The sequence below is a fragment of the Streptomyces sp. NPDC002817 genome (assembly GCF_053592055.1).
Genome location: NZ_JBSFUY010000019.1, coordinates 55,464 through 111,159 on the forward strand (window position 1 = coordinate 55,464; position 55,696 = coordinate 111,159).

At 71.0% G+C, this 55,696-nt stretch carries 54 protein-coding genes and 1 riboswitch (2 of these 55 only partly in view); of the genes, 12 read left to right on the forward strand and 42 right to left on the reverse strand.

The window, feature by feature from the left end; all coding sequences use genetic code 11:
- The 4 genes in view from ACWD3I_RS30135 to tdh are tightly spaced (at most 37 nt apart) and all read right to left on the reverse strand, a layout consistent with a single transcriptional unit that may run on beyond the window.
- Positions 1–1,104 carry the 5' portion of a B12-binding domain-containing radical SAM protein gene (locus ACWD3I_RS30135; protein WP_365402998.1) on the reverse strand. It extends 270 nt beyond the left edge of the window, so 1,104 of the gene's 1,374 nt are visible here — the first part of the coding sequence; the start codon lies at positions 1,102–1,104; its stop codon lies beyond the left edge, outside the window.
- A gap of 36 nt (positions 1,105–1,140) precedes the next feature.
- Entirely contained in the window at positions 1,141–2,043 is a 903-nt protein-coding gene (locus tag ACWD3I_RS30140; protein ID WP_365403001.1) for a LysR family transcriptional regulator, read from the reverse strand.
- Positions 2,044–2,080: 37 nt separating this feature from the next.
- Positions 2,081–3,274: a glycine C-acetyltransferase gene (locus ACWD3I_RS30145; RefSeq protein WP_365403004.1), complete on the reverse strand. Its 1,194-nt coding sequence runs from the start codon at positions 3,272–3,274 to the stop codon at positions 2,081–2,083.
- Between the two features lie 27 nt (positions 3,275–3,301).
- On the reverse strand, positions 3,302–4,330 hold the full coding sequence (gene tdh, locus ACWD3I_RS30150; RefSeq protein ID WP_365403023.1) for an L-threonine 3-dehydrogenase: 1,029 nt from the start codon (positions 4,328–4,330) through the stop codon (positions 3,302–3,304).
- 234 nt (positions 4,331–4,564) lie between these two features.
- Between tdh and ACWD3I_RS30155 the strand changes: the two genes are divergently transcribed.
- On the forward strand, positions 4,565–5,164 hold the full coding sequence (locus ACWD3I_RS30155) for a GPP34 family phosphoprotein (RefSeq protein WP_365403007.1): 600 nt from the start codon (positions 4,565–4,567) through the stop codon (positions 5,162–5,164).
- A 20-nt stretch (positions 5,165–5,184) separates the two neighbouring features.
- Here ACWD3I_RS30155 and ACWD3I_RS30160 read toward each other — a convergent pair whose 3' ends face one another.
- The 7 genes from ACWD3I_RS30160 to ACWD3I_RS30190 form a co-directional block, all read right to left on the reverse strand.
- The gene (locus ACWD3I_RS30160; protein WP_365403010.1) at positions 5,185–5,763 is read right to left on the reverse strand and encodes a GAF domain-containing protein; all 579 of its coding nucleotides are present in this window, start codon (positions 5,761–5,763) and stop codon (positions 5,185–5,187) included.
- A gap of 61 nt (positions 5,764–5,824) precedes the next feature.
- Positions 5,825–6,424: a GTP-binding protein gene (locus ACWD3I_RS30165; RefSeq protein WP_266885475.1), complete on the reverse strand. Its 600-nt coding sequence runs from the start codon at positions 6,422–6,424 to the stop codon at positions 5,825–5,827.
- Positions 6,402–6,773: a DUF742 domain-containing protein gene (locus ACWD3I_RS30170; protein WP_365403014.1), complete on the reverse strand. Its 372-nt coding sequence runs from the start codon at positions 6,771–6,773 to the stop codon at positions 6,402–6,404. The genes ACWD3I_RS30165 and ACWD3I_RS30170 overlap by 23 nt, the downstream gene beginning before the upstream one ends.
- A gap of 2 nt (positions 6,774–6,775) precedes the next feature.
- Positions 6,776–7,210 carry a roadblock/LC7 domain-containing protein gene (locus tag ACWD3I_RS30175; protein WP_046257445.1) on the reverse strand — a complete coding sequence of 145 codons (435 nt, stop codon included), beginning with the start codon at positions 7,208–7,210 and terminating at the stop codon, positions 6,776–6,778.
- Positions 7,211–7,278: 68 nt separating this feature from the next.
- Complete coding sequence (locus ACWD3I_RS30180) at positions 7,279–9,381, reverse strand: sensor histidine kinase (protein ID WP_365403017.1); 2,103 nt, start codon at positions 9,379–9,381, stop codon at positions 7,279–7,281.
- A 581-nt stretch (positions 9,382–9,962) separates the two neighbouring features.
- The gene (locus ACWD3I_RS30185; RefSeq protein ID WP_365411393.1) at positions 9,963–11,198 is read right to left on the reverse strand and encodes an MBL fold metallo-hydrolase; all 1,236 of its coding nucleotides are present in this window, start codon (positions 11,196–11,198) and stop codon (positions 9,963–9,965) included.
- Between the two features lie 71 nt (positions 11,199–11,269).
- On the reverse strand, positions 11,270–12,109 hold the full coding sequence (locus ACWD3I_RS30190; protein WP_365411396.1) for an MOSC domain-containing protein: 840 nt from the start codon (positions 12,107–12,109) through the stop codon (positions 11,270–11,272).
- Positions 12,110–12,263: 154 nt separating this feature from the next.
- On the opposite strand from ACWD3I_RS30190, the gene ACWD3I_RS30195 reads away from it, so the two are divergent.
- The 3 genes from ACWD3I_RS30195 (at position 12,264) to ACWD3I_RS30205 (ending at position 14,906) form a co-directional block, all read left to right on the forward strand.
- On the forward strand, positions 12,264–13,442 hold the full coding sequence (locus ACWD3I_RS30195) for a Glu/Leu/Phe/Val dehydrogenase dimerization domain-containing protein (protein ID WP_365411399.1): 1,179 nt from the start codon (positions 12,264–12,266) through the stop codon (positions 13,440–13,442).
- Positions 13,443–13,793: 351 nt separating this feature from the next.
- Positions 13,794–14,414 carry a TetR/AcrR family transcriptional regulator gene (locus ACWD3I_RS30200; RefSeq protein WP_365411402.1) on the forward strand — a complete coding sequence of 207 codons (621 nt, stop codon included), beginning with the start codon at positions 13,794–13,796 and terminating at the stop codon, positions 14,412–14,414.
- A gap of 78 nt (positions 14,415–14,492) precedes the next feature.
- A complete protein-coding gene (locus ACWD3I_RS30205; RefSeq protein ID WP_365411405.1) occupies positions 14,493–14,906 on the forward strand; it encodes a hypothetical protein in 414 nt (137 codons plus the stop codon).
- Positions 14,907–14,938: 32 nt separating this feature from the next.
- Here the strand turns inward: ACWD3I_RS30205 and ACWD3I_RS30210 are convergent, their stop codons facing one another.
- From ACWD3I_RS30210 to ACWD3I_RS30245, 8 genes are all read right to left on the reverse strand, one after another.
- A complete protein-coding gene (locus ACWD3I_RS30210) occupies positions 14,939–15,694 on the reverse strand; it encodes an SIMPL domain-containing protein (protein WP_365411408.1) in 756 nt (251 codons plus the stop codon).
- A gap of 132 nt (positions 15,695–15,826) precedes the next feature.
- Positions 15,827–16,612, reverse strand: a complete 786-nt coding sequence (locus ACWD3I_RS30215) for an SGNH/GDSL hydrolase family protein (RefSeq protein WP_365411443.1) — start codon at positions 16,610–16,612, stop codon at positions 15,827–15,829.
- A 144-nt stretch (positions 16,613–16,756) separates the two neighbouring features.
- Positions 16,757–17,479: a DUF6250 domain-containing protein gene (locus tag ACWD3I_RS30220; protein WP_365411411.1), complete on the reverse strand. Its 723-nt coding sequence runs from the start codon at positions 17,477–17,479 to the stop codon at positions 16,757–16,759.
- On the reverse strand, positions 17,463–19,253 hold the full coding sequence (locus ACWD3I_RS30225) for a rhamnogalacturonan lyase family protein (RefSeq protein WP_365411414.1): 1,791 nt from the start codon (positions 19,251–19,253) through the stop codon (positions 17,463–17,465). The genes ACWD3I_RS30220 and ACWD3I_RS30225 overlap by 17 nt, the downstream gene beginning before the upstream one ends.
- The gene (locus ACWD3I_RS30230) at positions 19,253–20,284 is read right to left on the reverse strand and encodes a GDSL-type esterase/lipase family protein (RefSeq protein ID WP_365411416.1); all 1,032 of its coding nucleotides are present in this window, start codon (positions 20,282–20,284) and stop codon (positions 19,253–19,255) included. The genes ACWD3I_RS30225 and ACWD3I_RS30230 overlap by 1 nt, the downstream gene beginning before the upstream one ends.
- Positions 20,281–20,730, reverse strand: coding sequence for an RIFT barrel domain-containing protein (locus ACWD3I_RS30235; RefSeq protein WP_365411419.1), 450 nt, complete (start codon positions 20,728–20,730; stop codon positions 20,281–20,283). Before ACWD3I_RS30235 ends, ACWD3I_RS30230 begins: the two co-directional genes overlap by 4 nt.
- A 199-nt stretch (positions 20,731–20,929) precedes the next feature.
- Positions 20,930–21,871: a M23 family metallopeptidase gene (locus ACWD3I_RS30240; protein WP_365411422.1), complete on the reverse strand. Its 942-nt coding sequence runs from the start codon at positions 21,869–21,871 to the stop codon at positions 20,930–20,932.
- 2 nt (positions 21,872–21,873) lie between these two features.
- Positions 21,874–22,033: riboswitch (cyclic di-AMP (ydaO/yuaA leader) on the reverse strand.
- 316 nt (positions 22,034–22,349) lie between these two features.
- On the reverse strand, positions 22,350–24,434 hold the full coding sequence (locus tag ACWD3I_RS30245) for an alpha-galactosidase (RefSeq protein WP_365411425.1): 2,085 nt from the start codon (positions 24,432–24,434) through the stop codon (positions 22,350–22,352).
- Between the two features lie 170 nt (positions 24,435–24,604).
- Here ACWD3I_RS30245 and ACWD3I_RS30250 point away from each other — a divergent pair, with 170 nt between their 5' ends.
- The gene (locus ACWD3I_RS30250) at positions 24,605–25,402 is read left to right on the forward strand and encodes a tyrosine-protein phosphatase (RefSeq protein ID WP_365411428.1); all 798 of its coding nucleotides are present in this window, start codon (positions 24,605–24,607) and stop codon (positions 25,400–25,402) included.
- A gap of 12 nt (positions 25,403–25,414) precedes the next feature.
- On the opposite strand, the gene ACWD3I_RS30255 is transcribed toward ACWD3I_RS30250, so the two are convergent.
- The 20 genes from ACWD3I_RS30255 to ACWD3I_RS30350 form a co-directional block, all read right to left on the reverse strand.
- Complete coding sequence (locus ACWD3I_RS30255; RefSeq protein ID WP_046256361.1) at positions 25,415–25,537, reverse strand: DUF6126 family protein; 123 nt, start codon at positions 25,535–25,537, stop codon at positions 25,415–25,417.
- Positions 25,534–26,154 carry a helix-turn-helix domain-containing protein gene (locus tag ACWD3I_RS30260; protein WP_451084220.1) on the reverse strand — a complete coding sequence of 207 codons (621 nt, stop codon included), beginning with the start codon at positions 26,152–26,154 and terminating at the stop codon, positions 25,534–25,536. Before ACWD3I_RS30260 ends, ACWD3I_RS30255 begins: the two co-directional genes overlap by 4 nt.
- Before the next feature lie 57 nt (positions 26,155–26,211).
- Positions 26,212–27,597, reverse strand: coding sequence for an aspartate aminotransferase family protein (locus ACWD3I_RS30265; protein ID WP_365411434.1), 1,386 nt, complete (start codon positions 27,595–27,597; stop codon positions 26,212–26,214).
- Positions 27,594–29,552, reverse strand: coding sequence for a 1-deoxy-D-xylulose-5-phosphate synthase (gene dxs / locus ACWD3I_RS30270; protein ID WP_365411437.1), 1,959 nt, complete (start codon positions 29,550–29,552; stop codon positions 27,594–27,596). The genes ACWD3I_RS30265 and dxs overlap by 4 nt, the downstream gene beginning before the upstream one ends.
- A 26-nt stretch (positions 29,553–29,578) precedes the next feature.
- Entirely contained in the window at positions 29,579–30,736 is a 1,158-nt protein-coding gene (gene ispG, locus ACWD3I_RS30275; protein WP_451084221.1) for a flavodoxin-dependent (E)-4-hydroxy-3-methylbut-2-enyl-diphosphate synthase, read from the reverse strand.
- Between the two features lie 4 nt (positions 30,737–30,740).
- Positions 30,741–31,763, reverse strand: coding sequence for an adenosyl-hopene transferase HpnH (hpnH, locus tag ACWD3I_RS30280; protein ID WP_365406036.1), 1,023 nt, complete (start codon positions 31,761–31,763; stop codon positions 30,741–30,743).
- A gap of 5 nt (positions 31,764–31,768) precedes the next feature.
- Positions 31,769–32,410 (reverse strand): phosphorylase family protein, encoded by a 642-nt coding sequence (locus tag ACWD3I_RS30285; protein ID WP_365406033.1) that lies wholly within the window; start codon positions 32,408–32,410, stop codon positions 31,769–31,771.
- A gap of 1 nt (position 32,411) precedes the next feature.
- Positions 32,412–34,403 carry a squalene--hopene cyclase gene (gene shc, locus ACWD3I_RS30290; protein WP_365406030.1) on the reverse strand — a complete coding sequence of 664 codons (1,992 nt, stop codon included), beginning with the start codon at positions 34,401–34,403 and terminating at the stop codon, positions 32,412–32,414.
- Between the two features lie 117 nt (positions 34,404–34,520).
- Positions 34,521–35,648, reverse strand: a complete 1,128-nt coding sequence (locus ACWD3I_RS30295; protein ID WP_365406027.1) for a polyprenyl synthetase family protein — start codon at positions 35,646–35,648, stop codon at positions 34,521–34,523.
- Positions 35,648–37,042: a hydroxysqualene dehydroxylase HpnE gene (gene hpnE, locus ACWD3I_RS30300; protein WP_365406024.1), complete on the reverse strand. Its 1,395-nt coding sequence runs from the start codon at positions 37,040–37,042 to the stop codon at positions 35,648–35,650. The genes ACWD3I_RS30295 and hpnE overlap by 1 nt, the downstream gene beginning before the upstream one ends.
- Positions 37,039–37,179 (reverse strand): DUF6380 family protein, encoded by a 141-nt coding sequence (locus tag ACWD3I_RS30305; protein WP_266885522.1) that lies wholly within the window; start codon positions 37,177–37,179, stop codon positions 37,039–37,041. The genes hpnE and ACWD3I_RS30305 overlap by 4 nt, the downstream gene beginning before the upstream one ends.
- Complete coding sequence (hpnD, locus tag ACWD3I_RS30310; protein WP_365406021.1) at positions 37,179–38,129, reverse strand: presqualene diphosphate synthase HpnD; 951 nt, start codon at positions 38,127–38,129, stop codon at positions 37,179–37,181. The genes ACWD3I_RS30305 and hpnD overlap by 1 nt, the downstream gene beginning before the upstream one ends.
- The gene (gene hpnC / locus ACWD3I_RS30315; protein WP_365406018.1) at positions 38,126–39,028 is read right to left on the reverse strand and encodes a squalene synthase HpnC; all 903 of its coding nucleotides are present in this window, start codon (positions 39,026–39,028) and stop codon (positions 38,126–38,128) included. Before hpnC ends, hpnD begins: the two co-directional genes overlap by 4 nt.
- Before the next feature lie 383 nt (positions 39,029–39,411).
- Complete coding sequence (locus tag ACWD3I_RS30320; RefSeq protein WP_046256351.1) at positions 39,412–40,188, reverse strand: ABC transporter ATP-binding protein; 777 nt, start codon at positions 40,186–40,188, stop codon at positions 39,412–39,414.
- Complete coding sequence (locus tag ACWD3I_RS30325; RefSeq protein ID WP_365406015.1) at positions 40,181–41,116, reverse strand: ABC transporter permease; 936 nt, start codon at positions 41,114–41,116, stop codon at positions 40,181–40,183. The genes ACWD3I_RS30320 and ACWD3I_RS30325 overlap by 8 nt, the downstream gene beginning before the upstream one ends.
- 100 nt (positions 41,117–41,216) lie before the next feature.
- Positions 41,217–42,089 (reverse strand): glycosyltransferase family 2 protein, encoded by an 873-nt coding sequence (locus tag ACWD3I_RS30330; RefSeq protein WP_365406046.1) that lies wholly within the window; start codon positions 42,087–42,089, stop codon positions 41,217–41,219.
- A 5-nt stretch (positions 42,090–42,094) separates the two neighbouring features.
- The gene (locus ACWD3I_RS30335; protein ID WP_365406012.1) at positions 42,095–42,874 is read right to left on the reverse strand and encodes a CDP-alcohol phosphatidyltransferase family protein; all 780 of its coding nucleotides are present in this window, start codon (positions 42,872–42,874) and stop codon (positions 42,095–42,097) included.
- Positions 42,852–43,913, reverse strand: coding sequence for an iron-containing alcohol dehydrogenase family protein (locus tag ACWD3I_RS30340; RefSeq protein ID WP_046256347.1), 1,062 nt, complete (start codon positions 43,911–43,913; stop codon positions 42,852–42,854). The genes ACWD3I_RS30335 and ACWD3I_RS30340 overlap by 23 nt, the downstream gene beginning before the upstream one ends.
- Entirely contained in the window at positions 43,901–44,653 is a 753-nt protein-coding gene (locus tag ACWD3I_RS30345) for a phosphocholine cytidylyltransferase family protein (RefSeq protein ID WP_365406010.1), read from the reverse strand. The genes ACWD3I_RS30340 and ACWD3I_RS30345 overlap by 13 nt, the downstream gene beginning before the upstream one ends.
- A complete protein-coding gene (locus ACWD3I_RS30350; protein ID WP_365406007.1) occupies positions 44,650–46,443 on the reverse strand; it encodes a DUF5941 domain-containing protein in 1,794 nt (597 codons plus the stop codon). The genes ACWD3I_RS30345 and ACWD3I_RS30350 overlap by 4 nt, the downstream gene beginning before the upstream one ends.
- Before the next feature lie 284 nt (positions 46,444–46,727).
- On the opposite strand from ACWD3I_RS30350, the gene galE reads away from it, so the two are divergent.
- The 3 genes from galE (at position 46,728) to idi (ending at position 49,575) form a co-directional block, all read left to right on the forward strand.
- Positions 46,728–47,693: a UDP-glucose 4-epimerase GalE gene (gene galE / locus ACWD3I_RS30355; RefSeq protein ID WP_365406005.1), complete on the forward strand. Its 966-nt coding sequence runs from the start codon at positions 46,728–46,730 to the stop codon at positions 47,691–47,693.
- A 148-nt stretch (positions 47,694–47,841) separates the two neighbouring features.
- Complete coding sequence (locus ACWD3I_RS30360) at positions 47,842–48,783, forward strand: cation diffusion facilitator family transporter (RefSeq protein ID WP_365406002.1); 942 nt, start codon at positions 47,842–47,844, stop codon at positions 48,781–48,783.
- 198 nt (positions 48,784–48,981) lie between these two features.
- Positions 48,982–49,575 (forward strand): isopentenyl-diphosphate Delta-isomerase, encoded by a 594-nt coding sequence (idi, locus tag ACWD3I_RS30365; RefSeq protein ID WP_365405999.1) that lies wholly within the window; start codon positions 48,982–48,984, stop codon positions 49,573–49,575.
- 10 nt (positions 49,576–49,585) lie between these two features.
- Here idi and ACWD3I_RS30370 read toward each other — a convergent pair whose 3' ends face one another.
- A complete protein-coding gene (locus tag ACWD3I_RS30370; RefSeq protein ID WP_365406042.1) occupies positions 49,586–50,095 on the reverse strand; it encodes an ATP-binding protein in 510 nt (169 codons plus the stop codon).
- A 359-nt stretch (positions 50,096–50,454) separates the two neighbouring features.
- Here ACWD3I_RS30370 and ACWD3I_RS30375 point away from each other — a divergent pair, with 359 nt between their 5' ends.
- On the forward strand, positions 50,455–51,204 hold the full coding sequence (locus ACWD3I_RS30375) for an enoyl-CoA hydratase/isomerase family protein (RefSeq protein ID WP_365405997.1): 750 nt from the start codon (positions 50,455–50,457) through the stop codon (positions 51,202–51,204).
- On the opposite strand, the gene ACWD3I_RS30380 is transcribed toward ACWD3I_RS30375, so the two are convergent.
- Together ACWD3I_RS30380 and ACWD3I_RS30385 are read right to left on the reverse strand one after the other, a co-directional pair.
- Positions 51,191–51,826: a DJ-1/PfpI family protein gene (locus ACWD3I_RS30380; RefSeq protein WP_365405994.1), complete on the reverse strand. Its 636-nt coding sequence runs from the start codon at positions 51,824–51,826 to the stop codon at positions 51,191–51,193. The genes ACWD3I_RS30375 and ACWD3I_RS30380 overlap by 14 nt on opposite strands.
- A 51-nt stretch (positions 51,827–51,877) precedes the next feature.
- Positions 51,878–52,837 carry a GlxA family transcriptional regulator gene (locus ACWD3I_RS30385; protein ID WP_365405991.1) on the reverse strand — a complete coding sequence of 320 codons (960 nt, stop codon included), beginning with the start codon at positions 52,835–52,837 and terminating at the stop codon, positions 51,878–51,880.
- A gap of 113 nt (positions 52,838–52,950) precedes the next feature.
- Here ACWD3I_RS30385 and ACWD3I_RS30390 point away from each other — a divergent pair, with 113 nt between their 5' ends.
- From ACWD3I_RS30390 to ACWD3I_RS30400, 3 genes are all read left to right on the forward strand, one after another.
- Complete coding sequence (locus tag ACWD3I_RS30390) at positions 52,951–53,820, forward strand: SCO6745 family protein (RefSeq protein ID WP_365405988.1); 870 nt, start codon at positions 52,951–52,953, stop codon at positions 53,818–53,820.
- Positions 53,821–54,134: 314 nt separating this feature from the next.
- Complete coding sequence (locus ACWD3I_RS30395) at positions 54,135–54,266, forward strand: LPFR motif small protein (RefSeq protein ID WP_252100555.1); 132 nt, start codon at positions 54,135–54,137, stop codon at positions 54,264–54,266.
- A gap of 80 nt (positions 54,267–54,346) precedes the next feature.
- Positions 54,347–55,696 carry the 5' portion of a Tex family protein gene (locus ACWD3I_RS30400; protein ID WP_365405984.1) on the forward strand. The gene runs 1,053 nt beyond the window's last position, so only the first 1,350 of its 2,403 coding nucleotides appear in the window; it begins with the start codon at positions 54,347–54,349; its stop codon lies off the right edge, out of view.

Genomic DNA, 55,696 nt, shown 5'->3' on the forward strand with positions numbered 1-55,696 from the left:
GGTGTCGTACAGGTCCCAGTCGCGGTGCACGATCCGGTCCTCGGACTCCATCTGCTTCCACAGCCCCGTCGACGGATAGGGCGTCATGATGTGGAAGGTCGCCGTCTCGATGCCCTGCTCGACCGCCCACGCGACGGTGCGGTCGAAGACGTCCGGGCCGTCCTGGTCGAGCCCGAACACGAAACTGGCGTTGACCATCACCCCGGCGTCGTGCAGGCGCCGCACCGCGGCCGCGTAGTCGGCGCCGATGTTCTGGTTCTTGCGGCGCTCGGCGAGGTTGGCGTCGTTGACGGTCTCGAAGCCGACGAACAGGCTGCGCAGCCCCGCCTCCACGGCCTTCTCCAACAGGTCGGGCTTCAGTACCGAGTTGACCGTGCCCGCCGCCTGCCACAGCCGCCCCATCCCCTTCATGCCGTCGAACAGGGCTTCCGCGAAGCGCCGGTTGCCCAGCAGGTGGTCGTCGAGGAAGTAGAGATGGCGGCCGGGCAGCCGGTCGATCTCCGCGAGGGCATCGTCGACGGTCTGGGTGTAGAAGGACTTGCCGCCCTCGAAGAAGGCGTCCTTGTAGCAGAAGTCGCAGTGGTGGGGGCAACCGCGCGACACCACGATGGAGTTGGGGACGAGGTAGAGGTGACGCTTGATCAGGTCCCTTCGGATGGGCGGCAGTCCGGCCAGTGTGCGCTGGGTCGAGTCGTAGCGGCGGGCGGGGACTCCGTCGCGGAAGTCCTTCAGGAACAGGGGCCAGGTGTCCTCACCGGGACCGGTGAAGATCGTGTCGGCGTGGGCCGCCGCCTCGTCGGGGAGCGAGGTGACATGCAGACCGCCCATGGCGACATGCACGCCCCGGGCCCGGAAGTGGTCGGCTATCTCGTAGCTGCGTCGGGCCGAGGTGATGTACGGCTGGACGACCAGGAGGTCGGGGGTGTCGAGGGCCTCGAGATCGATCCGCTCCACGTGTTCGTCGTGGAGGGTGATCTCGTCGTCGGGGTCCAGATAGCCGGCCAGGGTCGCCAGGCCCAGGGGCGGGAACAGCGAGTACTTGATGGGCCGGAACAGCGGGCTGGTCGCCTCGGTCAGGGCCGGGAGGATCATCGTCACGCGCATGACAGCCCAGACTGCTTTCGGCCGGTGGCCGGTTCCCTACGGCTGGGACGCCTCCCCTAGCGCTTCCAGCACCGGACGGATCAGCGGGTGCTCCTCCGCTCCGCGCCGTACGGCCGCGAAGACCCGGCGGGTGGGCGCGACGCCGTCGACGGGCCGTACGACCACGCCGGTCAGATCCATGCCGATCAGCGCGGACCGCGGTACGAGCGCCACGCCCGCGTCGGCCGAGGCCAGGGCGACGACGGCCCGGAAGTCGTCCGAGGAGTGCTCCAGGCGGGGCTGGAACCCGGCACTCTCACAGGCGAGGACCACCACGTCATGACAGGGGTTGCCCGGGTAGGGGCCGATCCACGGGTCCTTGGCCAGCTCCGCCAGCGGCACCTCGCTCACGTCGGCCAGCCGATGGCGTACCGGGACGACCGCGTCGAAGGGCTCGGCGTACAGCGGAAAATGGGACAGCCGGGGGTCGTCGGCGGGCGGCGCCCCGCGGTACTCCACCGCCACGGCGACGTCGACCTGGCGGTCCAGCACCATCGGCAGACTGGCATCGCCCTCGGCGTCCTGGACGCGGATACGGATGCCGGGCGCGGTGTCGGCGAGACGGGCCACCGCGGGGGCGACGACCAGGGCGATCCCGGTCGCGAACGAGGCGACGGTGACCGTGCCGGCCTGCCCCGTGTCGTACGCGGCCAGCTCGGCCTCCGCCCGCTCCAGCTGGGCGAGGACGGCGTTGGCGTGGCCGAGCAGGATCTCGCCGGCCGGGGTGAGTCGTACGCCCTTCGCACCGCGCTCGACCAGGCGGCGCCCGGTCTCCTGCTCCAGCGCCGTGAGCTGCTGGGAGACCGCCGAGGGGGTGAGGTACAGCGCGGCGGCAGCCGCCGTCACCGTGCGGTGGTCGGCCACCGCACGGAGGATGTGGAGCCGCCGCGCTTCGATCATGAGATCGATTGTCTCAAATGCCCCCGTGCGCTCCGGCTCAGCCCTCCAGCTCCGCCCGCGCCGCGACGAAAGCGTCGACGGCCCGGTCGACGTCGTCCGTGGAGTGGGCGGCCGACAGCTGGACGCGGATGCGCGCCTGGCCCTGGGGGACGACCGGGTACGAGAAGCCGATCACGTACACGCCGCGCTCCAGCAGCAGCTCCGCCAGGCGTCCCGCCCTGCCCGCGTCCCCGATCATCACGGGTGCGATGGCGTGGTCGCCGGGCAGGATGTCGAAGCCTTCCTCGGTCATACGGCGGCGGAACAGCGCGGTGTTCTCGGCGAGCCGGACGCGCAGGTCGTCCGCCGACTCCAGCAGGTCGAGCACCTTCAGCGAGGCGGCGGCGATCACCGGCGCGAGGGTGTTCGAGAAGAGGTACGGGCGGGAGCGCTGGCGCAGCAGGGCGACGATCTCCGCACGGGCCGCCACATAGCCGCCGGACGCCCCGCCGAGCGCCTTGCCCAGCGTGCCGGTGATGATGTCCACGCGGTCCATCACCCCGTGCAGCTCGGGAGTGCCGCGGCCGCCGGGACCGACGAAGCCGACGGCATGCGAGTCGTCGACCATGACCATGGCGTCGTAGCGGTCGGCGAGGTCGCAGATCTCGCGCAGCGGCGCCACATAGCCGTCCATCGAGAACACGCCGTCGGTGACGATCAGCCGGCGGCGCGCGTCGGACGCGTCCTTCAACCGGGCTTCCAGGTCGGCCATGTCGCGGTTGGTGTAGCGGAAGCGGCGGGCCTTGGACAGGCGGATGCCGTCGATGATCGAGGCGTGGTTGAGGGCGTCGGAGATCACCGCGTCCTCGGGGCCCAGGAGCGTCTCGAAGACACCGCCGTTGGCGTCGAAGCAGGACGAGTAGAGGATCGTGTCCTCCTGGCCCAGGAACGCCGAGAGACGTGCCTCCAGCTCCTTGTGCACCTCCTGCGTCCCGCAGATGAAACGCACGGACGCCATCCCGTAGCCCCAGCGGTCGAGTGCCTCGTGGGCGGCGGCGACCACCTCGGGGTGGTCGGCGAGACCGAGGTAGTTGTTGGCGCAGAAGTTGAGGACCTCGCCGGGGCGGCCACCGGCGGTGACGGCGACGGCCCTGGACTGCGGGGTGCCGATGACGCGCTCGGGCTTGTGCAGACCGGCGGCGCGGATCTCGTCGAGGGTGGCGCGCAGGTCGTCGCGCACGGAGTCGAACATCTCAAAGCTCCTAGAAAAGCAGGTGACTTACGCAGTCCAGTCGAGGATGACCTTGCCGCCGCGGCCGCTCTCCGCGTCGGCGAAGGCCGCCTCGAAGTCGCGGTAGCCGTACCGGCCGGTGATCACGGGGGCGAGGTCGAGACCGCCCTCCAGGAGCACCGACATCGCGTACCAGGTCTCGAACATCTCACGGCCGTAGATGCCCTTGATGGTGATCATCGAGGTGACGATCCGTGCCCAGTCGACCGGGAACTCCTGCGACGGCAGGCCGAGCATGGCGATCCGGCCGCCGTGCGTCATGTTGGCGATCATGTCACGCAGCGCCTCGGGCCGACCGGACATCTCCAGGCCGATGTCGAAGCCCTCGCGCAGCCCCAACTCCCGCTGCCCGTCGGCGATCCGCCCCCGCGCCACATTGAGCGCCAGGCTGACGCCGATCTTGCGGGCCAGCTCCAGCCGCTCCTCGCTGACGTCGGTGACGACGACGTTGCGGGCACCCGCGTGGCGGGCGACCGCGGCGGCCATCAGCCCGATCGGACCGGCGCCCGTGATGATGACGTCCTCGCCGACCAGCGGGAAGGACAGCGCGGTGTGCACGGCGTTGCCGAACGGGTCGAAGATCGCGGCGACGTCGAGGTCGACGGGGACGCGGTGCACCCAGACGTTGGCGGCGGGCAGGGCGACGTACTCCGCGAACGCGCCGTCCCGTCCGACGCCGAGCCCGACCGTGGCCCGGCACAGATGGCGGCGCCCGGCGAGACAGTTGCGGCACTTCCCGCACACCAGGTGGCCCTCACCGCTGACCCGGTCGCCGACGGCGATGTCGGCGACGTCCCGCCCGGTCCCGACGACCTCGCCCACGAACTCGTGCCCGAGCACCAGCGGGGTACGGATCGCCTGCTGCGCCCAGCCGTCCCAGGACCGGATGTGCAGATCGGTACCGCAGATGCCGGTGCGCAGCACCTTGATCAGTACGTCGCCGGGTCCGACGGCGGGCTCCGGGACGTCCGCGAGCCACAGCCCGGGCTCCGCCTTCTCCTTGACCAGCGCCTTCAACGCTACGGCTCCTGTGGGTGCGACCCCGTGCGCGGACATACCGAAGAAGCCCGCGTCCGGGGAGAGGGGTGGGATCGCGTAGCAATCTGCCGTACGGCACCGCCCCGGGTCCATCGAGGTTTTCTTAACCCGCGCCGCAGCTCCGCTTCACGCCTGCCGCTCTCGGCGGGAACACCGGACCCGGGATGCCCGTTGGTATCCGCAGGGACGCACCGCACCGACGGGGAGCCGCACATGAACACCGCACGTGATCTCGCTGTACTCGCTCTGGCCGCGTCGCCCGACGCCCCGGTCGAGCAGGGCGATGTCTCGCTCGCGCTCGCGGGTGCCGAACTGCTGGATCTCCTCGAGGCCGGCGCGCTCGTCGTCGACTCCGACCGCATCGTCCCCGGGACGCCGCCGGAGACCGGAGACCGCCTGCTGGACGAGGCCGCCGCGACGTTCGTACGACAGGAGCCGTACGAGACGGTCGAGAACTGGCTGTGGCGGCGGGGCGACGGGCTGTCCGCGGCCTACTCCGCCGCCCTGGAGTCGGAGGCCCTGACGACTCGGACTCGGGCGCGCCGCGTCCCGGTGCGCACCGTACTGCTCGACTCCCCTGAGCGGACCCGCGCCGAAGAGCGCCGGGCATCGGCCGAGCCCGTCTTCGCCACGCTGGCCGCTGCCGCCGGGCTCCAGGACGAGCAGACGGAAACCCTCGAGGACCTGACCGACGACACGGTCACGGCCGTACTGGCCGCCGTCGGGGACGCGGTGATGGAACTGGAGGGCGTACGCCAGCGACGGGCGATAGAGAACTCCGCGTTCGACAACATCTGGCGGGGCGGGGTCTAGCCCACGGCGCGGCGAGGGCTTCAGAGCGGGAGGCCGTCCGCCTCCATCCGCTCCAGTCTCGCGACGAGTTCCGCCGCCGACGACTTGATGGTCTCCAGGCCGGGCCTCCCCCAGGGCCGCGGCTCCACGTCGACGACACACACCGTGCCGAGGACCATCCCGGTTCCGTCGATGAGGGGTGCGCCCAGATAGGAGCGGATGCCGAACTCGTCGACGACCGGGTTGCCGGCGAACCGCGGGTAGTCGCAGACGTCCTCGAGGACCAGGGCCTTGCGGCGGACGACCACATGCGGGCAGAAGCCGTGGTCGCGCTCCAGATGACGGCCGAGCTCCGGCTTGGTCTCGTCGGCGCGCACCACCACCGGCCGGGCGTCCGGGGTGTGCAGGCCGGCGAAGAACTGCCGCTTCTCGTCGATGAAGTTGACCATCGCGTACGGCGCCCCGGTCAGCTCGGCGAGCCGGTCCGCGAAGGCGTCCAGGGCCGGTTCCGGGCGCTCGCCCAGACCCAGCCCGTGCAGCCGGGCGGCCCGGGCCGGCGCCTCCTTGTCCTCGGGGGTGAGCAGCAGACGACCGGCGGGGCGCACCGGGTCGTAGCTCATCGGCGGGTTCCGTCGCTGTGGGTGTGGGTCATATGCGGCTCCGTGGCGTCGGGTGCGGGGATCACATGTGGGCGCCGTGGCTCGGCGCGGGTGCCGGAGCGTGGGCGATGAGGTGCCGTACGAGGGTCAGCAGGGTCTGGACGCCGGAGCTGGAGATCCGGGCGTCGCAGCGGACGATGGGGATCTCCGGGGCGAGGTCGATGGCGGCGCGGACCTCCTCGGGGTCGTAGCGGTAGGAGCCGTCGAACTCGTTGATCGCGACGATGAAGCCGAGACCGCGTTGTTCGAAGAAGTCGACGGCGGCGAAGCAGTCCTCCAGCCTGCGGGTGTCGGCGAGGATGACCGCGCCGAGCGCGCCCTCGGAGAGTTCGTCCCACATGAACCAGAACCGCTCCTGCCCGGGCGTGCCGAACAGGTACAGCACATGTTCCGGATCGAGGGTGATGCGGCCGAAGTCCATGGCCACGGTCGTCTCGACCTTGTTCTCGACCCCTTCGAGGTTGTCGGTCGCGGCGCTGACCGTGGTGAGCAGTTCCTCGGTGCTGAGCGGCGCGATCTCGCTGACCGCGCCCACGAAGGTCGTCTTGCCTACTCCGAACCCTCCCGCCACCAGGATCTTGAGTGCGGTGGGGAAGGGGTCAGAGCTGTCGTCGTAGTCCATCGAGCACTGCCTCCAGAAGGGCCCGGTCAGTCGGGTTGTGGGTGAACTCGGGGGGCTTGGTGGTGAGCGCCCCGCAGTCGACGAGGTCCGACAGCAGCACCTTGGTGACGACCGCCGGCAGCTTCAGATGGGCGGCGACCTCGGCGACCGAGACGGGCGCACGGCACAGGTCGAGTGCCTGGGTGTGTTCGAGGCCGAGATAGCCGAGGGGGGTGGCTCCGGTGACCATCACCTGCGACAGCAGGTCGAGCGCGATGGAGGGCCTGGTGCGGCCGTTGCTGACCGTGAAGGGGCGCACCAGGCGTCCGGCCGCGTCGTCGAGCCAGGGCCCGTCACCGGCCGCCGCCACGCTCAAGGCCTCATCGCCGTCGGTTCGCCTGCGTGCTGCCGGGGTGCGGTCACCAGATAGGGGCGCACGCTCTTGACCAGCATCGCCATCTCGTAGCCGAGGACGGCGGCGTCGGCCTCGCGCCCTGCGAGCACCGCGAGACAGGTGCCGGAGCCCGCGGTGGTCACGAACAGCAGGGTCGAGTCCAGTTCGACGACCACCTGGCGGACGTCTCCGCCGTCCCCGAAGCGGACTCCCGCGCTGCGGCCGAGGGAGTACAGGCCGGAGGCCAGGGCGGCCATGTGGTCGGCGCTGTCGGTGTCGAGACCGTGGACCGACTTCACGAGGCCGTCGCAGGAGAGGAGTACCGCGCTGGTGGTGTGCGGCACGCGCTGCACGAGGCCGCTCATCAGCCAGTCGAGATCGGATACATGGCCGGTCGGCGCTTCGCTCGCCATGGTGGATCGACTCCTTGAGGTACGAAGGTCTGCGGGAGCGCTGGGGGGTGGGGTGGAAACGGGGGTGGTCATCCGGCTGTTGCGCTCCCGTCGTGCCGGGTGGGGGTGTGGTCGGGGCGGGCCGCGGACCCGCCGTCGTGCGCGCCGCGCACCTCGGCTATCCGGCCCGGGTCCATGGCGGGGACGTCCTGGGGCGACGCTTCCCGGTGGGGGGTGTCCGGGTGCGTGAGGTCCAGGGGCGCCGGGGCGGGGTGCGGTACAGCGAGGTACGTCGACCCCGTCCGGTCCGTGTCGAAGCGCACGGCCTCCATGTGCGGGGCCTCCAGGTGGCCCGCGTCCGGGTGGGGCGCCCCCAGGTGCTCGGCCTCCAGGTGCTGCTGCGCCTCGGCGAGGCCGATGCCGCGCTGGAAGGCCGCCATGAGACCCGGGTCGTGACCGGCGAGGTGGTCCGTCTCGGGACGCGGTGCCGCCGGGCCGTCGCGCAGCTGGGGTGCGATGTGTTCCTGGGCGCGGCGGCGGGGCAGTTGGGGCTTGCCCATGGTGCCGCGCACGGTGCCGGTGCGCGGGGCGGGGGGCGCGGCGGTGCGGTCGGCGACGCGGTGCCGGTCGTCGGGGCGGATGCCGGGGACGGCCTCCGCCGGGTTGGGCCGCTCCCGGTGGTTGCCGCGCACCGGCAGCGGTACCGCGGCGCCGGTGTCGGGCGCCGGGGCGGCGGCGCGCGGGGCGTCCGGCTGCCGGCGGGGCGCGAAGGGCACGACGCGCTGCGGCCCGGTGTCGGCGCCGACACCGGCTCCGGCTCCGGCTCCGGCTCCGGCTCCGGCGTACGGATACTGCTGCGGCGGTACGGAGATCCCCGTCCTGTCCGTCGCGCTCTGCGGCGGCACGGGCGGACCCGGCACGCCCGGGCCGGTGTCCGGCGCTCCGGTCCCGCCCGGTGACCGCGGCATGGCGCCCGGGGCGTCCGGGTCCCCGCCCAACAGCCCCTGCGGTACGACGAGTACGGCCTGTACGCCCCCGTAGATGTTGGTCTGGAGCCGCACGTTGATGCCGTGCCGCCGGGCGAGCTGCGAGACCACGAACAGGCCGATGCGGCCGTCCGCCAGCAGGCTGCCCACGTTGACCTGGTCGGGGTCGGCGAGCAGGGCGTTCATCTTGTTCTGCTCGCCGACGGGCATGCCGAGCCCGCGGTCCTCGACCTCGACGGCGAGCCCGGAGGTGACGAGGTTGGCCCGCAACAGGACCTGGGTGTGCGGCGCGGAGAACACCGTCGCGTTCTCGACCAGTTCGGCGAGCAGGTGGATGACGTCGGCGACGGCGTGTCCGCGCAGGGTTCCGTCGATGGGCGGCACGAGCTTGACCCGGGAGTACTGCTCGACCTCGGCGATGGCGGAGCGCAGCACCTCGGTCATGGAGACGGGGTGGCTCCACTGCCGGCGGGAGACGGCGCCGCCGAGCACGGCGAGGTTCTCGGCGTGCCGCCGGATGCGGGTGGCGAGGTGGTCGACGTGGAAGAGGCCCTTGAGCAGGTCGGGGTCCTCGATCTCGTTCTCCAGCTCGTCGAGGATGGAGATCTCGCGGTGCACCAGTGACTGGAGGCGTCGGGCGAGGTTGAGGAACACCTCGAGTTTCTGCTCGCTGCCCGCCTGGCTGGAGAGTTGGGCCGCGTGGACCACCGCGGTGACGGCGCCGTCGTGGGCGCGGGCCAGATCGGCGGCGAGCAGTTCGAAGTCGTCGGCGTCCTCGGGGGGACCGCCGCGCGGTTTGCGCTGGGGCGGTCCGTCGCCGCGGCGCAGCGCCTCGACGAGGCCCCGCAGATCGGCCTCGCCGCGCGCGCTCGTGCGGCGCAGGGCACCGATGCGGTCGCTGACCGCCTTGGCGGCGCGGTCGGCGGCCACGGCGGCGATGAGGATGCCCGCGAGGGCGACGGAGAAGGCGCCGGCGAGCACGCCCCACAGCGTGAGACCGGGCTGTGCGCCGGTGGAACGGACCGTGAAGAGGACGGCTGCCGAGCCGCTGAGGGCGACCGCGATGGGCGGCAGCACGGCGAGCCGCAGCAGCTGTGGCCGTATGTGCGTCTCGGGCAGCGCGGGTGCGGGCCGGGCGGCCGGCCTTCCGTGCCGGCCTCCTTCGCGGCGGTCTGCGCGTGTCGCCGGTGCGCGGAGCTGAGCCATCGGTGTCCTCGTGCTGGTGGTCCGTCGAGCCTGGTCGCCGGGCGGGCTCGGATGCCCGCGGGCGGGTTCCCGTGGCCCGGTGCGCGCTCCCGCCGGTTCCCTGGTGCGCTCGCCGCGGGTTGAGCGCACTCCGACGCGGTCGTCGGTCACCGGCTTCCCCCGGTGCCCGGTTGCGGTCGAGCTGGGGGGATCCCCATCGCGTCGACTCCCTCCTCCGCCTCGCGGCTGCACGTACCAGACCCCGCTCCCTGATCCGGTCTGATTCCCATGGCGCCCCCGGCGGGGTGTGCGCCATCGCGGCGTCGGTCGAGAGGGCCGAAAAAAGCGGCCCTGCGTCGCCCGACGGACACTCACAGTAGTCGGCAAGGCATCATGTGCGGTGGGCAGTTGACAAACTCGTACGGAGAGCGTCCCGCTCTGGTATGAGGCTTCGTACGACAGCCCGATAAGCCGCTCGGGCGTCCGTTCCGGATCGAGCGGACTTCGATCGAACCTGGTCAGAAGCGGTCAGGAGCAAACGGCGAGGGCCGGAGAGCGTGTCGCTCTCCGGCCCTCGCCGTCAGCCGCTGTTCGGCCCGGGATCAGCCCGCGGGCACGGTTTCGGGCTCTCCGGTGCCCTCGGTCGCGGCACCGGGAATGTCACGGGCCGTGTCGGTCGCCGGGCCCGCCTCGGTGCCCACGCCGTCCGCGGGCCACCCACCCTCCGGCGCCGACGCGACACCTCGCCACCACGGATCGCCCGGCACGGTCTCGGCGGTGGGCTCGAAGGGCTCGCCCGGCCGGGGCACGGCGACCCGGGCCCCTTGCCTGCGGGCGGCCGCGAGCGTGCCCTCCCCCGGGTCCGCCCACGCGTGCGTGGCCAGGTTGAAGGTCGCCCAGTGGATCGGCAGCATCGGTCCGGCCGACGGTCCGCCCTGGAGGTCGAGGTGGGCGCGCATGCCCTCCTCGGGTGTCATGTGGATGTCGGGCCAGAAGTCGCTGTACGCGCCGATCTGGATCATCGTGGCGTCGAACGGGCCGTGCTCGGCGCCGATGTCCTTGAAGCCCTCGAAGTAGCCGGTGTCGCCGCTGTGGAAGACCCGGTGCTCCTCGCCGGCGACGACCCAGGAGGCCCAGAGGGTGTGCTGGGTGTTGCGCAGACCGCGGCCGCAGAAATGGCGGGCCGGGGTCGCGGTCAGGGTGAGGCCGCCGACCTTGGTCGCCTCGTGCCAGTCCAGCTCGCGCAGCCGGTCGGCGGAGACTCCCCAGTGCTCCAGGTGGGCGCCGACGCCGAGCGGCACCGCGAAGAGGGTGTCGGTGCCGGCCAGTGCCTTGATGGAGGGCATGTCCAGGTGGTCGTAGTGGTCGTGCGAGATGACGACCACGTCGACCGGGCCGAGCGCGGCCAGCGGCAGGGGCACCGGGTGGAGGCGCTTGGGCCCTGCGAAGGGGAACGGGGAGCAGCGCTCGCCCCACACCGGGTCGAAGAGCACCCGCTGCCCGTCGATCTCCGCGAGCACGCTGGAGTGCCCCATCCAGGTCAGCCGCAGTCCGGTGGCCGGCGGCCGGGCGATGTCGGCGAGGGTGGTGGGGTGCACGGGGATCCGGCCGCCGGGGGCGCGGCGGGGCCGCTCGTCCTTGTCGAAGAAGGTCTTCGCGAACTCCACCGTCGAGCCGGAGGGCCGGGTGCGGGCGAAGCCGCCCGGGTTCTGGAAGACCCCGTCCTTGAAGTGCGGGGATCTACGGATGCGCGCGAGGCGCTCACCGCTCGGGTCCACGCCGAAGGCCGCGGGCTGCAGCGCGCGGAGCCCGGAGCTCAGGGAACGGAAACCGGACACGGTACCTCCAGGTGGAGTCGGTGAGGCACTCCATTATGGTCGGCCTCTCCGACAAACCAGGATCGCCCTGGTCACGGCCGCGTGAACGCCACCTCGGAAGCGCCCCACGCCGTGACGTCCACCTCGTCGCCGACCGCCATCTTGCCCTGCCGCAGCACGGAGAACTTCACGCCGAACACGGTGCCGACGGCTCCGCGGCGGTAGCCGGCCAGGGTGCGGACGGGTTCCGGGCCGCCCTTGGCGCCGCGCTCCTGGTCGACCAGGGTGACGGCACAGCGGACGGCGAGCTTCGCGTAGGCGAGCTCGGTGTCGCCGATCAGCATGCGGTGGGCGCGGTCCTCGGTGTGCGGGGTGTCCCAGCCGCCGATCACGATGTTGGGGCGGAAGCGGTTCATCGACAGGGGTTCCCCGCCACGCTCGGCGATCTTCTCGTTGAGCAGGTCGAGGCTGGAGCGCGACAGCACGTGCAGCGCGCCGCTGTCCGCCCAGCCCGCGGTGCCCGGCGTTCTGCCGTCGGTCACCCGGTCGTGCTCCGGCGGTACCCGGACGAGCCTGCTCGGGACGCCGAGCACGTCGGTGAGCCACCGCGCCACGGAGTCGCCCTGGTCGATGCCACGGAACGGCTTCCCGAACAGCTCGACGGGCCGGCGCGCTCCGGTGGTGTCGACGTCGACGGCCACCTCGCCATGGTCCGGCGCGCGCAGCGTGAGCCGCTCGCCCGCGGCGTCGATGCCGGGCAGGATCAGCGCGAGCCGCGGGTCGCGCCGCTGTGTCCGGAACACCCCTTCGTCGCTCACGACCATGAAGGCGCGGTCGTGGGCGAGCCCGGCCGGCGTCACCATCGCCTCGCTCGCCGAGATCCCGGCGCATCCCTTGACCGGGTAGTACGACAACTCGACGACGTTCGCCACGTCCCCGCCCCCATCCGACCGACCAGTACGTTCCCAAAGGGAACCTAACAGCCCGCACTCCGGACCCGTCAACCGGTTTCCCCTCGCGTTGACAGCGCCCCGACCGTCTCCCGATACTGACTCACCATTCAGTAATCGACCAGGAGAAGCCCTCATGACCACCCCCCTGCTGTCGCTCACCTGGACCGACCACGTCACCGGCCGCCAGGGCTTCCTGGTCGTCGACCGGCTGGTGCGCGGCGTGTCCAGCGGCGGGCTGCGCATGCGCGAGGGCTGCACCCTGGACGAGGTCACCGGACTGGCCCGCGGCATGACGATGAAGGAAGCGCTGCACTACGACCCCGAGGGCCGCTACATCCCCCTGGGCGGCGCGAAGGGCGGCATCGACTGCGATCCCCGGGAGCCGGACTCGTACGGGATCCTCGTGCGTTTCCTGCGCGCGATGCGCCCGTACGTCGAGAGTCTCTGGACCACCGGCGAAGACCTGGGCCTCACCCAGGACCTCGTGGACCGGGCGGCGAGCGAGGCGGGGCTCGTCTCCTCGATCCAGGCCGTGTACCCGCTGCTCGACGACGAGACGGCGGCCCGGCGGCGGCTCGCCCAGGCGTTCGCGGTCGAGGTGGACGGCATCGGGCTCGACGAACTGGCGGGCGGCTGCGGGGTCGCCGAGTCGGTGCTCGCGGCCCTGGACCGGGCCGGGGTGCCGTACGTGGGGACGCGGGTCGCGGTGCAGGGGCTCGGCACGATGGGCGGAGCCACGGCCCGGTTCCTCGCGCGCGCGGGACTCGACGTCGTGGCCGTCGCCGACATCAAGGGCACGATCGCCAACCCCGCCGGCCTCGACGTCGAGGCGCTGCTCGCCGCGCGGGACACCTACGGCACCGTGGACCGTGCCGTACTGCGCCCCGGCGACCGTGAACTGCCGGGCGACGCCTGGCTGTCCGCCGAAGCGGAGGTGCTGGTGCCCGCGGCGGTGTCGTACGCGATCGACGCCTCGAACCAGGGGCGGATCACCGCCCGCTGGATCGTCGAGGCCGCGAACATGCCCGTCCTGCCCGCGGCGGAGGCGCTGCTGGCCGCGCGGGGCGTCACCGTGCTGCCCGACGTGGTCGTGAACTCCGGGACGAACGCCTGGTGGTGGTGGACCCTGTTCGGCGACATCGGCGCCGACGCGGAGGAGGCGTTCGCGCACACCCGCCGCGCCATGCGGGCTCTCGTCGAGCTGATGCTGGCCCGCGCGGAGGCCGACGGGACGTCACCGCGCGCCGCCGCACACGCGATCGTCGCGGACCGGCTGCCGGTGATCGCGGAACGGTTCGGGTGGTACCGGTGACGGTTGCCTCCGGCGGTGCGGCGGTTCGGCGGGGTGAGTCCCAAGAAGCCTCCGGTAGCCCGGCCCTGCCGCCGAGAGGGGCCCGTCGCGGTTCGGCCGACGCCAGGGCAGCTGCCCTCGGCGGTTCGGTCGGGCCGGTGACGGCGTCTTCGGCGCATCGGCCGATGGCCGGGGTCGGCGTCTTCGGGCCCATCGGCGTGCGGCCGTGACGGCCCTTTCGGACCATCGGCGTGCGGTGGCGCCGGCCACGGCGGCGCCCCGGCCGGCGTCGGTGGCAGCCACGCTGTTCCGGCCGTTCCGATGGCCACGGCCCCACGGCGGTCCGAGGATCTGCCTCGATAGGGTGGCCGCGTGGCGAGAGTGCGGTTGAGCGTGGCCGAGCGGCGCGAGGAGTTGCTGCGGGCCGCCGTCGAGCAGATCGAGGCGCGGGGCGTGGCGGCGGTCAGGATCGCCGACGTGGCCTCGGCGCTCGGGGTCAGCAACGCGCTGGTGCTGTACCACTTCTCGACGAAGGAGAAGCTGGTCGCCGCCGCGTTCCGGCACGCCGCGGAGGACGACCTCGCACAGTTGCGCAAGCTGCTGGGCCGCCGCACGACCGCGCTGCGCCGGCTGCGTTCGGCCGTGCGCTGGTACGCCCCGACCGGCCAGGCCAAGGGCTGGCGGCTGTGGATCGAGGGCTGGGCGGCGGCGCTGCGCGAGCCCGCTCTGCAGGAGGTCACCCGGGATCTCGACAGACGGTGGAAGGCGGCGATCGCCGAGGTCGTCAGGGAGGGCATGACCGCGGGCGAGTTCCACTGCCCCGACCCGGACGGCACGGCCCTGCGCCTCACCGCCCTGCTCGACGGTCTCGCCGTGCAGCTGACGTCCTACCCGGGAGCCGTGCCCCGGTCCCGCGCGCAGGAATGGGTGGACGAGGCCCTGGCTCGGGAACTCGGCCTGGGAGCCGGGACGTTGAGCGCACAGGAGCGCTGAGGGGCCGCACCGGCCCTGCCCATGGAGCGGCGCTCCGCAGAGCCGGATCCGACCTCGTCCACAGAGAGGGCCCCGCCCGTGGTCTTACCGACTGCCTCACCTCCCCTGCCCGGCACGACGAAGGTGCTGTCCGTCGGACTGCACCCGCGGGTGCTCGACTACAGCCGGATGCCCGAAGGTGTCGACGAGGTGGCCTTCACCGCCCGGATCGAGGCGGCGCACACGGCGCTGCGCGAGGCGGGGTTCGATGTGGTCCCCTGTCTGATCGACACCGATCCGGACCGCTCCGAGGCGGCCGTCCGGGAGCAGTTGCGAGCGGATGCGTACGGCTTGGCCATGATCGGAGGCGGCGTACGGCTGATGCCGGAGAACACCGTACTGTTCGAACGGCTGGTCAACGTGCTCACCGAGGAGGCGCCCGGGATCCGGTTGTGCTTCAACTCGTCGCCGGAGTCCACGGTCGAGGCGCTGCGGCGGTGGATCCGGGCGTAGCCGTCCCGGGCCGGTCCGCACGCGGGCGTTCCTCAGTCCAGTTCGTACACCGCCGTGACCGAGGCCGTCGCCCTGATCTCCCCCGGTGCGAGCGGTACCGCGCCGATGCCCGCGCCCGGCGCGTCCCCGGAGACCGGTGGCATCGGGAGGACGTACCCGGTGCCGCCCTCGCTGAGCGAGACGAGGCGGCCGAGGCGGTGGCCGCCGAGCTCGGCGTACTGCGCGGCCTTGGCGTGGGCGTCCCGGTACGCGGCCTTGCGGGCGCGGGCCTGGAGCGGGCGGCGGTCGTCGAGGTCGAAGACGACGGAGTCGACGCGGCCGGCGTCGCCCGTGGCCTCGGTGACGGCAGTGATCAGGGCGCCGGTGGCCGCCACCTTGCGCACCTTGATCGAGAAGGACTGCGCGGCCCGGTAGCCCGTCAGCGTCGACGCCCCGTCCTTGTAGTCGTGGACGGGGCTGAGGGAGACGTTCTCGGTACGGATGTCCCGGTCGGCGATCCCCTGGGCACGCACCGCCTTCAGCAGTGCGGCGGCGGCCTCGTTCTGCGCGTTCAGCGCGGCCCGGGTGGTCTTGGCGGTGGCCTCCACCCCGGCGCCGACCACGGCGATGTCGGGCTTTCCGACGGCGCTGCCCTCGCCGGTCACGGTGACGGTGGCGGGCGCCGACGTGACGTGCGCAGCGGGAACGGCACCGCCCGCGGCGGCGGCCCCGGGTGCGGCGACGGCGGGCAGGCCGAGGGCCAGGAGGGTGACGGCGATCGCCGTGACGGTCGTACGGGGAACGGGCATGCGCGTCCGGTCCTTCCGGGAGTCGGGTGACGGTGCGCCGTCATCCCAACACCGGCCCCAGGACCGGACCGCGCACCACTCCCGCGCGGTCACCTCACTGGTCGAGCCTCCACGACACGGCCCCTACGGCCGTCACGCCACCGAGGCGATCCGCATCTTGATGTCGTCCGGCGACAGCGCGCCCTTGGCCGTCACATGGTCGCCCGAGGACTCGCCGCGCAACCGCCGCCCGATCCATGGCACCAGGTACTCGCGCGCCCAGTGCACGTCGTCGCGCCGCACGTCGAGCGTGCCGCGCGGCGGCAGCGGAGGCCACGGCTGGTCGGGGTCGGCCGGGACCTCCAGGCCGAGCACCTGACCGGCGCGCAGCGCCACGCGCGTGTGCCCGTCGGCGGAGAGATGGAGCCGGTCGCCGTCCCAGGCCCTGCGGTCCTGGATGGTCTTCAGGGACCACAGGTCGAGGACGGGACAGCCGTGGCGGTCGGCGACCGCCCGCACATGTCCGTTGTACGTGGCGATCTTGCCGCGCAGGTGCTTGAGCACGGGCACGCCACGGGTGTCGAAGCCGGTCGTCACGATCACGGTGCCGCACGTCTCGGTGAGCCGGGCGATCGCCCGCTCGAAGCGCTCGGCGACCTCGTCGGGGTCGGTTCCTGGTCGGAGGATGTCGTTGCCGCCGGCGCAGAAGGAGACCAGATCCGGGCCGATGTCCACGGCCTTGGGCAGCTGGTCCTCCACGATCTGGTCGAGCAGCTTGCCGCGGACGGCGAGGTTGGCGTACGTGAAGGCGCCCTCGGGCCGCCGGTCCGCGAGAAGTACCGCGAACCGGTCGGCCCAGCCGACGAACGCCCCGTCGGGGCCGGGGTCGCCGACGCCCTCGGTGAAGCTGTCCCCCACCGCAACGTACGACCCGATCACTCTTCTGCTGTCACTCTTCGAATCGTCTGCCACACCCGGCATGATTCACCTTCGAATGTGACCTACGCGACCGTAAGGAGGGGTTGACGGGCGGTGAGATAAGCCACTCCTAAAGTGTTGGCCAAGCCCGGAATACCTCTCCGATCAGCGATGTTGAGGGCTCAGCCGCCACACTCGGAAGTCGTTCAGACGGAAGTGGCTCCACGTCGTCCGGAAGGCGAAGTGCCCACTCGTGTAGGGCTCGGGGTCGGTGTGGTCGAAGACGAGCCGCCCGTTGTTCCACCACCGCTGGGTGGAGCCGTCGGAGACGATCCGGACCCGGTGGGGCTCGTTCGCCACGAGCAGCGGCTCCGTGTAGTCGTAGATCAGCGGACGGACGCCGGCCTCACCGACGTAGCGCCGCAGCCGGGTCGTGGTGTTGGTGTTGGCGCCGTAGCCGACGTAGTACGTCCGGAGGTAGTCGTACTCGGCCAGCGCCCCGCCCCGCTGGGTGGCGAAGAGGTCCTCGGGGGAACGGGCGTCGACCGCGTTCCAGAAGTTGTTGAGGTCGGAGACCCGGTCGTTGACGCCGCCCTCGGACACGGGCGTGGCCGTGTACTCGATGACGTAGGGGCCCTCGAGCCGCTTCTTGAACCAGATCGTCGCGCCGGCCGGTACGTCGACCTCCAGGGTGCCCCGGGAGGCGGTGACGGTACCGCCCTTCTCCAGCTCCACGGCCCACCGGCCGAGGCCGTGGCGGAAGTCGTCGTGGGCGATGAGGCGACCGCGCCGGTGCGAGGAGTGAGCACTGGCGGTCGTGGCCGGGGCGAGGGCGGCCAGGGCGGCGCCCGCCGCCAGGGTTCCGAAGGCTCTACGCGTGGTCGTCACTTCGGACGGCTCCTTCCGGGAGGGTGATCGAGGGCTTCGGCACACGACGGGTCTCGGTGCCGAGGTAGTAGTCGGTGTACGTCGACTGCAGATAGCCGCGCACGGTCCAGCCGAGGCGGTACTCGGCGTTCTGCGCGAGCGTGTAGATACGTGTCCTCGTCGGCTCGGTGGTGGTGTAGAGCCGCAGCGCGGTGTGGTCGGCGGTCTCGGCGAGGATCTCCTCGCGCCAGTCGCCCAGGATGTCGCCGTAGAACGGGGTGGCGTTGCGGGCGCCGGAGACGACGCCGGACGGCTCGAAGATCTTCGAGGTGGTCTCGGTCGCCGGGTCCCACTTCTCCACGTACGTGAGGTCGAGGTTCTCCGAGGCCTTGTCGCCGTCCCACCAGATGCGGAAGTTGACGCTGGGCGTGGTCGTGGAGACCTTCCCGTCCTGGACGTTGCGGACGCCGGCGCCGGGGGCGGTGACGTCGGCGGTGGATGTCCAGTACTCGTAGCCCGGGTGGTCCGGGTCGATGTCGCCGGTGCTGCCGCGGCCGACGTCGATGTCCGTGTCGTCGACCCAGTCCGCCGGGTGCTCTCCGGTGACCAGTCGCTCACCGGTGTCGGCGTCGTAGTAGTACCAGGGGAAGTTCGGGATCACTCCCAATTCGGCCTGCTGGATGGCGAAGCCCTCCAGACCGGGGCGGTCGGGATCGAGGTCGGCGATGTGGAAGCGGTCGCCGTGCCCGGCGCCGTCGACGACGTAGCGGAGCGTGCCGTCGCTGTTGACGACGTAGTTGCCGTCGGCGATCTCGTCCTTGCCGTCGAGGTCGACGTCGACGGTGCGGATCTGGTGGAAGCTGGTCGCGCCACCGGCGGACGGGACAACGTACTTCCAACGCTGCGTCAGGTCGGTGCCGTCGAAGTCCCACGTCTGGAAGAGGATCCGGAAGGCGCCGCGCTTGGCACCGACCCTGGTGACCAACTTCGTGACCAGGCTGGGGTGTTCGCCGTCGAGGTAGGCGATGCCGAAGTGGCCGCCGGAGGGTCCGTCGGCGACGAGGTCGGTGGGGACGGGCCGGCGGGTGCGCTCGGTGCCGGTCAGGCCGTCGATGACGGAGACGAACTGGTCGGCGGGCGAGGCAGCGGCGACCTTGGAGCCGTCCGCGAAGGTGGTGCCGTCGGCCGTGTGCACCAGCACCTCGGCCTTGCCGTCACCGTCCAGGTCGAACACCGTGACGTTGTCGTCGTTGCGGTAGCCGCCGATCGCCGTGGAGCCGCTGATCGCCGCGGGCGCCGGGTCGTTGGCGCCGTTCCCGCCGACCTGTGTGTACGAGCCGGGCCCTTGGTCGACGCGCCACAGCCGCTCGCCGGTCAGCGTGTACGCCTCCAGCAGGTCGGGCTTGTCGCGGGTGCCGGAGAGCCGGCTGACGACGATCTCGTACCGCCCGTCGCCGTCGAGGTCGCCGGGCCAGGCGTGCTGCACGGTGTAGCCGTCGGCGGTCGCGAGCGGGATCTCGGCGTAACCCTGCGCGACCGGCGTGCGGTTCAGCCGCCGTCCGTTCTTGTACACGTTGAAGGCGATGGCGTTGCCGTGGCGCGCGTACTCGGTGCCGAGCAGCCGCCAACTGAGGAACGTGCCCGCTCCGGAGGGTACGGCGACCAGTCCGCGGTCGAGGTTCTCGACGACCCGGTGCGGGGCGTCCTCGGCGTGTCCGGCGGGTGCGGAGAACAACCCGGCCAGCAGGGCCGCCGAGGCGACGGCGACGGTTCTTCGGCGGTGGGGGCGGTGCACTAGCGCTCCTTTGCGAGAAGGGCGATCAGTCGGTCGGCCACCTTGCGATGGCCCTGGGAGCTCGGGTGGACGGTCCCGTTGAAGTCCCCGTCCGTCAGGGCGAGCCAGTCGGTCGTGTCGACGAACTCGATCCGGGTGTCGGTGAGTTCGGCGACGACGGCGGCGATGTCCTCGGCGTGCGCGCCGTTGAACGGCCGCAGCGCGAGGATGCGCGCACGCGGTGCCGCGGCCCGCAGCGTGTCGAGGTAGGCGCGATAGGCGGCGCGGAACTCGTCCGGGCCCCACGCGGTGTCGTTGGTACCCTGGTTCACCACGATCACGTCGGCCTTGCGGTCCGAATCCGCCCTGGACCCGGCGTAGTTCCAGCCGTAGGCGTCCGATGCCGTCGGCACTCCCCCGTTACCGGTCTGGATCACGCCCTGGCGCCCGAAGCCGACCTGGGTCAGCGAGGCGTGCAGGGCGTCGGCGACCAGCGTGGGATAGGCGGCCGTACCGTCGGCGCAGTCGGAGGTGTTCACGTCGCACAGGGCCATGACGCCCTGGGTGACGGAGTCGCCGTAGAACGCCAACTGCGTTGCGTGGTGGCCCTTTTGGCCCAGCAGCCGGCCCCGTACACCGGTGAGCACGACACCGGTCTCCAGCGGCGGTGTCCACCGCTCGGCCCGCGAGAAGACGTCCTTCACGGACAGCTCGACGGTGTGCGGCCCCCGTCCGGCCGCTCGGATCTCCAGGTCGTTCCGGTCGACGGCGTACAACTGCTTCGGGCCGCTGTCGACCGATACGTAGATCTGCGCGGGCACGGTGGCCGACGAGACGTCGAAGAGGGCGTGGACGCTGTCACCGGTGAAGCGGAAGCGCAGCCGCGCACCGGAGTTGACGGTGGTCGCCGCCTCGGCGGTGCGACCCCAGTGACCCTCGTAGACCAGGCGCCGGTCGTCGGGGCGTACGACATCGCCGGCGGCCGCCACCGGCTGCACCGCTCCCATGACCAGCCCCGCGGCCACCGCCGCGATCAAGCAGCTACGTCTCATGACGGGATCTCCTCGGTGGCGCGCAGGACGGCCGGTGTCTTGACGGTGACCGGGTTCCGGCCGTTGGACGGGAAGTAGCTGTCACCGCCGGTGCAGAACGCGTTCCACGCGCACCTTCCGCTCGGGGCCGCCGGGCTGCCCGCCGCGAGCCGGTACGCGGAGGCCTTCGGGGCGCCCGGCGCGATCGCGTGCGCGGTCCACTTCACCGAGCCGTCGGGCCAGTGGCCGGTGACCCGGCTCCGGACGGGGACGTCGTCGCCGGCGGCGGCGGTCGTCAGCCCGAACCTCTGCTGCGGCCGGTACGCCCCGCGGGCCCACGGCACGCCCCAGGTGGTACCGGCGTGGGCGTCGGGCGTCGCGCCCTCCGGCCAGTGGAGTTCGGCGTCGTCCGCGTCGGCCGCGGCTGCGGCGCCCTTGATGACGGTGCGTCGGTCGACGCCGGGCACGGGGACCTCCGGATGATGCGGATAGAAAGCGCTTGCATCGCTACGGAGATCACTGTGTCCCCACCTTCCCCTCGCTGTCGACGCTTTGGACAGCCGTGCCACAAGAACGCAATAAAGTGATCATGAAACCGCAAGAGCGAACACCGAAGGCCGGACCCGGGGATCGGGATCCGGCCTTCGGTGGCACAAGGGGAGGGCGTCAGCTGACGGAGACGCCCTTCGCACGGAGGTAGGCGAGCGGGTCCACGTCCGAGCCGTAGTCCGGGGTGGTGCGGATCTCGAAGTGGAGGTGCGGGCCGGTCACGTTGCCGGTCGCGCCGGAGAGACCGACCTGCTGGCCCTCGGTGACGGTCTGGCCGGACGAGACCGAGAGCGAGGAGAGGTGGGCGTACTGGGCGTAGTAGCCGTCGGCGAGCTTGATGACGACCTGGTTGCCGTACGCGCCGCCCCACCCGGCGGAGACGACCGTGCCCGCACCCACGGCCTTGAGCGAGGTACCGGTCGGGACGACGAAGTCGACGCCCGTGTGATAGCCGCTGGACCACATGCTGCCGGACATCCGGTACGGGGTACCGACGGTGGCGCCGGCCACGGGGAGGGTGAAGCCGCTGGAGCTGCTGGTGCCGGCCGTCTCGCTGCTCTGCGTCGCGGTCGTCGAGTTCGACGAGGAGGACTCGGAGGAAGAGGACTTCTGCGTCTCCGCCGACTTCTGCGTCCCCGCGGACTTCTCCGTGCTCGCCGCGGCCTTCTTGCCGATGGTGAGCTTCAGACCGGGGTGGATCAGCGCCGGGTCGGAACCGACGGCCTCGCGGTTGTCCGAGTAGAGCTTCTGCCAGCCACCGCTGACGTTCTGCTCGTCGGCGATCTTCGAGAGGTAGTCACCGGACCGCACCGAATAGGTGCGCACGGTCGCGGTGTTCGCGGCGCTCTTCTTCTCCGCGGTCTTCTTCTCGGCGGCCGTCTTCTCGGCGACCGGAAGGGACTGGACGGCCTTTTCCGAAACGGACTGCGGGGTGGCCGCGTGGGCGCCTGCGGCACCCATCAGCGGGAGGGCGAGTGCGGCCCCACCGGTGCCGGCGACGGCGATCGAGCGAGTGAGGCGCTGGGCCTTCGGACGGCGGTGCTTACCCTTCGCGGGCATGGCGAATTCCTCTCCGGCGCCTGCGAGGTGAGCTGTCGGGTTCGGGCTGGAGATGCCCGGCCGCACCGAAGTGCGACTTAACCCCTAGCCGTTCCGGAGACCGGAACAGGCGGTTGTACCTGTGGGTCCCCCGCTCCTGCCGTTCACGGGTGAGTTGTGCGGTCCCCGGGCGGCGGCAGGATTGGGCGTCCGTCCGGATTGATGGCGAACGTAAGCGAGCAAGACGCAAAGGGACAAGTGAGAGGTTCCACGTGAATGCGTTCCTCTTGATCCGCTGTGAGAATTACCGGTCACCCTGCGTGCATTACGCACGCCTCCCGCCATGCAAAACCCCTGGAAAAGAACGGGAATTACGTGAACATGACGGGCGACGCACGGTCACGGGTATGACGCTCCTCACGTGGCACATTCACAGCTTCCCTTATTCCAGAGCGAGTTGGAATGAAGGATAAGGAAGGCGCCAATTCGGACAGACGGCTCAGATGCGACGCAGCCGGAGAACTGCCGCATCCAGGTCGCCGCGCAATCCGACGCGAAGTCCGTGATGCAGCAATACGGCACCCCTGCGAACTTCGCCCGTTTCGAGGCATTCGTACGACGCTGTCGGGTCGAGCCCGCGCAGCCGCAGCGCCGGCACCGGCTCGCCGTAGCTCTGCGCCTGGAGCCAGGCGAGCACGACGGTCTCGTCCCCGAGAACGTACTGGACGGCACTGAGCCCGCCCCGCGGCGGTCGCAGCCGGTGGAGGTCACCGCGCTGCACCACGGGCCGGATCTCCTTGTAGAGCTCCACCCACTCACGGGCCTCGGCGAGCTCCTCCTCGCTCCACTGCGTGAGGTCGCCGCCGACACCGAGCACTCCGGCCATCGCGCTGACGAACCGGAAGCGCAGCGAGCTGACCCGGCCGTTGAGCATGGCGTTCGGACTGTCGGTCACCCAGGCGGCCATCACGCGCGCGGGGTGGATCTGACCGAAGCCGTGCTGGATGGCGAGCCGGTCGAGCGGGTCGGTGTTGTCGGAGGTCCACACCTGGTCCGTGCGGCCCATGACACCGAGGTCGATACGGCCGCCTCCGCCCGAGCAGGACTCGAACGCGACCCCCGGATGGGCGGCCCGCAGCCGGTCCAACAAGGCGTAGTAGGCGTGCACATGGTCGATCCAGAGCCGCTGCGGGTAGGGCTCGCCCGGCCAGCCCGCGTCGGTGAAACTGCGGTTGAAGTCCCACTTCACATAGTCGATCGGGGCGCTGGTCAGAAGCGCGTCGAGGTGACCCCAGAGGTACTCCTGGACGTCCTCGCGCGCGAGGTTCAGTACGAGCTGATTGCGGAATTCCGTCCGCTTTCGTCCTGCTTGGTGCTGAACCCAGTCCGGGTGCGCCCGGTACAGCTCGCTGTCCGGGTTGACCATCTCGGGCTCGACCCAGATGCCGAACTGCATGCCGAGTGCGTGCACGTAGTCGGCGAGGGGCTTCAGGCCGCCCGGGAAGCGGTCGTGGTTGGGCGTCCAGTCGCCGAGGCCGGCGCGGTCGCTGGTGCGGGTGCCGAACCAGCCGTCGTCGACCACGAACAGCTCGACGCCGATCGCCGCGGCCCGCCGGGCGAGGGTGCCCTGCTGCTCCTCGGAGATGTCGAACTCGGTGGCCTCCCAGGAGTTGAACAGCACGGGCCGGTCCCGGTCGGCGTCCGGGATGACGTACGCCCGCTGGTACGCGTGCCAGGCCCGGCTCGCCCCGCCGAAGCCGCCGTCGCTCCACAGGCCGGCGAAGACGGGCGTCGTGAAGGACTCCCCCGTCGCCAGCCGCAGCAGGCCCGACTCGTCGTGTCCGACCCCGCCGGTGATCTGCACGCGCGCGTCGGAGAGTTGGGCCACGGCGATGCGCCAGGAGCCCGACCAGCCGAGGGCGCAGCCGTAGACCTCGCCGCGCTCCTCGGTGGCGTCCGTGTCCAGCGCCACCCACGGCAGGTACTGGTGCCCGGTGTGCCCGCGGCGGCTGCCGATGACCTTCTCGCCGTAGGTGAGCGGCGCGCCGGTCAGCCGGGACTCGGCGGCCCAGCGGCCGTGCAGATGGGACAGCTGCCAGTCCTCGCGGTCGGGCAGGGTCCAGGTGGCGGAGTCGGCGCGCAGGAGCTCCACGGTCCCGGGCCCCTGGTTGTCCAGGGTCACCCAGCGCTCCACCACATCGCCGCGCATCCGGTAGTGCAGCGTGATCGCCAGCCCGCCGTCGCGGAACCGGAGCCGCAGTTCGTCGCCCTCCGTGTCGCCGGAGGTCTCGTGGGACTCGAAGGTCCACTCGGTGCCGCGCCGCTCGTCGGTCCGTACGGACAGCGCGGGCCGCACGAAGCGGGGGCCGCCCTCGACGGGGTACTCCTCGCGACCGTCGAGCGGGGACTCGAAGCCGCGTTCGGCGGGCAGCGGACGGGCGGCGAGTTCCTCGGCGTCGGCGAGCTCGATTCTCGAGCCCCAGTGGAGGTGCAACAGGACGTCGTCCCCGGTGAGGTGGACGGCATAACTGCTGGCAGGCCCGGAGAGAAGCCAGGTACGGCCGGTTTCGGAGATCTCCAGCATCAAATCCTCACAGATACAAACAGGTGCGCTCAAGTGCCAACATCATCAACGGCCGCGAGCCCAGGGTGCAACGCCTGTGGACAACTGATTGCCCCAGGAACCGATGTCGTATCGTCGAGGAGGTGCCCGCTGACGAGCCGTGGCGGCGGGACCGGCTGGGAGGAGCCCCCGTGACGCAGCAGATCCCGTCGACCGAGCCCGAGCTGACCGGAGTCCGCAACTTCCGGGACGTCGGCGGTCTGCCGACGGCGGACGGACGGCGGGTGCGGTACGGAGTGCTGTTCCGCAGCGGTCACCTGGCGCACGCGACCGACGAGGACGCCGCGTTCCTCTCCTCCCTGGGGCTGCACACGGTCTTCGACTTCCGCAACGCCTCGGACCAGAAGCTGGAGGGCCCCGACGTCGAGCTGCCGGGCGTGCGCAATGTGAACCTCCCGCTGAGCGACCCGGCGGACGGCTCGGAGTTCTGGAAGATGGTCCGGGACGGCGAGATCGAGCAGCTGCGCGAGATCCTCGGCGACGACAAGGCGGCGAACCGGATGATCGCCTCGTACCGCAAGATCGTGAAGGAGCGCACCGACGAGCACTCCCACGTCCTGCACTCCCTCGCCGAGGAGAGCGTCCCCGCGCTGATGCACTGCGCGGCGGGCAAGGACCGTGCGGGCCTGTCCATCGCCGTGACGCTGCTCGCCCTCGGCGTGGAGCGGGACGCGATCGTCGCGGACTACCTGGAGTCGAACGCCAAGCACCGCCGCTACAAGGTGCACCGCAGCAGCAAGTCCACCGCCGCCTACTCCCCCGAGGTGATGGAGCTGCTCGGCCCCCTCTTCGACGCACGCGCGGAGTATCTCCAGGCCGCGTTCGAGACGATCGAGGAGACCTGGGGCAGCGTCGACACCTACCTGGAGCAGGGCCTCGGCCTGACCCCGCAGCTCCGGGACCGGCTGCGCGAGCGGCTCCTCGACTGAGGGCCGCCGGGTCTACTGCTTGGCCCCGAGCTCGAACAGCAGGTAGATGAAGGCCGCGAAGAGGTGCCCCACCGCGATGTAGATGATCAGCCGCACCCAGATGCCGCGCGGGAACCTCTCCTCCATGTCCTTCATGACGTCTCTCCAGGGGTGGGGCCCAGGCACAACGTGGCCGTGGGGCTCTGCAGCAGGGTGTGGACGAAGAGCAGCTCGACCCCGTCGGGGTCCTGGGCCGCGATGCGGTGCGGGGTCAGCGAGTCGAAGTGCGCGCTGTCGCCCGGGGCGAGCCGGTGGGTGGTGTCCCCGAGGCGCAGCCGCAGCCGTCCGGTGAGGACGTACAGCCACTCCTCGCCGGGGTGGACCCGCACGATGTCGCCCTGCGAGCCGTGGGGGACGTGCACGCGCAGCGCCTGCATGCCGCGTCCGGGCGCACCGGCCTGCCAGTAGGTCCAGCCGCCGGCGGCGGTCGGTTCCATGTCGGCGGCGCGCACGACGGCGTCCCGTTCGGCGACCGTCTCGCCGAGCAGCTCCGAGACGGTCGTACCGTAGATACGGGCGAGCGCGAGCAGCATCGGCAGCGAGGGCTGGCGCTGCCCGGTCTCCAGCCGGGAGAGATGGGCGGGCGACAGCCCGGCGGCACGGGCCGCGGCCTCCAGGGTGAGGGAGGCGCGGTGCCGCAGCGCGCGGAGCTGCGGCGCGACGACGGGCAGGACGTCGCCGGGCTCGGATTCCGGAGAGCTCATGCTCTCCATTCAGCCGGAGATTTGCCTCCAGGGCAATTTTCTTGCCTCAGAGGCAAATCGCACCGACTACCGGTTGGCCACCGCCTGCTTGACCAGCGTCTTCCCGAAGTCCCACATCAGCCCGCCCCCGCCGTGCGCGTCGTCCATGATGTCCGTGAAGGCGTCGACGAACCGGTCCACCTCCCGCTCCCCGACGGTCAGCGGCGGGATCAGCTTGATGACCTCCAGGTGGTCGCCGGAGACCTGGGTGAGGATCCGGTGGCGCTGGAGCAGCGGTACGACGACCATCTGCGCGAACAGCCCCTTGCGGGCGGCCTGCAGCATGGTCCAGCGGCTGCGCAGACCGAGGGACTTGGGCCGGCCGAACTCGATGCCGACCATCAGACCCCGGCCGCGGACGTCGGCGAGCAGCTCGTACTTGTCGACCAGTGCCGCGAGCCGGTTCTTGAGCAGCTCACCGGTGGCGCGGGCGTTCGCGGTGATCTGCTCGTTCTCCATGACGGACAGCACGGCGAGTCCGGCCGCCATGGCCTGCGCGTTGGACCCGAAGCTCGCCGAGTGGACCAGGACGCGGTCGATCGACGAGAAGACCTTCTTGAAGATCCAGTCCTTGCCGAGCGTGGCGCCGACCGGCACATAGCCGCCGGAGAGCGCCTTGGCCACACAGACGAGGTCCGGCTCGACGCCGTCCTCGTGCTGGTAGGCGTAGAAGTCGCCGGTCCGCCCGAGGCCTGTCTGCACCTCGTCGGCGATGAGCAGTGCCTTGTGCTTGTGCAGCAGTTCCTGGGCGGCGCGCAGATAGCCGGGCGGGGGCTCGTGGACGCCCTTGCCCTGGATGGGCTCGACGATCAGGGCGGCGACATCGCCCTTCCTCAACTCCCTTGCCAGGGCGTCGAGATCGCCGAGGGGTACGGCCGTGTCGGGCAGCAGCGGCGCGAAGCCGTCACGGAAGCCGTCCTCGCCGTTGACCGACAGCGAGCCCGTGGTGAGTCCGTGGAAGGCGTGGTCGCAGTACAGGATCCGCGGCTTGCCGGTGGCCCGGCGGGCGAACTTCAGCGCGGTCTCCACCGCCTCCGTACCGCTGTTGCCGAAGAACACCCGGTCCAGGTGCGGGCTGTGCGCGAGGAGCTTCTCGGCCAGCAGCCCGGGCAGCGGCTGGCAGTCGAAGCGGGTGAGATCGGCGAGCTCGGCGTCGAGGACGTCGTGCAGCGCCTTGCGGACGACGGGGTGATGACGGCCCAGGCCCATCACCCCGAACCCGGCGAGCATGTCCAGGTAGTCGTTGCCGTCCGCGTCCCAGAAGTACGCGCCCTCGGCCCGCTCGTAGACCTTGTCGAAGCCGATGGTGTGCAGCATGCGCGGGAGCTGGTGGTTCAGGTACTTGGTGTGCAGCTCGTAGCGCTCGGCTCCGCGCTCGGCGAGGAGTCTGCCGAGGTCGAACTCCGTGGTCATTCAGCCTTCTCCCTGACAGGGCCGCCGGTCTGCTCGCCGACGGCCGACGTTGTCTCGGCCTCCTTGGCGGCCAACGTCTCCTCGGCCTCCTTGACCGCCAGGCTCGCGCTGATCCGTCCGGCGACCTCCACCGGCGTGAGCCCGATGTCGGCGAGCACCTCCCCGCGCTTGGCGTGCGCGAGGAACTGCTCCGGAATCCCGAACCGCCGCACCGGTACGTCGACTTCGGCGTCGCCCAGCGCGAGGGCCACCGCGGAACCGACACCGGCGGCACGGCTGTTGTCCTCGACGACGGCGACCAGCCGGTGCTCGGCGGCGAGGCCGGGCAGCGCCGGGTCGACGGGCTTGATCCACCGGGGGTCCACGACCGTGCAGTCGATACCGCGGGCCTCCAGCAGCTCGGCGGCCTGGAGACAGACGGGTGCCATCACACCGACGGCCACCAGAAGGACCTCGGGCCGCGTCCCGCGGTGCAGCACGTCCATGCCGCCCACGCGGTCCACCGCGGGGATCCGTGGGCCCACCGACTCCTTGGGGAAGCGGACGAGCGTCGGCGCGTCGTCCACTGCCACGGCCTCCCTGAGCTGCGAGCGCAGCTGGTCGGCGTCGCGGGGCGCGGCGATCCTGAGGCCGGGTACGACCTGGAGGATCGACATGTCCCACATGCCGTTGTGCGAGGCCCCGTCCACACCCGTGACACCGGCCCGGTCCAGCACGAACGTCACTCCGCAGCGGTGCAGCGCGACGTCCATCAGGAGCTGGTCGAAGGCACGGTTGAGGAAGGTCGCGTACACGGCGACCACGGGGTGCAGCCCGCCGGTCGCGAGCCCGGCCGCGGACACCGCCGCGTGCTGCTCGGCGATGCCGACGTCCCACACCCGGTCCGGGAACCGCGCGGCGAACTTGCCGAGCCCCACCGGGTGCAGCATGGCCGCCGTGATCGCCACGACGTCCTCCCGCTCCTCCCCGATCGCGGCGATCTCGTCCCCGAACACCGAGGTCCAGGACGGCCCGTTGGAGGGCGCGAGCGGCTCGCAGGTGAGCGGGTCCATCACACCGACGGTGTGGAAGTGGTCCTCCTCGTGGGCGAGGGCGGGCTCGTAACCGCGGCCCTTCTCCGTCAGACAGTGGACGAGGACCGGCCCGTGGAAGCGTTTCGCGCGCCGCAGCGCCGACTCCACGGCCCCGATGTCATGCCCGTCGATCGGGCCGACGTACTTCAGTCCGAGGTCCTCGAACATGCCCTGCGGAGCGAACGCGTCCTTGAAGCCCTTCTTCGCACCGTGCAGCGACTCGTAGATCGTGCTGCCCACGACCGGGGTCCGCAGCAGTACGTCCTTCCCCCAGGCCAGGACCTTCTCGTAGCCGTCGGTGGTCCGCAGGGTCGCCAGGTGGTTGGCGAGCCCCCCGATGGTCGGCGAGTACGAACGCTCGTTGTCGTTGACGACGATGATCAGCGGCCGGTCCTTGGCGGCCGCGATGTTGTTCAACGCCTCCCAGGCCATGCCGCCGGTGAGCGCGCCGTCGCCGATGACCGCGACCACATGCCCCTTGTCGCCCTGGACCTGGCGGGCCTTGGCCAGCCCGTCGGCCCAGCCGAGCGCGGTGGAGGCATGACTGTTCTCCACGATGTCGTGCTCGGACTCCTCACGCGACGGGTAGCCGGACAGACCACCCTTGCCGCGCAGCTTCGAGAAGTCCTGACGCCCCGTCAAAATCTTGTGCACGTAGCTCTGATGGCCGGTGTCCCACACAATGCGGTCCACAGGCGACTCGAAGACCCGGTGGAGCGCGATGGAGAGTTCCACCACCCCCAGATTGGGCCCGAGGTGTCCGCCGGTCCTGGCCACGGCGTGGACCAGGAACTCCCTTATCTCTTCGGACAGTTCACCGAGTTCCGCCTCGGACAGCGCCTTCAGGTCACGTGGTCCCCGGATGTTCTCCAGAATCGTCACGTCGGGCCCCCTTCGGTCCGTGCTGTTCAACTCACGGTGACGGCCGGCTCCCCCGACGCGACGCCGTCCTGCTCCATCTGTTCGGCGATCTTCATCGCCTCCTCGATGAGGGTCTCCACGATCTTCGACTCGGGGACGGTCTTGATGACCTCGCCCTTGACGAAGATCTGTCCCTTGCCGTTGCCGGAGGCGACCCCGAGGTCCGCCTCCCGTGCCTCGCCGGGACCGTTGACCACACATCCCATCACCGCGACCCGCAGGGGCACTTCCATGCCCTCCAGACCCGCCGTGACCTCATCGGCCAGCTTGTAGACGTCGACCTGGGCGCGCCCGCAGGACGGACACGACACGATCTCGAGGCGCCGCTGCCTGAGGCCCAGCGACTCCAGGATCTGGATGCCGACCTTGACCTCCTCGGCGGGCGGCGCGGACAGCGAGACCCTGATCGTGTCGCCGATGCCCCTGCTGAGGAGCGCCCCGAAGGCCACCGCCGACTTGATCGTGCCCTGAAAGGCGGGACCGGCTTCCGTGACCCCCAGATGCAACGGGTAGTCGCACTGCTCGGCGAGCAGCCGGTAGGCGTTGACCATGACCACGGGGTCGTTGTGCTTGACCGAGATCTTGATGTCCCTGAAGCCGTGCTCCTCGAACAACGACGCTTCCCACAGCGCCGATTCGACGAGCGCCTCCGGTGTCGCCTTCCCGTACTTCTGCAACAGCCTGCGGTCCAGCGAGCCGGCGTTGACGCCGATCCGGATCGGCGTGCCACGGTCCGCGGCGGCCCGCGCGATCTCCCTGACCTGGTCGTCGAACTGCTTGATGTTGCCGGGATTGACGCGTACGGCCGCACATCCGGCCTCGATCGCCGCGAACACGTACTTGGGCTGGAAGTGGATGTCCGCGATCACCGGGATCTGCGACTTGCGGGCGATGGTCGCGAGGGCGTCCGCGTCGTCCTGCGTGGGGCAGGCGACGCGGACGATCTGGCAGCCGGACGCGGTGAGTTCCGCGATCTGCTGCAGAGTGGCACCGATGTCGGACGTACGGGTCGTCGTCATCGACTGCACCGACACCGGCGCCCCGCCCCCGACCGCCACCGGCCCGACCTGGATCTGCCGCGACACGCGCCGCTCGGCGATCGGCCGGACAGGTACCTCGGGGACGCCCAAGGAAATGGCGGTCATGGCACTACTCGCGGTTTCCGGAGACGGTCTCGCGCATCGCGCGCAGCGACTCCTTCAGCGAACCCATGGTCGCGAGGACGGCGGTGGGCTCGTAGCCGCAGTGCGCCATGCAGTTGGCGCAGCGCGGGTCCTTGCCGCGGCCGTACTTGTCCCAGTCGGTCTCCTCGATGAGTTCGCGGTACGTCGGGACGTACCCGTCGCTCATCAGGTAGCAGGGGCGCTGCCAGCCGAAGAGGGAGTAGTTGGGGATGGCCCAGGCGGTGCACGGGAAGTCGACCTTGCCCTCGAGGAAGTCGAGGAACAGGGGCGAGTGGTTGAGCCGCCACTTCTTGCGGTTGCCGCCCGCGAAGGCCTTCTTGAAGAGCTCGCGGGTCTGCTCCACGCCCAGGAAGTGCTCCTGGTCGGGCGCCTTCTCGTAGGCGTAGGCGGGCGAGATCATCATCTCGTCGACGTGCAGGTCGTCGTTGAGGTAGTTGAGCACCTCGATGACGGTCTGCGGGGTGTCCGTGTTGAAGAAGGTCGAGTTGGTGGTGACCCGGAAACCGCGCTTCTTGGCCTCCTTGATCGCCTCGACGGCCTCGTCGAACACTCCCTCCTTGGCCACCGACTCGTCGTGCCGCTCACGCAGCCCGTCGATGTGCACGGCGAAGGCGAAGTAGGGCGAGGGCTTGAACTTGTCCATCTTCTTGCGCAGCAGCATGGCGTTGGTGCAGAGGAAGACGTACTTCTTCTTCGCCACCAACTGCCGCACGATCTCGTCGATCTGAGGGTGCATCAGCGGCTCACCGCCGGCGATGGACACCATCGGCGCACCGGACTCCAGCACCGCCCCGACGGCCTGCGCCACCGGCATACGCTGCTTCAGCACGCCTGCCGGGTGCTGGATCTTGCCGCAGCCCTCGCACGCGAGGTTGCACGCGAAGAGGGGTTCCAGCTCCACGATCAGCGGGAACTTGTCCCGCTTGCGGAGCTTCTGTTCGGCCAAGTATGTAGCGACCTTGATGGACTGACGCAGCGGCATGGCCATCTGGCTCACCTCCTGGGGAGCAGCAAGGAACGGTGCCATTCATAGAAAGCGGGAAGGACGGAACGAAGGACGCGGAAAGCTGATATTCCACCGCGCACCGTGCCGATCCGGACGAGTTCATGTTCTGGAGCGTCCACTACCACCCGGACGGCCGCAACGGGGCGTACTCCCGTCCGCACAGCGCTGCGGAGCGTGGCCGCGGACTCCATGTCGACCGCGATCGCGCCGGTCGCGAGCAGGTCGGACCGTTCGTGACCGCGTACGACGTGATCGGAGCCGGTGAGCGGTCCGGTGTGGACGGTGCGTCCGGGGACCGCCCGTACCAGCTCCTTGACGAGTAGGTCGGTCCCGACGCAGGGAACGGTTCCGTCCGGATCCCGGGTCTCCTCGGCGACGACGAGATCGCCGGGATGCATGCCGGGGGCGAGCCCCGCGCAGAAGCCGGTGGCCAGTACCGCGGCGTCGGCGAGAGCGGGACCGGTGAGGGCGCGGGTGACGGCCCGCTCGGCCGCCCTGGGGCCCATGCCGGTGCGGAGCACGGTGACCGGCCCGTCGGCGCCGGCGCGGTCGCCGCTGCGCAGGGCGAGCTGCTCGATGCCGAGCGCGCAGGCGATCAGCAGCGGGGCGGAGGCCGGCCGGGTGGTCATCTCACGCCTCCCCCGCCTGGGCGAACGGCTCTCCGTGGACGTACCGGCCGAGTGCCGTGAGCGGGAAGACCTGCCGGTAGAGGTGGTAGTTGATGGAGAAGTCCCACGGGAAGCCGGTACCGGTGAAGTAGGGCTCGTCCCAGGAGCCGTCCTCCCGCTGGGTGGCCGCGAGCCATGCGATGCCCCGCTCGACCGCCTTGGAGTCCTTCTCGCCGGCGGCCAGCAGGGCCATCAGCGCCCAGGCCGTCTGCGAGGCGGTCGAGGCCCCACGGCCGCTCCATGCCCTGGCCTCGTTGTAGGAGCGCAGATCCTCGCCCCAGCCGCCGTCGTCGTTCTGGACGGACTCCAGCCAGCCCACGGCCCGCCGGATCGCCGGGTGCGCGGCGGGGATGCCGGCGGCGGTGAGCGCGGGCACCACCGACCCGGTGCCGTAGACGTAGTTGACGCCCCAGCGCCCGAACCACGAGCCGTCCTGCTCCTGTTCGGCGAGCAGCCACTCGATGCCGCGCCGGGTGCGCGGGTCGTGCGAGAGTCCCTCGACGGCCAGCATCTCCACCACATGGGCGGTGACGTCGGCGGACGGCGGGTCGATGACCTCACCGAAGTCGCAGAACGGCAGCCGGTTGGGGAACGGGCTGGTGTTGTCGACGTCGAAGGCGCCCCAGGCGCCGTTCTTCGACTGCATGCCGAGGTTCCAGCGCACCCCGCGCCCGATCGCGTTCTCCACCCGGTCCGGGTCGTGGTGCCTGACGCGGCGCAGGGCGAGGACGACCTCCGCGGTGTCGTCGATGTCGGGGTAGTTGTCGTTGTGGAATTCGAACGCCCAGCCGCCCGGGGGCAGTTGGGGCCGCTTGACGGCCCAGTCCCCGGGCCGGACGATCTCCTCGCCGAGCATCCAGTCCGCGGCCTTGACGAGCTGCGGATGGTCGGCGGGCACTCCGGCGTCGGCGAGCGCGATGGTGGCGAGACAGGTGTCCCACACCGGCGACTGACAGGCCTCGATCATCCGGGACCCGTCCTCGCGCCAGATGGCGAAACGGTCCAGTGACTCCAACCCCGCCCGCATGACCGGGTGTTCGAGGTCGTAGCCGACCAGATGGAGGGCGATGACCGAGTACACGGCCGGCGGCTGGATACCGCCCCAGCAGCCGTCGTTCTCCTGCCGCTCGATGATCCAACGGGCGGCGGTGCTCATGGCCGCCTTGCGCAGTCGGCGCGGCACGACCTTGCGCACCTGGTGCAGCGCCTTGTCCAGACGCTGGAAGGCACCGTCCCAACTCGCCGCCGGGGCAAGGGGCTTGGCCGGATTGGGGTCGGCCGGGTCGGTGTGCAGTTCGTCGAGCGGGAAGGGGGCGGGCCGTACCGGCCGCTTCGCCGAGACGATCGTCAGCGGGACGATGGTCTGCCGGGCCCAGCAGCCGAAGTCGTAGATGTTGAGCGGCACCCACTTCGGGAAGTAGATGAGCTCGGGCGGGAGTTCGGGCAGGTCCTCCCACTTCCACCAGCCGAACAGGGCGAGCCAGATCCGGGTGAAGACACGGGCGGAGGCGATACCGCCCCGGGCGCGGATCCACTCCGAGGCCCTCGCCATGTGCGGCTCGCCGGGTGCGTCACCGGCCAGCCGGAGGGCGACGTACGCCTCGATGGTGGTGGAGAGTTCGCCGGGTCCGCCGTAGAAGGACGCCCAGGTGCCGTCCTCGCGCTGCTCACCGCGGATGAACTGGCCGGCCGCGCGCGTGGTGGACTCGTCGCGGATACCCAGGAACTGACGGAGCAGCAGGTCCTCGGCGTCCATGGTGACGTTGGTCTCCAGGTCGCCCTTCCACCAGCCCTGTGAGTCCTGCCGTGCGAGCAGGTACTCCGTGGCGCGTTGCACGGCGCGTACGGCGGCTTCTTGTACCCCGGCCGCCGCGGGGGTCTCGATGTCGGTTTCGCTGGCCGCGGCAGCGCGGGGCGGCAGAGCCCCGGTGCTTCCGTCGGTCGTCGCTGTCATGGCTTCCCCTTCGTGCAGTGTGCATGTGGTGCTCTGCTGTGGGTCCGCCGTCGGCCGGTGCTCGGTTTCCCGCGACACCGGCCGGCGACTACGCGAGGGCTATTCGACCGATAGTGATCATCTCTTTCGTACGACGACGAAGTCGGCGAGCGCGGTGAACCGGGACCGCACCCGGTCGGGCATGTCGATGGCGTCGAGCGCCTCGACGGCGATGGTGTGCTGACGACGGGCCTCGCCGGCCGTCCAGTCCCGGCCCCCGGCCTCCTCGATGAGGGCGGCGCGGGCCGCGAACTCCTCCTCGGAGAAGTTCTCGAAGTCGCTGCTCTTGGCGTCCGCGGCGAGGATCTCGCCGAGCCGGTCGGAGGCGGAGCCGCCCGCCGCGAGCGCGGCCACGACCGGCAGGGACTTCTTGCGCTGACGCAGGTCGCTCCAGGTCTGCTTGCCGGTGGAGACCGGGTCGCCCCAGATGCCGAGCAGGTCGTCGACGGCCTGGAAGGCGAGGCCGAGGTGGTAGCCGTACCTCTCCAGGATGTCGGCGGTGCGGTCGTCCGCGCCGCCGAGCACCGCGCCGATGGAGCTGGCGCAGGCCAGCAGGGCGCCGGTCTTGTTGCCCTCCATCTCCAGGCACTCCTCGACGCTGACGCGGTCGCGGTGCTCGTAGGAGATGTCCTGGGCCTGTCCGTCGATGAGGGCGCGAGTGGCGGAGGTGAGGCGCCGGGTGGCGCGGCCCGCAGCGACGGTGCCGAGTTCGAGGAGCACCTCGTTGGCCAGCGCGAACAGGGCGTCCCCGACGAGGATGGCCTGGGCCGGGCCGTGCACCTTCCAGACCGTGTCGCGGTGGCGGCGCTGCTCGTCGCCGTCCATCAGGTCGTCGTGCAGCAGCGAGAAGTTGTGGACCAGCTCCACGGCGACGGCGCCGGGGATGCCGACCTCGGGCGCGGCGCCGGTGACCTCGGCGGACAGCACCGCGAGGGCGGGGCGCACGGCCTTGCCGCCGTCGCCGGCGGTCGGGTTGCCCTCGGCGTCGATCCAGCCGAAGTGGTAGGCGGAAACGGTGTCCATGGGAGCGGCCAGGCGGTCGATGGCCGCCCTCAGTACCGGAGTGGCCAGGGTTCGGCCACGCTCCAGCAGCGCGGTCACGTCCACCGCCTCGGCAGCCGTCGAGGCCGGGGGCACAGTGGGCACAGTCTCTCCTCTTGTTGCGGTACCGGGGGTGCGGGGGCCTGCCGCGTGCTGATCGAGCATCAGGCCGCCTCCTCCATGTCGAAGAGGCGGCTGGGGCGGGGCCGGCCCAGGGCGCTCAGCGCGGCGTCCGCCGCACTCACACCACTGCGGACCGCACTCTCCATGGTCGCGGGCCACCCTGTGGCGGTCCACGCACCGGCCAGGTACAGGCCGGGGGTTCTGGTACGGGCGCCGGGCCGCAGCCGTCCGACGCCGGGGGCGGGATCGAACGTCGCCGTCCGCTCCCTGGTCACGAAGAAGTCCCTCACCTCGGCACCGCGCGCGCCGGGCAGCAGCCGCTCCAGCTCCGGCAGATAGCGCTCGCGCAGCACGGCGACCGGCTCGTCGATCTCGTCCTGCGCGGCCGACTGGGACAGGGCCAGGTACTGCCCGTCCCTGAGCCCGGAGGCGTCGGTGCGGTCGAACACCCACTGCACCGGGGTGCCGAGGGCGGTGAAGAAGGGACGGTTCAGCACCTTGCGGTCGTACACGACGTGCACGTTGAGGATCGGCGCGGTGCCGATCGCGAGCAGCTGCTCGGGGGCGTCGAGGGCGCCGTCGGGCAGCAGGTCGTACGTCTCGCGCTGGGGTACGGCGAGGACGACCGCGTCCGCGCGCAGCGTCTCGCCGGGAACCTGAACGCTCCAAGTCCCGTTCTCGTCAGTAGAGATGGAGGTGACGCGTGTACGGACCTCGGTACGCACGCCCGCGGAGTCGAGCGCCTTGCGGGCCAGCCGGTCATGCAGTTCACCCAGCGGGACGCGCGCCCATCCGATGTCGGCCGCGCCCGGGTCGGACAGCAGACCGGTCTTGAACACCATCGCGGCGAGCCCCAGCGAGGCGTCGCCCGCGACCGCGTTGAGGGTGGCGACCCCGACCAGGTCCCACAGGGCCTCGACGGCACGCGCCGACTGACCGTGCGCGGTCAGCCAGCTGCCGAAGCTCTGTGCGTCCAGGTTCGGATCGGCGAGGTCGAGCCCCTTGAGCGCGAGCGCGGCCCGGCCCACCTTGGCCCGTTCGGCGAGCGAGAGATGCGGATACGTGGCGAGGCTGCGCCCCAGGTGCAGGGGCACCGGCAGCGCGTCGCGCCGCAGCCTGCCGAGCCGCCGTCCCTCGGGCTTGTCGACGTCGACCACGGGCACGTCGAGACGGTCCTGCAGCGGCGCCAGCGCGGTGCCCTCGATCCGGTCGAGGAACCAGCGGTAGGCGGTGCAGCAGCGCAGATAGACGTGCTGTCCGTTGTCGACGGTCAGCTCGCCGCGCTGGAAGGAGAAGGCGAGCCCGCCCAGGCGCGGCCGGCCTTCGAGAAGGGTGACGCGGACACCCGCGTCGGCGAGGGCGAGCGCTGTGGTGATGCCGGCGAGTCCGCCGCCGATCACGACCGCGTCCCGCCCCGACTGATTTCCGTCGGTCATCGTGCACCCTCCCCTGCCCGGCCGCTGTGGTGTTTGAACGGTGCACAGCCGACCGTTGCAGTCAGGGACGCGCTCCCTGAGCGGAGGGTTGCGTGCCACTTTTCCCCGGCGGCATCACCTTGGACCGAATTGTCCATCAGGCGCGCCTCCTGACGGTCCGCCGCGTCACATGCCGGGCGTCGAGGCCGGAGAGGCCGCGCACCGCGACGTACGCCTTCTCGCGTCCGGGCAGCGAGACCCGGCCGCGCAGCACCGCCTGGGGGTCGCGCTCGATACGGTCGAGGAGCCGGCGGTAGATGCCGGCCATGGCGGCGACGCAGGCACCGCTGCGCCGGTCGAGCATGGGGAGCAGCCGGTAGCCCTCGGCGAAAAGGGCGCGGGCCCGGCGCACCTCGAAGTGCACGAGACCCGCGAAGTCGGAGCCCTCCGGTGGCGTCGGCCCGCTGAACCCGGCCGAGCAGCCGAACTTCGCGAGGTCGTCGGCCGGCAGATAGGTGCGCCCGCCCTCGGCGTCCTCACGGACGTCGCGCAGGATGTTGGTGAGCTGGAGCGCGAGACCGAGCGTGTCGGCATACTCCGGCGCGCGCTCGACGCCGCGCGCCCCCTGTTCCGTACCGAACACACCGAGCGAGAGCCGCCCGATGGCGCCGGCGACACAGCGGCAGTAGACCTTCAGGTCGTCCCAGGTCTCATAGGTCTCCCCGCGTACGTCCATCAGGACGCCGTCGATGAGCTCGTCCAGGCCCCCCAACGGAATCGGGAAGGCCTCGGCGGCATGAGCGAGGGCGACCGCGACCGGGTCGGTGTCGTCCTCGTCGACCGCGCCCTCGCGGACCCGGGCCAGCATCGCCCGGGTGTCCTCGAGTCTGACGGCCTTCACATCGTGGTCCAGCGCGCCGTCGCCGATGTCGTCGACGCGGCGCGAGAACGCGTAGAGCGCGGACATCGCGCGGCGCTTGGGCATCGGCAGGAGCCTGATGCCGTAAGCGAAGTTACGGGCCTGCTGTCCGGTGACGGCCTCGCAATAGCTGTAGGCGGCGAGTACCGGTGCGGACACGTGTGGTTCGGCCTCCACGGTCCGGATCACCCCTCTCCTCGCAGAGTCACGCCCACCTCGCGCAGCAACTGGAGCTTGCCGGGCTTGGGCGGGCCGGGAAGTACGTCGTATTCGGCGGCGGCAATCGCGTGGATGGCCGCCCTTCCCCCCGCCACGAACCCCGCGAGCAGCAGCTTCAGCCTGCCGTGGACGCTACCCACCAGGGGGGCGCCTTCATTCAGGAGACCGCGGGCGCGTTGTGCTTCGTACGCGACCAGTGCGCGCACCGATGCGCCTGCGGTCTTCGTGGCGAGATCCGCCTCCTGGACATGGAACCGTTTCATGTCCTCGGCGGGCAGGTAGATGCGGTCGCGGCCGAGGTCCTCGGCGACGTCCTGGAGGTGTTCGACGATCTGCAGGGCCGTGCAGATCGCGTCCGAGTGCCGGATCCGCTCGGGGGTCGAGGTGCCGGTGACGCCGAGGACCAGGCGGCCCACCGGGTTGGCCGACAGCTCACAGTAGGCGAGCAGATCGTCGTAGGTCTCGTACCGCTTGACCAGCTGGTCCTGGCGGTTGGCGGCGATCAGGCCGAGGAAGGGCTCGGGAGGGAGCGAGCAGCGGCGGACCGTCGGTCGCAGGCGGCGCAGCAGGGGGTGGCGGGGTTCTCCGGAGAAGACCCGCTCGAGGTCGGCCTCGAAGGCGTCCAGCAGCCGAAGCCGGTCCTCGGCGTCCTCGGCCGGCACGCCGAGCAGACGGGCGTCGGCGCCGCCGGGGGCGAGGTCGCCGTCGCCGATGTCGTCGACAAGGCGGGCGAAGCCGTACACCGCCATGAGATCGGTGCGCCAGGCCCGGGGCAGGAAGAAGGGAGCCACGGGGAAGTTCTCACCCGCGGCCTTGTCCAGCGTGCCGCGCTCCGGATCCGGGGCACGCCCCGTGTCGGTTCCCGTCACCGCGGACTGCCCGGAGCGGGGACGGCACATGCGTTGAGCTGGGGAGTTTCCGTAGCCATAGCCGTCACATCTCCCGTTCTACACCGCCGACCCAATACACACTATTTCGGACACGCCGCCCGGCCTGCCGCGCAGCCGCTCCAACTGAAGGTGTCGGGCATTATCGCCCCACTTGCCGCGATTCGGGACCGGTACAGCTTACGTTGTACAACTCAACGTGGTGAGTCGGGGTGTCCTGCACATCACAAGAACACACCGATTGGCTTCAAGATTCCTACGCCGTACCGAAGTTGACGTTTCCTTTGCAGACGCGGGGCCCCGCCGGAGCAGTTCCGGCGGGGCCCTGCGAAGCGTCGTGGCCCCTGCGTCCAGGCCCGGGTGGACTACTTGCCCGTGAACTTCTCGTACTCCTTGAGGACCTCTTCGGTCGGGCCGTCCATGCGCAGCTCGCCACGCTCCAGCCACAGGACCCGGTCGCAGGTGTCACGGATCGACTTGTTGTTGTGGCTGACCAGGAACACCGTGCCGGCTTCCTTGCGCAGTTCACGGATGCGTGCCTCGGAGCGCTTCTGGAACTTGCGGTCGCCGGTCGCCAGGGCCTCGTCGATCATCAGGACGTCGTGGTCCTTGGCCGCGGCGATGGAGAAACGCAGACGGGCCGCCATGCCGGAGGAATAGGTGCGCATCGGGAGGGTGATGAAGTCGCCCTTCTCGTTGATGCCGGAGAAGTCGACGATCTCCTGGTAGCGCTCCTTGATCTGCTCCCGGGACATACCCATGGCGAGCCCGCCCAATATGACGTTCCGCTCGCCCGTGAGGTCGTTCATCAGGGCCGCGTTGACGCCGAGCAGCGAGGGCTGGCCGTCCGTGTAGACCTTGCCGCTCTCGGCGGGCAGCAGGCCGGCGATGGCGCGCAGCAGGGTCGACTTGCCGGAACCGTTGGAGCCGATCAGGCCGATGGCCTCACCGCGGTAGGAGACGAAGGAGACGCCGCGCACGGCGTGCACCTTGCGCACCCCCCGCTCCTCGCCGCGCTTGACGATGCGGCTCAGGGCGGCGGTGGCGCTGCCCTTGCCGGACTTGGCGCCGTTGACGCGGTAGACGATGTGGAGGTCGTCCGCGATGACGGTGGGGCGGGGATCCCGCTGCTGCTCAGCCACGGCCGTACCTCTCCTCGGCCTTCCAGAAGTAGACGAAGCCCAACGCGCCGGCGAGCAGCGCCCAGCCGAGGGCGAAGAGCCACACGTGCGGGGGCAGGTACTCCGAGCCGTATCCGTCGATCATCGCGAAGCGGACCAGGTCCATGTAGATCGCGGCGGGGTTCCACTGCAGGACCTCGGTGACCCAGCCCGGCATGTCCTTGTCGGCGAGCATCGCCGGGATGCTGAACATGACGCCCGAGGCGTACATCCAGGTCCGCAGCACGAACGGCATCAGCTGGGCCAGGTCGGGGGTCTTGCTGCCCATACGGGCGAAGATCAGCGCGAGGCCGGTGTTGAAGACGAAGTGCAGGACCAGCGCGGGCAGCACCAGCAGCCAGGACAGAGAGGGGTAGCTGCCGAACGACACCATGACCACGACCAGCACGATCATCGAGTACAGCAGCTGCTGGAGCTGCTGGAGCGCGAACGAGATCGGCAGCGAGGCGCGCGGGAAGTGCAGGGCGCGGACCAGGCCGAGGTTGCCGGAGATGGCGCGCACGCCGGCGAGGACCGAGCTCTGCGTGAACGTGAAGACGAAGACGCCCGTGACCAGGAACGGCACATAGATGTCGTGCGGAATGCCCTTCCGGGCGCCCAGCAGCAGACCGAAGATGAAGAAGTACACGAGCGCGTTCAGCAGCGGCGTGGCCACCTGCCACAGCTGGCCGAGTTTGGCCTGGCTGTACTGGGCGGTCAGCTTCGCCCGCGAGAACGCGAGGATGAAGTGACGGCGGTCCCAGAGCTGGCGGACGTACTCGACGAGCGAGGGGCGGGCGCCGCTCACGGACAGCCCGTACTTGTCGGCGAGCTGTGCCGCCGTGAGGCCCTCGTCGGGCGACGGAGGCGCGGTCACCGCGACTCCGCCGTCATGCGTTGTCTCACTCACCAGTGGAAACTTTCGTCCTCGAGATGCGCAGCCTGTGCGGGCTGGGGGCATGAACCGGGGTCCTCGGTCGGGCCCGGTGGTGCTCTCAGTTTCGAGCTTGTCAGATGACCGGGGGCCGGCCCAGTCGGGTCAGCCGCCACACCGTACGCCACTTCATCGGCCTGCGGGGGCCGCACGCGGTGGTCCAGCCTTCCCGGAATCCGCCGAACCACGCCTTCAGCGCGGGCCGCGAGGGGCGGCGCAGCAGGGTGAGCAGCATCCAGACCCCGAGGTAGACCGGGACCAGGAGGGCGGGGAGGTTGCGGCGGGCGAGCCAGACGCGGTTGCGGGCGACCATGCGGTGGTAGACCGCGTGCCGCGAGGGCGCGGTCGTGGGGTGGTACAGCACCATGTCGGACCGGTAGTCGATCATCCAGCCCGCGTCGAGAGCCCGCCATGCCAGGTCGGTTTCCTCATGGGCGTAGAAGAATTCGTCCGGGAGACCGCCGACTTCGGCGAAGACCTTCGTCCGTACGGCGTTGGCGCCGCCGAGGAAGGTGGTGACCCGGGAGGAGCGCATCGGGTCGGCGGCGCGCAGCCGGGGGACGTGGCGGCGCTGGGTCTCGCCGGTGTCCGGGTCGGCGATGCGGAAGCTGATGATGCCGAGCTCGGGGTCGGCCTCGAAGGCCTGGCGGCACAGCTCGGCGGTGTCGTGCGTCGCGAGCAGGCCGTCGTCGTCGAGGAAGAGCAGTATGTCGACGTCGCGGCCGCCGGGGCCGAAGGCCTCGATGCCGACGTTGCGGCCGCCGGGGATGCCGAGGTTCTCGGGCAGCTCGACCGTGCGGACGCCCTCGGGGACGTCCGGGACGGGCGAGCCGTTGCCGACGACGGCCACCTCGACGCGGTCGCCGTCCTGCTTGGCGACCGAGTCGAGCAGGGCCCGCAGTTCGTCGGGGCGGTTGCCCATGGTGATGATGACCGCGCCGACCTTCATGCCGCTCACTTCAGCCTGCTGGAGGCGAGGATGGACACGAGGTGCAGCAGGGTCTGGAGCAGCGCGATGCCTGCGAGGACCGCGACGCCGAGCCGGGTGTAGAAGAGGTCGCCGCGCATCTGGTCGACGATCGCCAGGACCAGGATCAGCAGGGAGGCCTCGATGCCGAGGATCAGCCGGTGGAACTTCAGCAGGGCGGCGGCCTTGCGGGCCAGTGCCATACCGGAGGAGCGCATCTCGGACGCCGATTCCTGGACCGGCGGCTTGCCGGTCTGGTGCCGGGCGACACCGACGAGGTCGGTCTCCGCCTTGATCAGGATGGCGCCGAGCGCGGCCAGGGTGCCCAGGAAGGCCCACAGCCAGTCGATCCGGCCACTGCCCCACAGGTCGGCGGCGCGCAGACCGAAGCCGACCAGCACGGCGGCGTCGGTCAGGTAGGCGCCGACCCGGTCCAGGTAGACGCCGTTGAGCGAGTACTGCTTCTTCCAGCGGGCGATCTCGCCGTCGACGCAGTCCAGCAGCAGATACATCTGCACGCAGACCACACCGAGCACGGCCCCCGGGATCCCCGGCACGAGAAGTGCCGGGGCCGCGAGGACGCCGAAGACGGTCATCAGGTACGTGAGCTGGTTGGGCGTGACCCTGGTGTTGACCAGGTAGCGGTCGATCCGCAGGGACACCTCGCGCATGTAGAGGCGCCCCATCCAGTGCTCACCGCTGCGCCGGTCCTTCACCCCTGCGGGGTGCACGACCGGACGGAGTTCAGCTACCGATGGTCTTGACATAGTCGACGTAGAGATCCTTGATCTGGTCGGGCTTGAGGTCGAGGTGTTCGAGGATCGTGTACCGGCCGGGCCGGGTCTCCGGAGCGAACTCCACGGCGCGGACGAACTCGTCCACGGTGAAGCCGATCTCCTCCGGCAGCACCGGCAGTCCGTGCCGGCGCAGCACGGAGGCCATGTGCGCCGACTCCTCGTGGGCACCTCGCAGGAACATCGCGAAGGTGGCGCCCAGTCCGCACTGTTCGCCGTGGGCGGCGGCGCGTTTGGGGAACAGCAGGTCGAATGCGTGGTTGATCTCGTGGCAGGCACCCGAGGAGGGGCGGGAGTCACCCGAGACCGACATGGCGATACCGCTGAGCACCAGCGCCTCGGCGAGCACCTGGAGGAAGTCCGTGTCCCCTATGCCGCCGGGGTGCCGGAGAACCGCCTCACCGGCCTGGCGGGCGATCGCGGCGGCCAGGCCGTCGATCTTCTCGCCCTTGACGCGGTTGGCCAGCTCCCAGTCCGCGATCGCGGAGACGTTGGAGACGGCGTCGCCGATGCCCGCGCGCACGAAGCGGGCCGGGGCCTCGTGGATGACGTCGAGGTCGATGACGACCGCGATCGGGTTCGGCACACCGTACGAGCCGCGGCCTGCGTCATTGTCGAGGGTCGCGACCGGGGAGCACAGGCCGTCGTGCGCGAGGTTCGTCGGTACGGCGACCAGCGGCAGGCCGACGCGCGCCGCGGCGAACTTGGCGCAGTCGATGATCTTGCCGCCGCCGAGGCCCACGACCGCGTCGTAGTGGCCGGCCTTTATGTCACTGGCCAGCTGCACGGCGTCGTCGAGGGTGCCGCCGCCGACCTCGTACCAGGTGGCGCCGGGGAGCGAGGGTTCGAGCCGCTGCCGCAGCCGGGCGCCGGAGCCGCCGCTGACGGCGACGGCGAGCCTGCCGGAGTGCGAGATGCGCTCGTCGGCGAGGACGCCCACCAGGTCGTCGAGGGCACCCGGACGGATGTCGACGACGACCGGAGCGGGGATGAGCCGGGTCAGTAGAGGCACGCGATCTCCCGTCCGCGGGCGAGATCGTCGTGATTGTCGATCTCCACCCACTTGACGTCGCCGATCGGCGCCACGTCGATCCTGAAGCCGCGGTTCACGAGCTCCTGGTAGCCGTGCTCGTAGAACTGCTGCGGGTCGGTCTCCCAGACCGTCTTCAGCGCGTCGGCCAGCTCGGGGGCGGCGTCGCCCTCGATGAGGGTGACGCCGATGTACTCACCGGTCGCCTCGGCCGGGTCCATCAGCTTGGTGATCTTCGTCATGCCCTTCTCGGGGTCGACGACGACCTTCATCTCCTCGTCCGCGAGGGACTTCACGGTGTCGAGGGCGAGGATGATCTTCTTGCCCTCGCCGCGGGCGGCGAGCAGGGTCTTCTCCACCGAGACCGGGTGGACGGTGTCGCCGTTGGCGAGGATCACGCCGTCCTTGAGGGCGTCGCGTCCGCACCACAGGGAGTAGGCGTTGTTCCACTCCTCGGCCTTGTCGTTGTCGATGAGGGTGAGCTTGAGGCCGTACTTCGCCTCCAGCGCCGCCTTGCGCTCGTACACGGCTTCCTTGCGGTAGCCGACGATGATCGCGACCTCGGTCAGTCCGATCTCGGCGAAGTTGCCGAGAGTGAGGTCAAGAACCGTGGGTTCGCCCTCTATGCCCGCGGGACCCACCGGCACCAGAGCCTTGGGAAGGCTGTCGGTGTAGGGGCGCAGACGCCGTCCGGCGCCGGCCGCCAGCACGAGGCCGATCATGCGGGTTCTCCTTCATCGTGTACGGCGGGCGCCCCGGAGGACACCCAGAAGCGGATGCTCTCGACGAGCACCAGCAGGGCGACGGCCACGGCGAGAGCCGTGAGCGCGACCGTGAACTGCGAGGCGGTGAGCGCGGCGGCCAGGACGGTGACGAGCAGCGTCCGCCCGTCGTGCCCCCCGATGGCGCGCACCAGCCAGGCCGGGGACGCGCCGGCGTTGCCGCGGATGCGGTACACCGTGTCGTAGTGATGGTAGGCGACCGCGGCCACCAGCCCGAAAGCCGCAGGAAGGGCTCCGTTCACATCGGCCTTGGCCGCCAGGACCAGGACGGTGCAGTACTCGGCCGCCCTGAAGAACGGGGGGATCAGCCAGTCGAGGGCGCCCTTGAGGGGGTGCGAGACGGCGTCGGCGGACAGCAGTACATAGACGGCGGCGCACACGACGACCGACCAGCCCGGCCCGTCGATCCAGGCCGCCAGTACGAGAAGCACGGCACCGATCGCGGCGATGACGGGTGCCAGCGCGGGGAACCTGCTCGGCAGGAAGCGCCCGAGCAGCTGGGCGAGCGGCCCGGTGTCCGCGAGGTCCGCCAGGGCCTGTGCCGCGCGGTCCGTCCGCTTGGCCTTGCGGGTCAGCGACCGCAGCACCCGGCCCGCGGTGGTGTACGTCGCCGCGAACGCGCAGCCGATGAGCAGCGCGTAGAAGGTGATCCGAGGAGTCGTGGCCGCCGTCAGGATCGCGATCATCGCCCAGCGCTCGCCGATCGGCAGCACGATCATCCGGCGGATCCACACCGTCCAGCCGACGCTGTCGAGCTTGTCCGAAAGCGCCGCCGTGGGGCTGGTGTTGGCGGTGGCGTCGTGGTTCGCCTCGTTGAAGGAGAAGTCGACGACGTGCCGGCAGGTCTGCAGGATCATCGCGCCGAGCGCCAGCGCCCAGACGTCGTCGCCGCCGCGGGCCGCGCCCAGCGCGAGACCGGCGTAGTAGGCGTACTCCTTGGCCCGGTCGAAGGTGGCGTCGAGCCAGGCGCCGAGCGTGGAGTACTGCAGGGAGTAGCGGGCGATCTGGCCGTCGACGCAGTCCAGGACGAAGGACGCGATCAGCAGGACGCCGGCGGCGATGTAGCCGGCCCGGGTGCCGGTGGCCGCGCTGCCCGCCGCGATCAGGGCGGTGAGCAGGGAGGCGGTGGTGACCTGGTTCGGGGTCAGGCCCCGGCGGGCGCACCAGCGGGCGATGTAGCGGGAGTAGGGGCTGATGAAGTGAGTGGTGAAGAAACCGTCGCGGGACTTCACGGCCGACTTCAGGCGTACGGCTTCGTCGTCGACGTCCGCGACGGCCTGCCGTGCCTCGTTGCGGGCCTGCGGGTCGGCGGGCACGGCGGCGACCAGGCTGCCGAGCTCGGGGTGGTGGACACCGGCGTTCTCGGTGTCCAGCGCGGTGACGATGCGGTCGGCGAGGCTGTCGACGGCGACCGTCGTCCCGCCGCCGGCGCTGCTCTCCCGGGCCATCGCACGGGTCAGGGCCTGCCGCCCGGCCGGCTGGGCGGTGACGGCGCCGGAGATCGCGGCGAGCGGGAAGCGGGGGTCGGTGAGGCCGAGGCGCAGGGCGTGCGGGTGGCCCACGAAGCGGGCGTCGACCACGGCGACCCGCTGGTCGCCCGGGACCTGGGCGAGGAGCGTCTCGGCGTCGGCGGCGTCCGAGGCAACCCGGACGTCGAAGCCGAGCGACCGCAGATCGCCCTCGATCGACGATCCGGGGACCGGCTGACCGGTGAGGATGGCGGTCGACAACCGAACTCACTCCCTGGGTGCCGACGCGGGGCGCCGGTCATCTGCATGGTGGGGGCGCCCCTCGGCGTGGCTCGGCGCGCCCGGGCGGCATGTCGGCAGAGGCTATCGGATGCCGGGAAGCCTGCGTTCACCGCCCGTTCACGGGCCGATCAACGCCGTCTCCCCCGGCCTTTGCCGCGATCATCATGGGTGATCACAGGCCTCGCCCACAAACCGCGGGCCGGCGGACCGGGCATCCGGGACATTGCGGGGCCCACCATCACCTCGGCATAGGGTGGGCGACCATGACATGGCTGATCACAGGTGGAGCGGGATACATAGGGGCCCACGTGGCGCGGGCCATGACGGACGCCGGGGAACGCGTCCTCGCGCTGGACGATCTGTCGGCGGGGATCCCGGCACGGCTGCCCGCGGACGTGACGCTGGTACGGGGTTCGTCGCTGGACGCCGCTCTGCTGAAGCGGGTGCTCGCCGAGCACGAGGTGACCGGGGTGGTGCACCTGGCCGCGCGCAAGCAGGTCGCCGAGTCCGTCGCCCAGCCGATGCGCTACTACCAGGAGAACGTGGGCGGACTGGCGACGCTCCTCGAAGCCGTCGCCGAGGCCGGGATCGAGCGCTTCCTCTTCTCCTCGTCCGCCGCCGTCTACGGCAACCCCGACGCGGAGCTGATCACGGAGGACACCCCGTGCGCCCCGGTGAACCCGTACGGCGAGACGAAGCTCACCGGTGAGTGGCTGGTGCGGGCGGCCGGCCAGGCGCACGGCATCTCGACGGTGTGCCTGCGCTACTTCAACGTGGCGGGCGCGGCCACGCCGGAGCTGGCGGACACCGGTGTCTTCAACATCGTGCCGATGGTCTTCGACCGGCTCACCCGCGACGAGGCCCCGCGGATCTTCGGCGCCGACTATCCGACGCCGGACGGCACCTGCATCCGTGACTACATCCATGTCGCCGACCTGGCGGAGGCGCATCTGGCGGCCGCACAAGGGCTCGGGGACCGCAGCGGGGACCTGACCGTCAACATCGGCCGCGGCGAGGGCGTCTCCGTGCGCGAGATGGTCACCGTCATCGGCGAGGTCACCGGCGACCGGCGGCCCGCCGTCGTGGAGCCCCGCCGCCCCGGCGACGCCCCGGTCTCGGTGGCCTCGGCCGCCCGGGCCGCCGAGGAGCTCGGCTGGACGGCCCGCCGCGGGGTGCACGAGATGATCGAGTCGGCGTGGCGGGGCTGGCAGCTGCACCACGCCCGGTGAATCGGGAGCGTTCTGACCTGCGGATCGTTTCCGCAGGTCAGGGCACATGACAACGGTGTTCAGTGCCGCGTTGCCCCATACCCCCCACCCGTAGTTCACTGTGATCCCGGGCGGGCTGTTCCGGGTCGACACACAGGAGGCGGCTTCCATGGGGGCTGGGCACGATCACGGGCACGCGCACTCGCATGCGCCGGCCGGCGGTACGGCGACGGCGGCGTACCGCGGCAGGCTGCGGGTCGCGCTGTCGATCACGCTCACCGTCATGGTGGTCGAGATCGTCGGCGGCGTCATGGCGGACTCGCTCGCCCTGGTCGCGGACGCGGCGCACATGGCGACGGACGCGCTGGGCCTCGGCATGGCCCTGATGGCGATCCACTTCGCGAGCCTCCCGCCGAGCGGGAAGCGCACCTTCGGTTACGCCCGCGCGGAGATCCTCGCCGCGCTCGCCAACTGTCTGCTGCTGCTCGGCGTCGGCGGGTACGTCCTGTACGAGGCGATCCAGCGGTTCATGACGCCCGCCGGTACCGAGGGCGGGCTGACCATCGTGTTCGGCGCGATCGGCCTGGTCGCGAACATGATCTCGCTGTCGCTGCTGGTGCGCGGACAGGCCGAGAGCCTGAACGTTCGGGGCGCCTTCCTGGAGGTCGCGGCGGACGCGCTGGGCTCGCTCGCGGTGATCATCTCCGCGGTGGTGATCCTGACCACCGGCTGGCAGGCCGCCGACCCGATCGCCTCCCTGGTCATCGGCCTGATGATCGTGCCGCGCACCTGGAAGCTGCTGCGGGAGACCCTCGACGTACTGCTGGAGGCGGCCCCGAAGAACGTCGACATGGACGACGTACGGGCCCACATACTGGCCCTCGACGGCGTCGAGGACGTCCACGACCTGCACGCCTGGACGATCACCTCCGGGATGCCGGTGCTGTCCGCGCACGTGGTGGTGCGCTCGGACGTGCTGAGTGCGATCGGTCACGAGAAGATGCTCCACGAGCTCCAGGGCTGCCTGGGCGACCACTTCGACGTGGAGCACTGCACCTTCCAGCTGGAGCCGGTCGGGCACGCGGAGCACGAGGCGAAGCTCTGCCACTGAGAGTTTCGCAAGCACGCTCGAACGTCCCGAAAGTACGTTTCAGACGGAATGCAGCGATCCGGTGGCCGGCTGCGTCCTCCACCCCACAGCGCCACCCCGGACGGTTCCCCGTCCGCCGCGCCGGGCACGATCAACTGCCGGTAGTGCCGTATTTGTGCGGCACACTTGGTGCGCGAAAAACCGATGCGAAGGATGGGCATGCCGATCACACCTGCCACCGCGACGCACAGTCCGTCGAACGGCACAGCTGACGCGATTCTGCTGGAACTCGTCGACGAGGACGGCGTCACGATCGGCACCGCGGAGAAGCTCGCCGCCCATCAGGCGCCGGGGCAACTGCACCGCGCCTTCTCCGTGTTCCTGTTCGACGAGCGGGGCCGGCTGCTGCTCCAGCAGCGCGCGCTGGGCAAGTACCACTCCCCCGGTGTGTGGTCCAACACCTGCTGCGGCCACCCCTATCCGGGTGAGGCGCCCTTCGCGGCGGCCGCCCGGCGGACGTACGAGGAGCTGGGCGCCTCCCCGTCGCTGCTCGCCGAGGCGGGCACGGTCCGCTACAACCACCCGGACCCGGACTCGGGCCTGGTGGAGCAGGAGTACAACCACCTCTTCGTGGGCCTGCTTCAGTCGCCCCTGCGCCCGGATCCGGAGGAGATCGGCGAGATGGTCTTCGTGACACCCGCCGAGCTGGCGGAGCGGCATGCCAAGGACACCTTCTCGTCCTGGTTCATGACGGTGCTGGACGCGGCCCGGCCCGCGGTCAGGGAGCTGACGGGCCCGTCCGCCGGCTGGTGACGCCCGCTTCCTAGGGCACCCGCGCGGGTACGAGCGGCAGGGCGGCCCAGATCACCTTGCCGCCGTTCGCCGTGTGCTCGACATCGCAGACGCCGCCCGCCTCGCGGGTGACCTCGCGCACCAGCAGCAGCCCGCGGCCGCCGGTCTGGCCGTGGTCGGCCTCCAGGGCGGTCGGGCGGTAGGGGTGGTTGTCCTCCACCGACACCCGCACCCACTCGGCGCCGACGGCGACCTCCACGGCGAGCATCGGCGACAGCAGGGCCGCGTGCCGCACCGCGTTGGTGACCAGTTCGGAGACGATCAGCAGGAGTCCCTGCACCAGGTCGTCCGAGACCGGTACGCCCTGGCGCAGCAGCAGGTCCCGCACGGCGTGCCGCGCCTGCGGGACCGAGACGTCGACGGCGGGGGCGGTGAACCGCCAGACGCCCTCGTACGGCAGTGGTCCGGGCGGACCGAGGGCCGGCTCCTCGACCTCGCCGGCTGCTGGGCGTGGGCCGGACCCGCGCCCATGGTTCTCCATTGTCCGGTCGCCACCCTTGCGCTCGATTGTCACCACACGTCGAGTGTTGGCAGCGAGTCGCTCCGCGCCGGATGACTGAACAGAAGTCAGCAGATATCGAGCGTTTGTGATCGCTCTCGCATGACACGGTCGACTATGAGACTGCCCGTGTCCCACTTTTGCCGTGTTCGCGAACTATTCGGGTTGTACGGGTTGGGCGACCGCGTCGTCCTTTGCGCTCCGTGTGTCGTCCTCGGCGGCGAGCCGTGCGGAGACCGTGCCGACGATACGCCGCCCGCAGGTCGTCCCTGTCCATCGGCGCCTCCTCGCACGGAACCCCTCCCCGGTCGGACGAGCGTCGGGGCGGTTAGCATCCGGCCATGGAGCCCCAGCTGCTGTACAGCGTGACCGATTCGGTCGCCACCGTCGTCATCCACCATCCGGCCAAGCGCAACGCGATGACAGCCGCGATGTGGCGGGCGCTGCCGCCGCTGCTCGACACCCTCGCCGCCGACCCGGACGTACGGGCCCTGGTGCTCACCGGGGAGGGCGGGACGTTCTGCGCCGGCGCCGACATCTCCACACTGCGGGGGTCGCCGGACGAGGCGCAGGGGCTCGCGATGGCGGCCGAGGAGGCGCTCGCCGCCTTTCCGAAGCCGACGCTGGCCGCCATCCGCGGGCACTGCGTGGGCGGCGGTTCACAGCTCGCGGCGGCCTGCGATCTGCGGTTCGCGCAGGAGGGTTCGCTGTTCGGGGTGACCCCGGCCAAGCTGGGGATCGTGTATCCGGCCTCCTCCACCCGGCGGTTGGTGGCACTGGTGGGTCCGGCCGCCACCAAGTACCTGCTGTTCTCCGGCGAGTTGATCGACACCGATCGGGCGCTGCGCAGCGGGCTGGTCGACGAGGTGCTGCCGGAGGGCGAACTGGGCAAGCGGGTCGCGGAGTTCACCCGGATCCTGGTGTCCCGTTCACAGTTGACGCAGGCCGCGGCGAAGGAGTTCGCGGGCGGGGTCGTGGACCGGGACGGTCACTGGGCCGAGCAGGCACGCGGCAACGGCGACACCGCGGAGGGCGTCGCCGCGTTCCTGGAGCGCAGGCAGCCGCGCTTCACCTGGACTACTTCGGGGTGAACCGGCTCTTGGAGCGCAACTCCTCGACGAGGTGCGCTGGAGCCTTCTGGGGCGAGCCGGCGTCGTAGGGCGGCTGCGGGTCGTACTCCGTGAACAGCTGTACGGCCTGGGCGTGTTCGTCGCCGGCGATCCGGCCGAGCAGCGTGAGCCCCATGTCGATGCCGGAGGAGACGCCGGCCGCGGTGACGTACTTGCCGTCGAGGACGACCCGCTCCCCCGTGGGCTCGGCCCCGAACTGCTTCAGATGGTCCAGGGCGAGCCAGTGGGAGGTCGCGCGGCGGCCGTCGAGGAGTCCGGCGGCTGCCAGCAGCAGCGATCCGGTGCACACGGATGTCGTCCAGGTGCTGGTGGCGTCGGCGGTGCGCAGCCAGTCCAGGAGGATCTCGTTCTCCATCTGCGGGGTCTGTCCGGGGCCGCCGGGGACGATCACGATGTCCGGGCTCGGCACGTCGGCGAGCGTGCGGTCGGCGGTGATGGCGAGGTTGCCGGTGTCGGAGCGGACGGGGCCCGTCCGCTCGGCGACGAAGAACAGTTCCGCGTCCGGGAGGCGGCCGAGGGTCTCGTACGGTCCCACGGCGTCGAGGGCGGTGAAACGGTCGAACAGGACGATGGCGATCTGCATCGGGATCCTTTCGGTTCGGTGGGCGGATGCCGGAGGGAAGCGACCGGTGTCTCAGTGGGCAGGTGCCGGGCGGAACCGGCGGCGGTACTCGGCCGGTGGCGTTCCCAGGGCTTTGACGAAGGCGCGGCGCATGGTCTCGGAGGTGCCGTAGCCGCTGGCGCGGGAGATCTCCTCGACGCCGTCGGCGGTCTCCTCCAGGAGGCGGCGGGCGTGTTCGAGGCGGACCCGGTCGACGTAGCGGCCGGGGGTCATGCCCGTCTCCGCCTGGAAGGCGCGGGCGAAGTGGCGGGGCGAGAGGCGGGCGCGGGCCGCGAGCGACTCGACGTTCAGGTCACCGTCCGGATGCTCGGTGATCCACTGCTGGACCTCCCTCAGGGGCTCCCGCTGCGCGGTCTGCGCGGCCAGCTGGGCGCTGAACTGGGCCTGGTTGCCCGGTCTGCGCAGGAAGACCACCAGATAGCGGGCGACGGCGAGGGCGACGTCCCGGTCCAGGTCCTCCTCGACCAGCGCGAGGGCGAGGTCGATTCCGGCGGTGACGCCGGCGGAGGTGGCGACCGTTCCGTCCCGGATGAAGATCGGGTCGGGTTCGACGTCGATCGCCGGGTGGTCGCGGGCGAGCGTGTCGCAGTACGCCCAGTGGGTCGTGACGCGGCGGCCGTCCAGCAGGCCCGCCTCGGCGAGCAGGATCGCTCCGGTGCACACGGAGACGAGGCGCTCGGCGCGCGGTCCGTTCTCGCGCAGCCAGCCGGTCAGACGCGGGTCGGGACGGCGGGTGCCCTGACCGCCCGGGACCAGGAGGGTGTGCGGGGCGGGCGCGTCCGTGAGAGCCAGATCCGGTACGAGGGTCAGGCCGCTGGAGGTGCGCACGGGGGCGCCGTCCAGGGAGGCCGTACGGATGCGGTACGTGCCCGGGGTGTGCGTCTCGGCACCGGCGAACACCTCCAGGGGGCCGGTGACGTCGAGGCTCTGCACGTCGTCGAAGAGGACGACGAGGACGGTTCGCTGCGTCATGCACTCGATTCTGGGCGGGCCCGCGGACGGCCGCAATGACGAGTACCCCACCTTTCCTGCCACGTCCTTCCCGGCCCTGGATGACATACCAAGCGGTTGGTAACCTGCCGGGCATGACTACCGCCGCCATCGAGCTCCGGGCCGTCCGCCGCTGCGCGAACGTGCTCAACTCCCTGCACGCCACCTCCTACTTCGCGCCCGAACTGGGCAAGGAGCTGGCCGGGATCGGGATCACGCACCCCAGGGCCGCCAACTTCGCGGTGCGGGCCGCCGCCATGGGGCCGGTGGGCGCCGGGACGGTGACGGCGACGTTCTCCAACTACAAGCACGAGCTCGTGGCCCGGTACGTCCCCGCTGTGTGGGCCATGGCCTCGCCCGAGGCCGTCCTCGCGGCACGCGTGCGTGGCGTAGACGCGGCGCTGCGGCGGCTGCTCGGCGCGCAGACGCTTCTGTCACCGGAGATGGCGGAGGCCGCGGAGCTGGCGCTGCGCGCCACCGAGGCCTGTTCGCGAGGTGCTCGTCCGCTGTACGCGGCGCACGCGGACCTGCCGGTGCCCGAGGAGCCGCACCTGGCGTACTTCCATGCCGCGACCCTGCTGCGCGAGCACCGGGGCGACGGCCATCTCGCCGCGCTGACGGCCGCGGAGCTGGGCGGCCTGGAGGCCATGGTGGCCCACACGGCGACCGGCAAGGGCATGAGCCCCAAGTGGGTGCTCACCACGCGCGGCTGGAGCCAGGACGAATGGGACGCGGCGGTCGGACGGCTCCGGGACCGCGGGCTCCTGGACCAGGCCGGTGAGCTGACCGAGCGCGGCACGGCACTGCGCGAGGAGATCGAGAACGAGACGGACCGGCTGGACCGGGCACCGTACGAGCACCTCGGCGCCACGGGCGTGGCACGACTGACGGAACTCGGGGCGGGCTTCGCACGGGCGGCGTTGGCGGCGGGGGCATATCCGGCGGACCTGATCGGGAAGGGCTGAGCGTCGGGGGCGGGGCTGGACGGTGCGCCGTGGCAGCGGAGCGTGTCGGGGCCGGCCGTCTGAGCACCGGGCGCATGGCGGGGCGGGGCGTATCGGCTGGGCGCATGGCGGGGCGGGCCTGAGCGCCGGGGTGCGTGTCGGGGCGGCGTCTGTGAACAGCCAAAGCATGTCGGGCGGCGTCTTCGGACAGGTGTCATCTCCGCGCGTCGGGTCGGTCTCAGGGCGGCGCCTCCGCGCACTGGACGCATGCCGGGGCGGTGACGAGGTACTCGGGCTTCCCCGGTCGCGTGGCCGGGTGACGAAAGGGGAAGTTCGTGTTCCGAGCGATCGCAGACGTGCTCCGGCAGATCGGCGGCGCCATAGCCACCGTCGTGACGCTGCCCTTCCGGGCGCTGGCCCGGCTGTTCGGCGGTGCCTCGGGCTCCACACGGAGTCGCCGGGCCTGATGTCCGCGCCCTGATCCCCGACTGTCGGTGCCACCTGCCACAATTGCCGCGCAACCTCTGTGAGAAGGCGGTACGGCATCGTGACGACACGCGAGCCCATCGACATCGGATCCATCGAAGGAAGGATCGCCGAGGAGCTCGGCGTTCGGGAGCGGCAGGTCAAGTCCGCCGTGGAGCTGCTCGACGGCGGTTCGACGGTGCCCTTCATCGCCCGCTACCGCAAGGAAGCGACCGAGATGCTCGACGACGCGCAGCTGCGCACGATCGAGGAGCGGCTGCGCTATCTGCGGGAGCTGGAGGAGCGGCGGACGGCGATCCTGGAGTCGGTCCGCGAACAGGGCAAGCTCACCGAGGAGCTGGAGGCGCGGATCCGCGGCGCGGAGACCAAGGCGCGCATCGAGGACATCTACCTGCCGTACAAGCCGAAGCGCAGGACCAAGGCCCAGATCGCCCGGGAGGCCGGTCTGGAGCCGCTCGCCGAGGGCCTGCTCGCGGACCCGGGCGTCGAACCGCTGGCCGCTGCCGCCGCGTTCGTCGACGCCGACAAGGGCGTGGCCGATCCGCAGGCCGCGCTCGACGGCGCTCGGGCCATCCTCACCGAGCGGTTCTCCGAGGACGCCGACCTGATCGGCGAGCTGCGCGAGCGCATGTGGGTGCGCGGGCGCCTCGCCGCCAAGGTGAAGGACGGCAAGGAGGAGGCGGGCGCCAAGTTCGCCGACTACTTCGACTTCGCCGAGCCCTTCAAGCAGCTGCCCTCGCACCGCGTCCTGGCGATGCTGCGCGGCGAGAAGGAGGAGGTCCTCGACCTCGTCCTGGAGCCCGAGGAGGCGACCGAAGGGCCCTCGTCCTACGAGGGGATCGTTGCCCACAAGTTCCAGATCACCGACCGCGGGCGCCCCGGCGACAAATGGCTCAAGGACACGGTCCGTTGGGCCTGGCGCACCCGCATCCTGGTGCACCTCGGCATCGACCTGCGGCTGCGGCTGCGCACCGCCGCCGAGGACGAGGCGGTGAACGTCTTCGCGGCCAACCTCCGCGACCTGCTGCTCGCCGCCCCCGCCGGCACGCGCTCGACGCTCGGCCTGGACCCCGGGTTCCGGACGGGCGTGAAGGTCGCCGTCGTCGACGCCACCGGCAAGGTCGTCGCCACCGACGTCATCTACCCGCACGTCCCGGCCAACAAGTGGGACGAGGCGATCGCCAAGCTGGCCCGCCTCGCCAAGGAGCACGCGGTCGACCTGATCGCGATCGGCAACGGCACGGCGTCCCGCGAGACCGACAAGCTCGCCGGTGAACTCATCACCAAGCACCCCGAGTTGCAGCTCACCAAGGTGATGGTGTCCGAGGCGGGCGCGTCCGTGTACTCGGCGTCGGCCTTCGCCTCGCAGGAACTGCCGGACATGGACGTGTCGCTGCGCGGCGCCGTGTCC

What these genes read in the sequence shown, in the direction of transcription:
- ACWD3I_RS30370 (WP_365406042.1), bottom strand. Translation starts at nt 50,095, where the DNA reads ATGGAGAACCATGGGCGCGGGTCCGGCCCACGCCCAGCAGCCGGCGAG.
- ACWD3I_RS30260 (WP_451084220.1), bottom strand. Translation starts at nt 26,154, where the DNA reads ATGGAGAGCATGAGCTCTCCGGAATCCGAGCCCGGCGACGTCCTGCCC.
- ACWD3I_RS30245 (WP_365411425.1), bottom strand. Translation starts at nt 24,434, where the DNA reads ATGCTGGAGATCTCCGAAACCGGCCGTACCTGGCTTCTCTCCGGGCCT.
- ACWD3I_RS30330 (WP_365406046.1), bottom strand. Translation starts at nt 42,089, where the DNA reads ATGAAGGTCGGCGCGGTCATCATCACCATGGGCAACCGCCCCGACGAA.
- ACWD3I_RS30385 (WP_365405991.1), bottom strand. Translation starts at nt 52,837, where the DNA reads ATGACGCAGCGAACCGTCCTCGTCGTCCTCTTCGACGACGTGCAGAGC.
- hpnH (WP_365406036.1), bottom strand. Translation starts at nt 31,763, where the DNA reads ATGGCCATGCCGCTGCGTCAGTCCATCAAGGTCGCTACATACTTGGCC.
- ACWD3I_RS30230 (WP_365411416.1), bottom strand. Translation starts at nt 20,284, where the DNA reads ATGAGACGTAGCTGCTTGATCGCGGCGGTGGCCGCGGGGCTGGTCATG.
- ACWD3I_RS30165 (WP_266885475.1), bottom strand. Translation starts at nt 6,424, where the DNA reads ATGGACTACGACGACAGCTCTGACCCCTTCCCCACCGCACTCAAGATC.
- ACWD3I_RS30345 (WP_365406010.1), bottom strand. Translation starts at nt 44,653, where the DNA reads ATGATCGGCCTCGTGCTGGCGGCCGGCGCCGGACGGCGTCTGCGCCCC.
- ACWD3I_RS30175 (WP_046257445.1), bottom strand. Translation starts at nt 7,210, where the DNA reads ATGGCGAGCGAAGCGCCGACCGGCCATGTATCCGATCTCGACTGGCTG.
- ACWD3I_RS30140 (WP_365403001.1), bottom strand. Translation starts at nt 2,043, where the DNA reads ATGATCGAAGCGCGGCGGCTCCACATCCTCCGTGCGGTGGCCGACCAC.
- ACWD3I_RS30155 (WP_365403007.1), top strand. Translation starts at nt 4,565, where the DNA reads ATGAACACCGCACGTGATCTCGCTGTACTCGCTCTGGCCGCGTCGCCC.
- ACWD3I_RS30335 (WP_365406012.1), bottom strand. Translation starts at nt 42,874, where the DNA reads ATGTCAAGACCATCGGTAGCTGAACTCCGTCCGGTCGTGCACCCCGCA.
- galE (WP_365406005.1), top strand. Translation starts at nt 46,728, where the DNA reads ATGACATGGCTGATCACAGGTGGAGCGGGATACATAGGGGCCCACGTG.
- ACWD3I_RS30160 (WP_365403010.1), bottom strand. Translation starts at nt 5,763, where the DNA reads ATGAGCTACGACCCGGTGCGCCCCGCCGGTCGTCTGCTGCTCACCCCC.
- ACWD3I_RS30255 (WP_046256361.1), bottom strand. Translation starts at nt 25,537, where the DNA reads ATGAAGGACATGGAGGAGAGGTTCCCGCGCGGCATCTGGGTGCGGCTG.
- ACWD3I_RS30305 (WP_266885522.1), bottom strand. Translation starts at nt 37,179, where the DNA reads ATGGACAATTCGGTCCAAGGTGATGCCGCCGGGGAAAAGTGGCACGCA.
- ACWD3I_RS30180 (WP_365403017.1), bottom strand. Translation starts at nt 9,381, where the DNA reads ATGGCTCAGCTCCGCGCACCGGCGACACGCGCAGACCGCCGCGAAGGA.
- ACWD3I_RS30375 (WP_365405997.1), top strand. Translation starts at nt 50,455, where the DNA reads ATGGAGCCCCAGCTGCTGTACAGCGTGACCGATTCGGTCGCCACCGTC.
- ACWD3I_RS30240 (WP_365411422.1), bottom strand. Translation starts at nt 21,871, where the DNA reads ATGCCCGCGAAGGGTAAGCACCGCCGTCCGAAGGCCCAGCGCCTCACT.
- ACWD3I_RS30145 (WP_365403004.1), bottom strand. Translation starts at nt 3,274, where the DNA reads ATGTTCGACTCCGTGCGCGACGACCTGCGCGCCACCCTCGACGAGATC.
- ACWD3I_RS30360 (WP_365406002.1), top strand. Translation starts at nt 47,842, where the DNA reads ATGGGGGCTGGGCACGATCACGGGCACGCGCACTCGCATGCGCCGGCC.
- ACWD3I_RS30380 (WP_365405994.1), bottom strand. Translation starts at nt 51,826, where the DNA reads ATGCAGATCGCCATCGTCCTGTTCGACCGTTTCACCGCCCTCGACGCC.
- shc (WP_365406030.1), bottom strand. Translation starts at nt 34,403, where the DNA reads ATGACAGCGACGACCGACGGAAGCACCGGGGCTCTGCCGCCCCGCGCT.
- ACWD3I_RS30295 (WP_365406027.1), bottom strand. Translation starts at nt 35,648, where the DNA reads ATGCTCGATCAGCACGCGGCAGGCCCCCGCACCCCCGGTACCGCAACA.
- ACWD3I_RS30285 (WP_365406033.1), bottom strand. Translation starts at nt 32,410, where the DNA reads ATGACCACCCGGCCGGCCTCCGCCCCGCTGCTGATCGCCTGCGCGCTC.
- ACWD3I_RS30210 (WP_365411408.1), bottom strand. Translation starts at nt 15,694, where the DNA reads ATGCCCGTTCCCCGTACGACCGTCACGGCGATCGCCGTCACCCTCCTG.
- hpnE (WP_365406024.1), bottom strand. Translation starts at nt 37,042, where the DNA reads ATGACCGACGGAAATCAGTCGGGGCGGGACGCGGTCGTGATCGGCGGC.
- ispG (WP_451084221.1), bottom strand. Translation starts at nt 30,736, where the DNA reads ATGACCGCCATTTCCTTGGGCGTCCCCGAGGTACCTGTCCGGCCGATC.
- ACWD3I_RS30195 (WP_365411399.1), top strand. Translation starts at nt 12,264, where the DNA reads ATGACCACCCCCCTGCTGTCGCTCACCTGGACCGACCACGTCACCGGC.
- ACWD3I_RS30390 (WP_365405988.1), top strand. Translation starts at nt 52,951, where the DNA reads ATGACTACCGCCGCCATCGAGCTCCGGGCCGTCCGCCGCTGCGCGAAC.
- idi (WP_365405999.1), top strand. Translation starts at nt 48,982, where the DNA reads ATGCCGATCACACCTGCCACCGCGACGCACAGTCCGTCGAACGGCACA.
- ACWD3I_RS30265 (WP_365411434.1), bottom strand. Translation starts at nt 27,597, where the DNA reads ATGACCACGGAGTTCGACCTCGGCAGACTCCTCGCCGAGCGCGGAGCC.